Origin of the sequence: Vibrio neptunius (assembly GCF_000967495.1) — a bacterium.
In the GTDB taxonomy this organism is placed as follows: Bacteria; Pseudomonadota; Gammaproteobacteria; order Enterobacterales; family Vibrionaceae; genus Vibrio; species Vibrio neptunius.
The window spans coordinates 1-57671 of sequence record NZ_JXXU01000023.1 but is presented as its reverse complement, the minus strand read 5'-3'; the positions used below and the strand labels follow the sequence as shown (position 1 = coordinate 57671).

At 44.8% G+C, this 57671-nt stretch carries 48 protein-coding genes and 1 other annotated feature; of the genes, 29 read left to right on the top strand and 19 right to left on the bottom strand.

The genetic code is table 11. The features are described from left to right. Positions 1-86 precede the first annotated feature (86 nt). The 6 genes from pnp to TW84_RS09170 all read left to right on the top strand — a co-directional run bounded on the left by pnp (position 87) and on the right by TW84_RS09170 (position 7592). On the top strand, positions 87-2219 hold the full coding sequence (gene pnp / locus TW84_RS09195; protein WP_045975365.1) for a polyribonucleotide nucleotidyltransferase: 2133 nt from the start codon (positions 87-89) through the stop codon (positions 2217-2219). 135 nt (positions 2220-2354) lie between these two features. Beyond that, entirely contained in the window at positions 2355-3278 is a 924-nt protein-coding gene (nlpI, locus tag TW84_RS09190; protein ID WP_045975364.1) for a lipoprotein NlpI, read from the top strand. Between the two features lie 109 nt (positions 3279-3387). Beyond that, positions 3388-3801, top strand: coding sequence for a MarR family winged helix-turn-helix transcriptional regulator (locus TW84_RS09185; RefSeq protein WP_045975363.1), 414 nt, complete (start codon positions 3388-3390; stop codon positions 3799-3801). Positions 3802-3859: 58 nt separating this feature from the next. Further along, positions 3860-5197 (top strand): MATE family efflux transporter, encoded by a 1338-nt coding sequence (locus TW84_RS09180; RefSeq protein ID WP_045975362.1) that lies wholly within the window; start codon positions 3860-3862, stop codon positions 5195-5197. A gap of 303 nt (positions 5198-5500) precedes the next feature. After that, complete coding sequence (gene vpsR / locus TW84_RS09175; protein WP_045975361.1) at positions 5501-6835, top strand: cyclic-di-GMP-binding transcriptional regulator VpsR; 1335 nt, start codon at positions 5501-5503, stop codon at positions 6833-6835. 505 nt (positions 6836-7340) lie between these two features. Beyond that, on the top strand, positions 7341-7592 hold the full coding sequence (locus TW84_RS09170) for a hypothetical protein (protein WP_045975360.1): 252 nt from the start codon (positions 7341-7343) through the stop codon (positions 7590-7592). A gap of 71 nt (positions 7593-7663) precedes the next feature. On the opposite strand, the gene TW84_RS09165 is transcribed toward TW84_RS09170, so the two are convergent. Further along, entirely contained in the window at positions 7664-8698 is a 1035-nt protein-coding gene (locus tag TW84_RS09165) for an NADP(H)-dependent aldo-keto reductase (RefSeq protein ID WP_045975359.1), read from the bottom strand. Positions 8699-8824: 126 nt separating this feature from the next. On the opposite strand from TW84_RS09165, the gene TW84_RS09160 reads away from it, so the two are divergent. Next, positions 8825-9136 (top strand): DUF6482 family protein, encoded by a 312-nt coding sequence (locus tag TW84_RS09160; RefSeq protein ID WP_045975358.1) that lies wholly within the window; start codon positions 8825-8827, stop codon positions 9134-9136. Position 9137: 1 nt separating this feature from the next. On the opposite strand, the gene mutH is transcribed toward TW84_RS09160, so the two are convergent. Continuing rightward, entirely contained in the window at positions 9138-9803 is a 666-nt protein-coding gene (mutH, locus tag TW84_RS09155; RefSeq protein ID WP_045975357.1) for a DNA mismatch repair endonuclease MutH, read from the bottom strand. Between the two features lie 622 nt (positions 9804-10425). Here mutH and rppH point away from each other — a divergent pair. The 5 genes from rppH to TW84_RS09130 are packed head-to-tail and all read left to right on the top strand — an operon-like array spanning position 10426 to position 15721. Further along, complete coding sequence (gene rppH, locus TW84_RS09150) at positions 10426-10944, top strand: RNA pyrophosphohydrolase (RefSeq protein WP_045975356.1); 519 nt, start codon at positions 10426-10428, stop codon at positions 10942-10944. A gap of 2 nt (positions 10945-10946) precedes the next feature. Continuing rightward, positions 10947-13193 (top strand): phosphoenolpyruvate--protein phosphotransferase, encoded by a 2247-nt coding sequence (ptsP, locus tag TW84_RS09145; protein WP_045975355.1) that lies wholly within the window; start codon positions 10947-10949, stop codon positions 13191-13193. Positions 13194-13201: 8 nt separating this feature from the next. After that, a complete protein-coding gene (locus tag TW84_RS09140) occupies positions 13202-13993 on the top strand; it encodes a sulfite exporter TauE/SafE family protein (RefSeq protein WP_045975354.1) in 792 nt (263 codons plus the stop codon). Between the two features lie 45 nt (positions 13994-14038). Beyond that, the gene (gene lgt, locus TW84_RS09135) at positions 14039-14860 is read left to right on the top strand and encodes a prolipoprotein diacylglyceryl transferase (protein ID WP_045975353.1); all 822 of its coding nucleotides are present in this window, start codon (positions 14039-14041) and stop codon (positions 14858-14860) included. A 9-nt stretch (positions 14861-14869) separates the two neighbouring features. Next, positions 14870-15721: a thymidylate synthase gene (locus TW84_RS09130; protein WP_045975352.1), complete on the top strand. Its 852-nt coding sequence runs from the start codon at positions 14870-14872 to the stop codon at positions 15719-15721. A 692-nt stretch (positions 15722-16413) separates the two neighbouring features. Here TW84_RS09130 and TW84_RS09120 read toward each other — a convergent pair. Beyond that, positions 16414-17559 carry a Na/Pi symporter gene (locus tag TW84_RS09120; RefSeq protein ID WP_045975350.1) on the bottom strand — a complete coding sequence of 382 codons (1146 nt, stop codon included), beginning with the start codon at positions 17557-17559 and terminating at the stop codon, positions 16414-16416. Positions 17560-17964: 405 nt separating this feature from the next. Between TW84_RS09120 and nhaR the strand changes: the two genes are divergently transcribed. Continuing rightward, positions 17965-18855: a transcriptional activator NhaR gene (nhaR, locus tag TW84_RS09115; protein ID WP_045975349.1), complete on the top strand. Its 891-nt coding sequence runs from the start codon at positions 17965-17967 to the stop codon at positions 18853-18855. A gap of 129 nt (positions 18856-18984) precedes the next feature. Beyond that, positions 18985-19290 (top strand): ArsR/SmtB family transcription factor, encoded by a 306-nt coding sequence (locus tag TW84_RS09110; protein ID WP_043006907.1) that lies wholly within the window; start codon positions 18985-18987, stop codon positions 19288-19290. Between the two features lie 101 nt (positions 19291-19391). On the opposite strand, the gene rpsT is transcribed toward TW84_RS09110, so the two are convergent. After that, on the bottom strand, positions 19392-19652 hold the full coding sequence (gene rpsT / locus TW84_RS09105) for a 30S ribosomal protein S20 (RefSeq protein ID WP_004410238.1): 261 nt from the start codon (positions 19650-19652) through the stop codon (positions 19392-19394). A 260-nt stretch (positions 19653-19912) separates the two neighbouring features. On the opposite strand from rpsT, the gene murJ reads away from it, so the two are divergent. The 6 genes from murJ (at position 19913) to ispH (ending at position 27565) form a co-directional block, all read left to right on the top strand. After that, a complete protein-coding gene (gene murJ, locus TW84_RS09100; RefSeq protein WP_045975348.1) occupies positions 19913-21475 on the top strand; it encodes a murein biosynthesis integral membrane protein MurJ in 1563 nt (520 codons plus the stop codon). A 72-nt stretch (positions 21476-21547) separates the two neighbouring features. Continuing rightward, entirely contained in the window at positions 21548-22483 is a 936-nt protein-coding gene (ribF, locus tag TW84_RS09095; RefSeq protein WP_045975347.1) for a bifunctional riboflavin kinase/FAD synthetase, read from the top strand. A 64-nt stretch (positions 22484-22547) separates the two neighbouring features. After that, the gene (gene ileS, locus TW84_RS09090; protein WP_045975346.1) at positions 22548-25376 is read left to right on the top strand and encodes an isoleucine--tRNA ligase; all 2829 of its coding nucleotides are present in this window, start codon (positions 22548-22550) and stop codon (positions 25374-25376) included. 137 nt (positions 25377-25513) lie between these two features. Next, a complete protein-coding gene (gene lspA, locus TW84_RS09085) occupies positions 25514-26026 on the top strand; it encodes a signal peptidase II (RefSeq protein ID WP_045975345.1) in 513 nt (170 codons plus the stop codon). 115 nt (positions 26027-26141) lie between these two features. Next, a complete protein-coding gene (fkpB, locus tag TW84_RS09080) occupies positions 26142-26573 on the top strand; it encodes an FKBP-type peptidyl-prolyl cis-trans isomerase (RefSeq protein WP_045975344.1) in 432 nt (143 codons plus the stop codon). 26 nt (positions 26574-26599) lie between these two features. Continuing rightward, entirely contained in the window at positions 26600-27565 is a 966-nt protein-coding gene (gene ispH / locus TW84_RS09075; protein WP_045975343.1) for a 4-hydroxy-3-methylbut-2-enyl diphosphate reductase, read from the top strand. Positions 27566-27730: 165 nt separating this feature from the next. Here the strand turns inward: ispH and TW84_RS09070 are convergent, their stop codons facing one another. Further along, positions 27731-29215 (bottom strand): carbon starvation CstA family protein, encoded by a 1485-nt coding sequence (locus TW84_RS09070; RefSeq protein WP_045975342.1) that lies wholly within the window; start codon positions 29213-29215, stop codon positions 27731-27733. Positions 29216-29422: 207 nt separating this feature from the next. Between TW84_RS09070 and TW84_RS09065 the strand changes: the two genes are divergently transcribed. Further along, positions 29423-29770 carry a DUF2799 domain-containing protein gene (locus tag TW84_RS09065; RefSeq protein ID WP_045975341.1) on the top strand — a complete coding sequence of 116 codons (348 nt, stop codon included), beginning with the start codon at positions 29423-29425 and terminating at the stop codon, positions 29768-29770. A 38-nt stretch (positions 29771-29808) separates the two neighbouring features. On the opposite strand, the gene murQ is transcribed toward TW84_RS09065, so the two are convergent. Together murQ and TW84_RS09055 are read right to left on the bottom strand one after the other, a co-directional pair. Then, positions 29809-30732, bottom strand: coding sequence for an N-acetylmuramic acid 6-phosphate etherase (murQ, locus tag TW84_RS09060; RefSeq protein WP_045975340.1), 924 nt, complete (start codon positions 30730-30732; stop codon positions 29809-29811). 12 nt (positions 30733-30744) lie between these two features. Continuing rightward, the gene (locus TW84_RS09055; protein WP_045975339.1) at positions 30745-31854 is read right to left on the bottom strand and encodes an anhydro-N-acetylmuramic acid kinase; all 1110 of its coding nucleotides are present in this window, start codon (positions 31852-31854) and stop codon (positions 30745-30747) included. A 552-nt stretch (positions 31855-32406) separates the two neighbouring features. On the opposite strand from TW84_RS09055, the gene nagZ reads away from it, so the two are divergent. After that, on the top strand, positions 32407-33390 hold the full coding sequence (nagZ, locus tag TW84_RS09050; RefSeq protein ID WP_045975338.1) for a beta-N-acetylhexosaminidase: 984 nt from the start codon (positions 32407-32409) through the stop codon (positions 33388-33390). 44 nt (positions 33391-33434) lie between these two features. Here nagZ and btsR read toward each other — a convergent pair whose 3' ends face one another. Together btsR and TW84_RS09040 are read right to left on the bottom strand one after the other, a co-directional pair. Continuing rightward, positions 33435-34157, bottom strand: coding sequence for a two-component system response regulator BtsR (gene btsR, locus TW84_RS09045; protein WP_045975337.1), 723 nt, complete (start codon positions 34155-34157; stop codon positions 33435-33437). A 9-nt stretch (positions 34158-34166) separates the two neighbouring features. Beyond that, positions 34167-35843: a sensor histidine kinase gene (locus TW84_RS09040; protein ID WP_045975336.1), complete on the bottom strand. Its 1677-nt coding sequence runs from the start codon at positions 35841-35843 to the stop codon at positions 34167-34169. 239 nt (positions 35844-36082) lie between these two features. Between TW84_RS09040 and TW84_RS09035 the strand changes: the two genes are divergently transcribed. Together TW84_RS09035 and tyrA are read left to right on the top strand one after the other, a co-directional pair. Then, positions 36083-37156, top strand: coding sequence for a 3-deoxy-7-phosphoheptulonate synthase (locus TW84_RS09035; protein WP_045975335.1), 1074 nt, complete (start codon positions 36083-36085; stop codon positions 37154-37156). Positions 37157-37178: 22 nt separating this feature from the next. Further along, a complete protein-coding gene (gene tyrA / locus TW84_RS09030; protein ID WP_045975334.1) occupies positions 37179-38306 on the top strand; it encodes a bifunctional chorismate mutase/prephenate dehydrogenase in 1128 nt (375 codons plus the stop codon). Positions 38307-38355: 49 nt separating this feature from the next. Here tyrA and TW84_RS09025 read toward each other — a convergent pair whose 3' ends face one another. The 3 genes from TW84_RS09025 to ettA all read right to left on the bottom strand — a co-directional run bounded on the left by TW84_RS09025 (position 38356) and on the right by ettA (position 41562). Continuing rightward, complete coding sequence (locus TW84_RS09025) at positions 38356-39345, bottom strand: M23 family metallopeptidase (RefSeq protein WP_045975333.1); 990 nt, start codon at positions 39343-39345, stop codon at positions 38356-38358. Between the two features lie 9 nt (positions 39346-39354). Then, positions 39355-39726 carry a PilZ domain-containing protein gene (locus TW84_RS09020; protein WP_045975332.1) on the bottom strand — a complete coding sequence of 124 codons (372 nt, stop codon included), beginning with the start codon at positions 39724-39726 and terminating at the stop codon, positions 39355-39357. A gap of 168 nt (positions 39727-39894) precedes the next feature. Next, on the bottom strand, positions 39895-41562 hold the full coding sequence (gene ettA / locus TW84_RS09015) for an energy-dependent translational throttle protein EttA (RefSeq protein WP_045975331.1): 1668 nt from the start codon (positions 41560-41562) through the stop codon (positions 39895-39897). A gap of 259 nt (positions 41563-41821) precedes the next feature. Between ettA and sltY the strand changes: the two genes are divergently transcribed. Continuing rightward, positions 41822-43777, top strand: a complete 1956-nt coding sequence (gene sltY / locus TW84_RS09010; RefSeq protein ID WP_045975330.1) for a murein transglycosylase — start codon at positions 41822-41824, stop codon at positions 43775-43777. Between the two features lie 29 nt (positions 43778-43806). Continuing rightward, complete coding sequence (gene trpR, locus TW84_RS09005; protein WP_045975329.1) at positions 43807-44103, top strand: trp operon repressor; 297 nt, start codon at positions 43807-43809, stop codon at positions 44101-44103. A 292-nt stretch (positions 44104-44395) separates the two neighbouring features. Here the strand turns inward: trpR and yjjX are convergent, their stop codons facing one another. The 7 genes from yjjX to TW84_RS08970 all read right to left on the bottom strand — a co-directional run bounded on the left by yjjX (position 44396) and on the right by TW84_RS08970 (position 52829). Continuing rightward, on the bottom strand, positions 44396-44929 hold the full coding sequence (gene yjjX, locus TW84_RS09000; RefSeq protein WP_045975328.1) for an inosine/xanthosine triphosphatase: 534 nt from the start codon (positions 44927-44929) through the stop codon (positions 44396-44398). Continuing rightward, complete coding sequence (locus tag TW84_RS08995) at positions 44895-47240, bottom strand: putative bifunctional diguanylate cyclase/phosphodiesterase (protein ID WP_045975327.1); 2346 nt, start codon at positions 47238-47240, stop codon at positions 44895-44897. Before TW84_RS08995 ends, yjjX begins: the two co-directional genes overlap by 35 nt. Continuing rightward, entirely contained in the window at positions 47224-48267 is a 1044-nt protein-coding gene (locus tag TW84_RS08990) for a polyamine ABC transporter substrate-binding protein (protein ID WP_045975326.1), read from the bottom strand. The genes TW84_RS08995 and TW84_RS08990 overlap by 17 nt, the downstream gene beginning before the upstream one ends. Before the next feature lie 166 nt (positions 48268-48433). Continuing rightward, positions 48434-49612, bottom strand: a complete 1179-nt coding sequence (gene pheA, locus TW84_RS08985) for a prephenate dehydratase (RefSeq protein ID WP_045975325.1) — start codon at positions 49610-49612, stop codon at positions 48434-48436. Positions 49613-49625: 13 nt separating this feature from the next. Continuing rightward, positions 49626-49747, bottom strand: a sequence feature (Phe leader region). Between the two features lie 129 nt (positions 49748-49876). Further along, positions 49877-50206, bottom strand: coding sequence for a ribosome hibernation-promoting factor, HPF/YfiA family (gene hpf / locus TW84_RS08980; RefSeq protein WP_045975324.1), 330 nt, complete (start codon positions 50204-50206; stop codon positions 49877-49879). 341 nt (positions 50207-50547) lie between these two features. Next, the gene (locus TW84_RS08975) at positions 50548-51993 is read right to left on the bottom strand and encodes an MltF family protein (protein WP_084720208.1); all 1446 of its coding nucleotides are present in this window, start codon (positions 51991-51993) and stop codon (positions 50548-50550) included. A 110-nt stretch (positions 51994-52103) separates the two neighbouring features. Then, on the bottom strand, positions 52104-52829 hold the full coding sequence (locus tag TW84_RS08970; RefSeq protein ID WP_045975322.1) for an outer membrane protein assembly factor BamD: 726 nt from the start codon (positions 52827-52829) through the stop codon (positions 52104-52106). 130 nt (positions 52830-52959) lie between these two features. Here TW84_RS08970 and rluD point away from each other — a divergent pair, with 130 nt between their 5' ends. The 3 genes from rluD (at position 52960) to clpB (ending at position 57356) form a co-directional block, all read left to right on the top strand. Continuing rightward, positions 52960-53940: a 23S rRNA pseudouridine(1911/1915/1917) synthase RluD gene (rluD, locus tag TW84_RS08965; protein WP_045975321.1), complete on the top strand. Its 981-nt coding sequence runs from the start codon at positions 52960-52962 to the stop codon at positions 53938-53940. A gap of 1 nt (position 53941) precedes the next feature. Next, positions 53942-54670, top strand: coding sequence for a peptidoglycan editing factor PgeF (gene pgeF, locus TW84_RS08960; RefSeq protein ID WP_045975320.1), 729 nt, complete (start codon positions 53942-53944; stop codon positions 54668-54670). A gap of 112 nt (positions 54671-54782) precedes the next feature. Continuing rightward, on the top strand, positions 54783-57356 hold the full coding sequence (clpB, locus tag TW84_RS08955) for an ATP-dependent chaperone ClpB (RefSeq protein ID WP_045975319.1): 2574 nt from the start codon (positions 54783-54785) through the stop codon (positions 57354-57356). Positions 57357-57671 lie beyond the last annotated feature (315 nt).

Here is a 57671-nt window from a genome sequence, read left to right as displayed (position 1 = left end):
AAGGCTCAATGGGAGGTGAGGTAGCCTGCTTTCACTAGTCGCGATTGGTAGTGGTGGATTCACTCAAAATCCAACAAGGAATTTTCATGTTCGAAAAACCAGTTGTTAAAACGTTCCAGTACGGTAACCACACGGTTACTCTAGAAACTGGCGTTATTGCACGCCAAGCTACGGCAGCAGTTATGGTTACTATGGACGATACGTCAGTATTCGTTTCTGTAGTGGGTAAAAAAGAAGCGGTAGAAGGTCAAGACTTCTTCCCTCTAACAGTTAACTACCAAGAGCGTACTTACGCAGCAGGTAAAATCCCTGGTGGTTTCTTTAAACGTGAAGGTCGTCCTTCTGAAGGGGAAACGCTAACGGCTCGTCTAATCGACCGTCCGATTCGTCCACTATTCCCAGATGCATTCAAAAACGAAGTTCAGGTTATCGCGACAGTAATGTCTGTAAACCCAGACGTTCAACCAGACATGGTAACAATGATCGGTACTTCTGCGGCTCTTGCTATCTCTGGTATCCCGTTCAACGGTCCTATCGGTGCAGCACGCGTTGGTCACATCGACGGTCAACTAGTTCTGAACCCAAGCAACACTGAGCTAGAAACATCTAAGCTAGACCTAGTTGTTGCTGGTACTGAAGGCGCTGTTCTTATGGTTGAGTCTGAAGCAGACAACCTAACTGAAGAAGAGATGCTTTCTGCGGTTGTATTTGGTCACGATCAACAGCAAGTAGTAATCAAAGCGATCAACGAGTTCGCAGCTGAAGTTGCCACTCCTGCATGGGATTGGGTTGCTCCAGAAGAGAACACGACGCTTGTAAACAAGATTGCTGAGCTAGCAGAAGCGAAGCTTATAGAAGCTTACCAAATCACTGAGAAGATGGCTCGTTACGACCGTATTCACGCGATTGCTGCTGAAGTAAACGAAGTGCTACTTGCTGAAGATCCAGAAGCAAACACAAAAGAAATCCACACTATCTTCCACGATCTAGAGAAGACAGTGGTTCGTCGTAGCATCATCGCGGGTAACCCACGTATCGATGGTCGTGAAAAAGATATGGTTCGTGCGCTAGACGTACGTACTGGCGTTCTTCCGCGTACGCACGGCAGCTCATTATTCACTCGTGGTGAGACTCAGGCAATCGTAACAGCGACTCTAGGTACGCAACGCGATGCTCAAATTATTGATGAGCTAACAGGTGAGCGTAAAGATCACTTCCTACTACACTACAACTTCCCTCCATACTGTGTTGGTGAAACAGGTTTTGTTGGTTCTCCTAAGCGTCGTGAAATCGGCCACGGTAAACTAGCTAAGCGTGGTATTGCTGCAGTAATGCCTTCTGTTGATGAGTTCCCATACACAGTACGTGTTGTGTCGGAAATCACTGAATCTAACGGTTCTTCATCAATGGCTTCTGTATGTGGTACATCTCTAGCTCTTATGGACGCTGGTGTGCCAATCAAGTCTTCTGTTGCGGGTATCGCAATGGGTCTTGTTAAAGAAGGCGACGATTTCGTTGTTCTTTCTGACATCCTTGGTGACGAAGACCACCTAGGTGACATGGACTTTAAAGTAGCAGGTACTAACACTGGTATCACTGCACTTCAAATGGATATCAAGATCGAAGGTATCACTAAAGAGATCATGCAAATTGCTCTTAACCAAGCGCAAGGTGCACGTAAGCACATCCTATCTGTAATGGATGAAGCTATCTCTGGTGCTCGTGAAGATATCTCTGAGTTCGCTCCGCGTATTCACACAATGAAGATCAGCGCTGAGAAGATCAAAGACGTTATCGGTAAAGGTGGTGCAGTTATCCGTGCTCTAACTGAAGAGACAGGTACAACTATCGAAATCGAAGACGACGGTACAATCAAGATTGCTGCAACTGAAGGTACAGCTGCGAAAGAAGCAATCCGTCGTATCGAAGAGATCACTGCAGAAGTTGAAGTAGGCCGCATCTACACAGGTAAAGTAGCGCGTCTAGCAGACTTCGGTGCATTCGTAACTATCCTGCCAGGTAAAGATGGTCTAGTACACATCTCGCAAATCGCTGACAAGCGTGTAGAGAAAGTGTCTGACTACCTAGCTGAAGGTCAAGAAGTTCAAGTAAAAGTTCTTGAGATTGACCGTCAAGGCCGTGTACGTCTAAGCATGAAAGAAGCAGTTGAAAAGACTGAAGAAGCGGTTTCTGAAGAGAAACCAGCAACAGACGCATAATGCGGATATCGCTAAGTAGGCTGGTGTTGTGTATTAGCCTATTTTGCTAAAAGCATGTTATAAAGGGAGCATCACGCTCCCTTTTTTAATGCGGACCAGTCTGGGTTAAAGGCTCAGCAACAGGAGTATTTATTTGTGAAATGGTTTCAAACCGCAACACTTAGTATGGCTTTGTTAGTGACGAGCGGTTGTGCGTCTATATTCGATCAGCAGCCTGATTGGATATTGCCGCCGATGGTTGAAGCGTTACAGCCCACTTTGCAACAAGAAGTACAGATAGCAAGATTAAGCCAACTGTTACAACGCCCCGATTTACCCAACGAAACGAGAGCTAAAATGCTGAACGAAAGGGGAAATCATTATGATAATGTTGGCCTAAGAAACTTAGCTCGATTAGATTATGAACAATCATTGGCAATCTACCCTGCTCAGGCTGATCTCTTCAATTTGTTAGGCGTCTATTTCACAGAAAATAGAGACTTTGATGCTGCCTATGATGCATTTGATTCTGCTTTGGAGTTGGCTCCTGAGAACTCATACGCAGCAAGGAATCGTGCTATTGCTTTGTACTATGGCGATCGTATTGAACTAGCGCTTGAAGATATGCAGTTACATTACGAACAAGACCCCAGTGATTCATTTCGAGCTCTTTGGCTGTATATAGTCAAGTCTAAAGTTTCCCCCCATGTTGCAAAAGAAGAATTGCTTGCTAGATATGCGGCCCGTGATAACCAGTGGGGATGGTTTTTAGTAGGGATTATTTTAGGTGAGGTTTCCGAGAGAGAGGCCTTTAAAACCATCATGGAAACCAGTAGTGATCGCACTGTTTTGGCCCAGCGTTTGACGGAAGTTTATTTCTATTTAGGTAAACGTTACCAAGCTCAAGGAACCGATGAAGATCTAGCCAAAGCGATTTCATTCTATAAATTGGCTATTTCTTTCAATGTCTTTGAATATGTTGAACATCGCTACGCCTTTCTCGAACTACAGGGCATTTATGATGCAGCGCATCAAAAAGAGATGACTCATTCTCCAAATAAACAGGCCCGTTTAAAGTAGCCAATGACTATTGCGATTGAAGCCGCTGCCTCGCAGCGGTTTTTTATTGCCATCTATTTCTACTGACATTAAAATAGTTAGCCTTGCTAACTAATTAGACTGAGATTTTATGGCTCTGGAAAGTTGTCTGATTGAATTGGAACGTTTTTGTGCCAAAGCGTGGCGAGTTCATGCTAAAGAAGATCCTTTATCTCTACTGAGTTTTAACGAATATGATTACTTGAGGGTTATCGAAGAATTTCCTGAAGGAATTCGCATCACCGACCTAGCCAATGAGATGAAAGTAACCAAACCGTCCGCGTCGAATATGGTCGCACGGCTGCAAAATAAAGGCTTAGTTTCACGTATCTCATGTCTCCAGGATGCACGTTCAAAGCGAGTCATACTGAGTGAGCAGGTGTTAAAGGATTTATCGAAAGAACAGTTAGTTTATCAGCATATTGCACAAGCAATGAGCAATAAATTGACTAAAAAAGAAGCAGGTCAGCTTGTGTCTTTGTTGGAAAAATCACTAAAGGATTAATGGGTTCCAACCTTTCATTTCACTATTTAGTTAGCCTAGCTAACTGATGGAAAGAGTTATGCAAACTTCCATATATAAACAGTTTTGGCAATACACAATTCCAACCGTCGCAGCCATGCTAGTCAATGGCTTGTATCAGGTGGTTGATGGCGTATTTATTGGCCGTTATGTTGGCGCTGATGGGCTTGCAGGAATCAATGTTGCTTGGCCTGTGATCGGCTCAATTTTAGGAATTGGCATGCTTGTGGGGGTAGGGACAGGAGCAATGGTGTCGATCCGCCAAGGTGAAAAAGACACACTAGGCGCGAAACAAACTCTTGCGACAGGTCTAGTACTTCTATTGGTATTAACTCCTGTAGTATCAGGGGTTCTGCTTTTCTTCTCTGATGATTTCTTGCGTTGGCAGGGTGCTGAAGGACGCGTGTTTGATTTAGGGCTACAGTATCTGCACATCTTGATAGGTGCCAGCGTATTTACCCTCGGCTCGATTGCCATGCCGTTCTTACTGCGTAATGACGACAGCCCAAATTTAGCGACGATATTGATGGTCGTGGGGGCGGTGATCAACATAGTGCTCGACTACCTGTTTATTGCTTGGCTAGGTTGGGAGCTGACTGGTGCAGCGATTGCGACCGGGGTTGCTCAGATGGTTGTTACCTTATTTGGATTAGTATACTTCTTCTCACCAAGAGCCAAACTTCGCTTACAAATTGATGAGTTGAAACTTAAGTTAGCCTTGGTGCCTGAGATATTTTCCATCGGTACATCGAGCTTTTTTATGTACGCCTATGGTTCGATTATGGTGGCATTGCACAATAGCTTGTTTGCTCAATACGGTGATCAGCTTTTGATTGGTGCCTATGCTATTTTGGGCTATATCGTCACTGTATATTACTTGACTGCCGAGGGGATCGCCAACGGCATGCAACCCTTGGTTAGCTATAACCATGGCGCACGTCATCAGGTAAATATTCGTAAGTTGATCAAAGTGGCGATGGTCAGTTCAGTAGTCATCGGAATGGTGTTTGTTCTTTTGCTGAATCTCTTCCCACTTGAGTTTGTCTCGGTATTCAATTCATCAGATATTCAACTGATTGATAATACGATTCTTGGCATTCGATTGCACATGTTTGCGCTTGCATTGGATGGGTTCCTTGTTGTAGCTGGAGCCTATTATCAGGCGACCAATAAAGGCAGCAAAGCCATGTTCGTTACTGTAGGTAATATGCTGATCCAATTACCTTTCTTATACATAATGCCTAAACTAATAGGCGTTCCGGGCATTTGGATTGCTTACCCGTTATCAAATATCGCGTTAAGTATTATCGTGGCGATGATGTTACTAAAAGACATTCAACGTTATAGCACACAGCCATCCGAGCAAGCATTGGCATAACATGTAAACATTGTTTTAAATGGGATCCGGTATAGGTAAGGCTTGTACCGGATTTTTCTTATCTGGCATAGGTGCAATATGTGAACTTGTTGCAGTAGAGCTTTAGCACTATGTCTCGTTTTGTGTCGAGAGATGCATACTCGTGCCGAATGTTGATCGAATTGTTGTTTGGTATTTATATAATTCACTGGCTAGTCTTAGTAATGAGACAGATTATCTTGCCGAGTCTCTATAATGTAACGGCTAAGTTTTGGTGCCTCTAGAGGCACAGCATTAAAATTTGAATCAATAGGGATACATTTCATGGCTAGTCAGTTCCGAATGGACTCCATTCCTGGTTCACTTATCGTTGTCGGTGGTACGTATGAGCCCTGGCTGTCGGTGTTAGAGCAAGTAGGATGGCGTTGCACTCAGTGTGCAGATTTACGCAAAGCAGATGCTTTGTTCAGCGAAACAGGACCATGTATTGGCATTGTCGACCTTAGTCATGACGAGTTTAGTCTCAATGGTATTGCGAATTTGGTGAGTAATCATAAGCAAGTACGCTGGCTCGCATTTATCCGTGAATCGCAGTTAAGTTCAGATACTATTTGCCAATTTATTGTTAACTTTTGTATCGACTTTTTTACTGCGCCAATTCCAGATGCTCAGCTTCTCAGCACCATTGGCCATCAACTTGGTATGCTCAAGTTAGAGAAAAAAGTCTGGCCACACTATGGCAGTAATAATGACATGGGGCTGATTGGAGAATCGATCCCAATGAAGCGTCTTCGTGATCAGATAAAACGTATCGGTCCAACTGACGTGAGCATTCTCATTTACGGTGAGAGTGGCACTGGTAAAGAGACCGTAGCTCGTGCTGTGCATAAAACCTCTTCTCGTGCGCAGAAAGAGTTCATTTCTGTCAATTGTCGCGCGATGTCAGAGAGGCGCCTTGAGAGTGACTTATTCGGTGTTAACCGAGATGAAACCTCTGAGCCTTCGATTCTTGAAAAAGCAGATGGTGGTACGATATTGCTTAACGATATCCTGACCTTACCTAAATCTCAGCAATTGAACCTATTGCGATTTCTTCAAGAAGGCACTATTGAGACAGCGAATGGTCGTCAGGAAATCGATGTACGGATCCTAGCAGCCAATTCGGCCGATATTGAAAAAGCTTTGATTGATGGTGATTTCAATGAAGAGCTTTACCACTACATTAATGTGTTGCGCATCAATGTTCCAAGCTTAAAAGAGCGCGCTGGGGATATCGCAATACTCGCGCGACATTTCCTTCAGGAATACTCCAAGGAATACAACGCACAGGCTCGTAGTTACACCGAAGAAGCCACACGAGCTCTGACTCGTTATCACTGGCCGGGTAATGTGCGTGAATTGATGAATCAGATCAAGCGTATTGTTCTGATGTCAGAGACGGTGATGCTGGATGAAGAACACCTCGATTTACCTAAACGAAGCGATGGCAAACGCAGTCTAAAAAGTATCCGTGAACGAAGTGAACGTGATGCGCTTTTATTGGTGCTTGAGTCTCATTCTGGTCAGGTATCAATGGCAGCGAAAGAACTGGGTGTATCACGTGCTACTATGTACCGATTACTTAATAAGCATAACTTAATCAGTGATACAACAGTGTAATTATTTGTTTTATCTAAATAAAGCCACACTCTAAGCCGTGTGGCTTTTCTATTTACATAGAGAATAAATCGCTGAAGATTATATCACCTAGTGGAATATCTTATAATCATGAGTTTGGTGTGGTTATTTTTAGGTTAAAAAATTGTATTTTAATTCTATGCAAAATAATGGTTGAAATATCATCGCTTATGCATAGAATTTAATCGTGAGTATAAGCTCACATATCAAAACACTTTTCTATTGGATTAATACATTACTGGGAGGCGCACAATGAAACATTTCAACGTCAATTCATTGATGACTGCGTCTTGTGATCAAGCTTCGAACATGGTGGCTAAACAAAGCAAGCCTGCGTCGTGTGATCGCCGTTCTACCCAAATATTGTAATTAGTCCGTACCCATTTTTTTAATTGGCTGCGGGAAAGCAGCGAATTAAAAATGTCTTTATTTTTCGGTCTATTCGTTGATTTTTCCCAGCTGTTTCTCATTCAACTGGAGATTTATCATGAGTCATTCTGTCTATCTAAAACTTGCTACTCTTTTGGTTAAAGCTGATTTACGTCGTGAAGAGCGTGATTGGAAACGTCGAATCAGGCGTAGTGCTTTCCATATCCCATGGGAAAACGAACGTTTACTTCGTGACATTGGTTTGGAAAACGATGGCCGCCCTGTTGGTCATTCAGAACCTGATAGCGTAAAAGCTGAGCGTCGTATTCGTCATCTTCGTCGAGTTCTCAGTGTGCGAATATCTACGTAATGGATAGGACCAGTTTGCTTCACTGGTCCGAAATTTATCAGCCAGCTACTGATGCAGTAGCTGGTTTTTCACTAAGGGCAAGGGTTGGAGTAAGTCGTGCCAATTTCCTGAAGTCCCTGGAGCAATTCTTCACTTAATACGACATCAAGACTGTCAATATTAGATTTGAGCTGTTCCAGATTCGTTGCTCCTATAATGTTGGAACCAACAAAAGGCCGTTGATTGACAAAAGCCAAAGCCATCTGAGCTGGATCGAGTCCATGCTGCCTAGCTAGATTGACGTATGCTTGTGTCGCTTGTATTCCTTGCGGAGTAAAATAACGAACAAAGCGCTCAAACAATGAACATCTCGCCCCCTCTGGACGTGCTTTGTCGAGATACTTACCGCTCAGGCAGCCAAATGCTAATGGCGAGTAGGCGAGTAACTGCACACCTTCATAATGACTGATTTCCGACAAACCGATTTCAAAGCTGCGATTAAGTAGGTTGTACGGGTTCTGAATCGAAATAATGCGTGGTAGTTCATGCTTTTCCGCTAGGCGCAGCAGTGTCATTACCCCCCAAGGTGTTTCATTGGAAACACCGATATAACGCACTTTGCCTGCTTTAATGAGATCGGCCAAGCTCTCTAGGGTCTCAATGAGTGTGACTTCTTCCTGTTCATCTGGGTATGGATAATTGAGTTGGCCAAAACAGTTTGTTTTGCGCTGAGGCCAGTGCAGTTGGTACAAGTCAACGTAGTCAGTTTGTAGTCTCTGCAAGCTGTCGTCTATCGCTTGATGGATATTGCGCCTATCTAGACGCATGTTGTCACGAATATAAGGGACGTTTCTCGGCCCTGCAATTTTGGTCGCCAGTACGACTTTTTCTCTCTTCCCTGATTTCTTCAGCCAATTACCGATGTATTGCTCGGTAGAACCTTGGGTATCCGCTTTAGGAGGGACAGGGTACATTTCGGCAGTATCGATGAAGTTCACACCACGCTCGAGTGCATAATCAAGTTGACTGAAAGCGTCTTGCTCTGAGTTTTGTTCACCAAAGGTCATGGTGCCAAGGCAGATTTTACTAATTTCAAGAGTGGAATTAGGTAACTTGTTGTATTGCATTGAACTTCCTTACTCAATTTCTCTTTGTTATCTCAATATAGGGCATCGCCACATTAGAAGAAATGGTGCTCGATAACAATTTCGCAAAATTTGCATAGTTAACTAAAATTAAATTGGAGGTGTGCTATGCAAAAAAAACAATTAGATAAATGGATCCATGGACATCACAAAGATAACTACCAACCACCCAAGGTGTTTGTCATTGGTTGTTCAGATCTCTCTCACTACCTTCTCGCAGTGGAGTACAAACATAGACTGGAACCAATTAAAAAAGATGATGAGCCGATTCATTTTGAGTCTCTCGACTCTGTCAAAGAAGAGCTACTACGTTTGGGAGTTGAAAGGGCTTACCTAAGGTTACACAATGCTTATGATGAATGTGGCGCTGGAGATGGTCCACTTTATCATGATGTCGAATTATCATTAACCACACATTAGATCAAACAAAGTTTTGCTCAAGGATCTGAGCCGTAAATTGAGTTCGAAGATAGAACCCTCGAGGTAATGTCATTATAGGCTTGCCGCTCGCTCCATACGCTTCAGTCAATACTCTGCTATTCGCTGCTTTTGGCCGCAGTTGCAGGACTTCACCATGGCGAGCGGTAATTTGTTCCACGTGTCCTAGCACGATCAATTCCATTAATTCTTCCCAATCCGTTTTGAGCTGCAACTCTTCGTTTTCACTTGGTGACCATATTAAAGGTGATCCTACGCGACGTTCAGCAAGTGGGAGCTCACGTTCCCCTTCGACAGGAACCCAAAGCACCCTCGATAGCTTGTTGCGTACGTGACTGGTTTCCCAAGTCAGTCCTTGTACTCCAATCAGTGGAGCGACACAGACAAAGGTGGTTTCCAAAGGTTTGCCCGTATGGCCAATCGGGATCGTTTTGAGTTCGATTCCAAGTTGCTCAAAATCTTGCTGGGGTTTGCTTCCCGCGAGTGCACCTAGGTGCCATTCCAACAGTTGGCCGACCCAACCTTTATCTCTTTTTAGATCGGGCGGTACCATTAGGTTTGCCTCATCTGCCAGTTCCTTAAAACTCACGCCAGCAATATCTCTCGCTCGCTTGAGCAATTCGGTTTCTGATTTCGGTTCGGGCTTCATGAGGATCGTCAGGGTGGTCAAACGTTGCCGTTATTGTAGCTGAAATTGATCCAAATGTGACTGGTTGAAAGTGGATCTTAGTGTCTAAAAGATCATCAATTAAGGGGTTATCCACAGGTGTCGTTGAGATAAGACGAATTTTTATCAGGAGTGTATGAATAAACAGTGTTTTAAGGCCAATAATTTGCTTGAGTTTTTGGTCATAACTTGCCTTGTTGAGTTGGTGATGTGGATAAAAGTCTCTCTGGTGGATCTTTGACCGATCTGAGAGGGGGGTGTTTTATGGATTACTATTTTGGCAATTTTTAAAATTCTATTTTCTTATAATTCTGATTTTAAAGGTTTTTATTTTATTTTCTTAAAATCTTGTATTAAATCTGATGTTCTCATGGATAAAGAATGATCACTTTCTCTAGGATTCTGCACATGGTTATACACAGAAAAGGTGAATAAATGTGGACTATGTCTCACCTTTGTGTGAATAACCGTGTTTTGGGTTAAAAGTTATCCATAAAGACTGAGTTGCGCCATAATTTACGTATTAGTCACACTAGTAAGTTTGCTACATCTGGGGATATGTGGAAAAATCACTGTAATTAAGAATTTAATTAGAGGTTGGCCAGTGATAGATGGCGATGGTTACCGCTTAAATGTGGGAATTGTAATCTGTAACAACCATGGTCAGGTCTTCTGGGCTAAACGATACGGGCAACATTCATGGCAATTTCCTCAAGGGGGAATGGATGATGGCGAAACTCCTGAACAGGCAATGTTTCGGGAGCTATACGAAGAGGTCGGTCTTACTAAAAAAGACGTAAAGATTGTAGCTACTAGCCGTCATTGGTTAAGGTACAAACTACCAAAACGATTAGTGCGCTGGGATTCGAAACCTGTCTGTATCGGACAAAAACAGAAATGGTTCCTTCTTCGTCTGGATTGTGATGAATCACGAATTGATATGCAGCGAGGAAATTCCCCTGAATTTGATGGTTGGCGTTGGGTGAGTTACTGGTATCCAGTCAGGCAAGTCGTGTCCTTTAAGCGAGACGTTTATCGTCGAGCTATGAAGGAATTTGCTTCTGTCGCAATGCCGTTTAAAGAGCGCAAAGCGAAGGGTAAACGCAAACACAGAAGAGGATAGACATGCTTTCTCAACTAAGGGAAATAGTTGAACAGGTATCTAAAGTTGATGATGTGCATCAGGCACTCAGAGTTTTAGTAAAGCAAACATGCAGCGCAATGAACACGGAGTGCTGCACTGTCTATCTTGCGAATGAAGAAATGCAGCGTCTTGAGTTGATGGCAACTCAAGGCTTGCGTTTCAAAGGTAAAAAAATTCATATCAATTTCAGTGAGGGTTTGGTCGGTTTGGTCAAGCGTAGTGCTGAACCCCTCAACCTCGCCGAAGCTTCTCGGCATCCTAGTTTTAAATATTTTTCCCAGTTAGGTGAAGAGGTGTATCAAAGTTTTCTTGGTACTCCGATCATTTATCGCAAGCAAGTATTGGGGGTGTTGGTTGTACAACAAAAACAGCCTCGTCAGTTTGATGAGATCGAAGAATCTTTTCTAGTAACCTTAGCGGCTCAGCTTGCGGTGATTATTGCGCATGCGCAAACACAGGGACATTGGCGCTTAGAGAAAAAGCAACACGCAATCAAAGGCATTCCTGCATCTTCTGGTGTTGCTATTGGCGAGTTCTGGTGGGATGACACCCAGCCGGATTTGACAGATGTATATCCAGCATCAACGTTGGACGTTGAGCGTGAACAAGAGTGGCTACTATTAGCGGTTGAAGATGCGTTGAGCGATTTTCGACGGATGCGAAAAAAGCTCGACAGTGAAATCAACAAAGATACATTGGCGATATTTGACCTATTTACACACCTGCTTAATGATCCAATGTTGCGTAAGGACCTAAAAACGCAGATCCAAAAAGGTGATCGCGCTGATTGGGCACTGAGGCAAGTCGTTGAAAGCTACTCTAATCGATTTGCTCGTATGTCAGATGTTTACCTCAGAGAGCGGGCTCAAGATATAAAAGAATTGGGTCAACGTTTATTGTTTTTTCTCCACAATACCGAGAAAGATAAGCCATCGATTGAAAAGCCAGTGATATTGGTTGTGCGCGAGTTAACGGCAACCTTACTTGCTTCTATTCCTAAGGAAAAGCTCCTTGCGGTCGTTTCTCTTGAAGGGGCAGCAAACTCTCACGCAGCAATTTTGTCTCGTGCTTTGGGTATTCCAGCGGTGATGGGGGTGACACTTAATCCTAAATCGATTAATGGCAAGCGTGGTATCGTTGATGGGTACAGCGGAAAGATTTTTGTCTCTCCGGGTAAACAGCTACTCAAAGAATATCGCGAACTGGCGCATCAAGAGAGCGAGTTGGCGACCATGGTCAACCAGCGAATTCTTGAACCTGCATGCACCAGTGATGATGTGCGTATCGAGGTCTTGCTCAACGCTGGTCTGAGTGCGGATGCGAACATTGCTGTCAATCAAGGGGTCGATGGAGTAGGCCTCTATCGGACCGAGATTTCTTTTTTACTTCAACATCGCTTCCCTTCTGAAGACGAACAAACTCTACAGTATCAATCAGTGCTGAAGACATACCCCGATAAGCGCGTCGTCATGCGCACGCTTGATATTGGTGGAGACAAAGCGCTACCTTATCTGCCTATTGAGGAAGACAACCCTTTTCTCGGTTGGCGTGGTATTCGATTTACCCTTGATCATCCAGATATATTCCTGATGCAAATTCGCGCTATGATGCGAGCCAGTGCCGAGCACGATAATCTGAGCATTTTGTTGCCAATGGTATCAGGAGCTCAAGAATTGGATGATGCCATTGAGTTGATTGATCGTGCTCATCAAGAAGTCGCAGAATTGGATGAGCGAGTGAAAATGCCAGCCATTGGAGTGATGATTGAAGTACCATCGATGATTTATCTCTTGCCGCTGATTGCTGAAAAGGTTGATTTTGTCTCTATTGGTACGAATGATCTGACACAATATTTATTGGCCGTTGATCGTAACAACGCACGGGTTGCTGATGTCTATGAGTCGATGCACCCAGCAGTGATAATGGCACTGGCCCATATCCAACAAACTTGTCAGGAACTGCAACTGCCCGTTTGTATTTGTGGTGAACTGGCGGGTGACCCTATCGGTGCGCTTCTGATGATTGGGTTGGGCTATCGTAGTTTGAGTATGAACACGTCCAATGTTGCTAAGGTGAAATACTTGCTGCGCCATACCGACAGTAGGGAACTAAGACAACTTGCTGACAATGCTTTAATGCAGCCTTATGGCAATAATATTTATACAATGATGCAAACATTCTTTGAAGAGAAAGGTTTCGCGGGCTTTATCCGCGCAGGTAAACGATAAGGAAAAATGTGAATATTGAATTTTTGGTCTTGCTGCTCCTTCTTGGCAGTGTTGTAGGGGTAATGGCGGGACTTCTCGGCATCGGCGGTGGCTTAATTGTTGTACCCGCGTTGCTTTTTCTGCTTCCGATGGCAGGTATTGATCCTGCTATCAGCATGCAAATTGCTTTGGCGACTTCTCTTGCTTCTATTATTGTTACCTCTGGTTCCTCTGCACTTAACCATTTTAAACTCGGTAATGTGGATATGTATGTGGTGAAATGGTTGATGCCGGGTGTGGTGGTAGGTGGCTTTCTTGGAGCGAATGTAGCTGAATGGATCCCCTCGCAGTATTTACCTAAAGTGTTCGGCGTTATCGTGTTATGTTTGGCGATACAAATGCTTTTTTCAATTAGGGGGCATAGCCATAGAAGCATGCCTGGCAATGGTGCAACATTGTCGATCGGGACTGGAATTGGCATGGTATCAAGTCTTGCAGGGATAGGCGGAGGGTCTTTGTCGGTGCCATTTTTGAACCGACATGGTATTGAAATGCGTAAAGCAGTTGGTTCTTCATCTGTTTGTGGCTGCTTTATCGCCATTGCTGGTATGATAGGTTTCATCTTCCATGGTTATCAGGCACAATCATTACCATCTTACAGCTTAGGGTATGTCTATGTGCCAGCGCTTATCGCAATTGCGTCGACTTCTATGCTCACGACGCGTATCGGTGCAAAATTAGCTACATCATTACCAACCGCAACATTGAAAAAAATCTTTGCAGTATTTTTACTCTTTGTTGCTGGAACTATGTTGCTGTAACGTACTCTCACCTAATTATCTGAATGCCAAAAGAGTAATAGTTTTATGTCTCAGGGATATCTTGAATTTCCTAATATCGATCCCGTTCTGGTTTCGATTGGTCCACTATCAATTCGCTGGTACGGACTGATGTATTTGGTTGGTTTTGCCTTCGCACTATGGTTAGCGAATCGCCGTGCTGATAAGCCAGACAGTGGATGGACACGAGAACAGGTTTCGGACCTATTGTTCGCAGGTTTTCTTGGTGTTGTGATTGGTGGTCGAGTAGGCTATGTAATTTTCTATAATTTTGACCTATTCCTTCAGGACCCACTCTATTTGTTTAAAGTATGGACTGGTGGAATGTCATTCCACGGTGGTCTATTGGGTGTGATTACGGCGATGTTCTGGTATGCAAAGAAAAATGGACGGACTTTCTTTGGTGTTGCCGACTTTATCGCACCACTTGTGCCATTCGGTCTAGGTATGGGGCGCTTAGGTAACTTTATGAACAGTGAGCTGTGGGGGCGTGTTACTGATGTGCCGTGGGCTATTGTCTTCCCAAATGGCGGTCCTTTGCCTCGCCACCCATCTCAATTGTATGAAATGCTTCTTGAAGGCGTTGTGTTGTTCTTCATTCTTAATTGGTTCATCAAAAAGCCACGTCCTCTAGGTGCGGTTTCAGGGTTATTTTTAGCAGGATATGGTACATTCCGTTTCCTCGTTGAGTACGTTCGTGAGCCCGATGCCCATCTTGGTTTATTTGGTGGATTTATCTCAATGGGACAGATCCTCTCTCTACCTATGGTTATCGTTGGGCTCCTTATGATGGTATGGGCTTACCAGCGTGGTCATTACAAAGATGAAATCCCACAACAAATGAAGTAAGGAACCGGTGTGAAACAGTATTTAGAACTCTGTCAGCGAATTGTTGAGCAAGGTGAGTGGATTGAAAATGAGCGTACAGGCAAACGCTGCCTGACGGTTATCAACGCTGATCTGACTTACGATGTTGGCAGCAACCAGTTCCCATTAGTGACAACGCGTAAAAGCTTTTGGAAAGCTGCGGTGGCTGAGCTGCTCGGTTACATTCGTGGTTACGACAGTGCGGAAGATTTTCGCCAGCTAGGCACCAAAACCTGGGATGCGAACGCCAACCTCAACGAAGCGTGGCTTAATAATCCTTACCGTAAAGGTGAAGACGATATGGGCCGCGTTTATGGTGTTCAAGGGCGTGCATGGGCTAAACCTGACGGTGGCTATATCGACCAGCTACGCAAGATTGTTGATGATTTAACTCGTGGTGTTGATGATCGTGGCGAAATCCTCAATTTCTACAACCCTGGTGAGTTTCATATGGGGTGTTTACGCCCTTGCATGTATAGTCATCACTTCTCTTTGTTAGGCGATACTCTTTATTTAAACAGCACTCAGCGTTCATGTGATGTGCCTCTTGGTCTGAATTTCAATATGGTTCAGGTTTACGTATTCTTGGCAATCATGGCTCAGATAACAGGCAAAAAGCCGGGTTTGGCTTACCACAAGATAGTGAATGCTCATATCTATGAAGATCAACTTGAGTTAATGCGTGATGTACAGTTGAAGCGTGAGCCTCTAGCAGTACCTAAGTTCCATATTAACCCTGAGATTAAGTCACTAGAAGATTTGGAAACTTGGGTTACGCTCGATGATTTCTGGGTTGAAGGTTACGAGCACCACGATCCAATCCAGTATCCGTTTTCGGTATAATAAACACAAGTTGTGAAAGAGCCGCCTAGCAAAGGGCGGCTTTTTTGTGAGAGAAGGAAAGCGGGAACGGGCTGCGCCCTGTGGAACGCTTCGCTTTTGGAGAGCGGGAACGGACTTCGTCCTACGGAACGCTTCGCTTTTGGAAAGCGGGGAGGGACTTCGTCCTACGGAACGCTTCGCTTTTGGAAAGCGGGAACGGGCTGTGCCCTGTGGATCGCTTCGCTTTTGGAGAGCGGGAACGGGCTGCGCCCTGTGGATCGCTGCGCTTTTGGAGAGCGGGGACGGACTTCGTCCTATGGAACGCTTCGCTTTTGGAAAGCGGGGACGGGCTGCGTTCTGTGGTTCGCTTCGCTTTTGGAGAGCGAGAACGGGCTTTGTCCAGATTGAGGAGACCAACACCATATTGGGTCATTCCATAGAGTGACGAAGGAGCGAGTAGGGAATCTCTCATGGTTTTCAACTTGCTATAAGAGATCCCCAACTCTCTCGTTCCTCGTTCTTGAGGATGACGGTAATAAAAACAAAAGTATATTGTGCCAACCCTTTAGGTTCTCTCCAGCTCTCCAGCTCTCCGTAGGGCGAAGCCCGCTCCCGTATCCCTCTTTCCCGCATCCTTCTTCCTTAGCGCTTCCTAAACGCAAAAAAGCCCGCAACCTAAGTTACGGGCCTTGCATAAGCGATGGTCTTGCCAATTAAGCCGTCAGCGCTAGGATGCTACCTGGTAGTACAAGGAATACTGCAACAAGGTAACCAGCCACTACAGCTTTGTTCTTCACTGCCATATCGGAGATGATGTCTGCCGCTTTAACTGGTAGTTCACGCAAGAACGGAATACCAAAGATAAAGACGGTGGCCAGTATGTTGAATGCTAAGTGCACCAAAGCAATTTGTAGAGCGAATACGGCGAACTCACCTGATGCAGCTGTTGCCGCCAGTAGTGCAGTAATACATGTACCTATGTTTGCACCTAGAGTGAATGGGTATACGTCACGAACTTTCAATACACCTGAGCCAACAAGTGGAACCATTAGGCTGGTGGTTGTTGATGAAGACTGAACCAGTACGGTAACCACAGATCCAGAGAAAATACCGTGAATTGGGCCACGACCAATTGCGCTCTTTAGAATTTCACGAGCACGGCCAACCATTAAGCTCTTCATCAGTTTGCCCATTACAGTGATAGCGACGAAGATAGTTGCGATACCAAGAACGATAAGTAACACGCCACCGACAGTATCACCAAATGTAGCAAGAGGCTCCTTCACTGCGTTTACAACAGGCTTAGTGATTGGTTTAATGAAGTTTAGACCTTTCATACTCATGTCACCAGTTGCTAGGAATGGTGACACCAACCAGTGTGAAATCTTTTCTAGAATGCCAAACATCATTTCCAGTGGTAGGAAAATAGCAACCGCCAGAAGGTTGAAGAAGTCGTGAATCGTCGCACTTGCAAACGCACGTTTGAACTCTTCTTTGTTACGAATATGTCCCAGAGAAACCAATGTATTGGTTACCGTAGTGCCAATGTTTGCACCCATGATCATCGGGATCGCGGTTTCTACTGGTAAGCCGCCAGCCACAAGACCAACGATTATAGAGGTCACTGTACTAGAAGACTGAATAAGAGCGGTGGCGACAAGACCGATCATTAGACCTGCGACCGGGTGTGAAGCAAATTCGAACAACACTTTCGCTTGATCGCCTGTTGCCCATTTAAAGCCACTGCCTACCATAGATACTGCTAGAAGCAGTAGATATAACATGAATGCCAAGTTAGCCCAGCGTAACCAGCGAGTTGTGCTCGAGATAGGTGCCGCTGCAGTAGTAGCTTGGTTCATAACTTTTCTCCGTGGACCGTATAAATTGGTATTGGTCGGTTGTTGAAACTGTGGGCGATAGTAGATGGGAAATATTTCATTAATATTACAGTTGTGTGTAATGGATTTTTTTTTATTTGGATATGAAGATTAGCTTTGTGAATTGAGATTTTTATTTGTATTAAGTTATTAAAATATAATGATTTTTTATATTTTAAAATGTTTTGATAGACTGTGATAAAGTCGACGAAGTTCACGAAAATCAAGCCTTGTATCAGTCTGTATGAACGTGGGTTGTCATAATTCGCTTATTTTTTTTCGGTAAAATTGATTTTTATTGATGAAAAGTTAAGTTTTTCCGAATTATTGTGGTGATTTAAAGCTTCTGCTATAAACATAGCCATATGTAATACAGAGAAAATTTTCATGTCGCACTTAAACTACAACCATCTATATTACTTTTGGATGGTGTGTAAACAAGGCTCAGTGACCAAAGCTGCCGATGCGCTGTTTCTGACCCCTCAGACTGTAACAGGGCAGATTAAGGCGCTTGAAGAGCGAATGGATGGGAAGTTGACTAAAAGGAATGGCCGAAGTATTGAGCCGACAGAACTTGGCCAACTGGTGTTTAAATATGCGGATCGCATGTTTGGTTTGAGCTACGAAATGCTGGATATTGTCAACTATAGCCAGCGCTCAAATATCCTGTTTGATGTCGGTGTCGCGGATGCCTTATCAAAGCGGCTAGTCAGTAAAATTTTGATGACCACAGTACCTCCTGACAACAGTATCCATTTACGCTGTTTTGAATCGACCCATGAGATGTTGCTTGAGCAGTTGTCTCAGCATAAGCTGGATATGATTTTGTCCGATTGCCCAGTCGACTCCAGTCAAAGCCCAGGTTTGTACAGTAAAAAACTAGGTGAGTGCAATATGAGTTTCTTCTCTAGTAGCAGCGTTGCACAAGCCACATTTCCTTCAGTGCTTGAACAACGGAAATTGTTGATACCTGGCAGCCGAACCGCAATGGGACGAAAAGTTCTCCAATGGTTTGATCGACAAGGGCTTCAACCGAACGTTCTTGGGGAGTTTGATGATGTCGCTCTAATGAAGTCTTTCGCGCGCTATCACCACGATGTTATTTTTCTTGCTCCTTCTTTATATTTATCAGAAGTAGAAAGTGACTTGCCTTTGCAGTTGATTGGTCATATTGATGAACTTAAAGAGGAATACTACGTTATTTTCGCCGAAAGAATGATTCAACACCCTGCTGTGAAGAACGTCTGTGATGCAGACTTCACGAATCTCTTTCAGTGAACACTTTTTTTTGATTTCTACAAATAGATTACTGAGTGCAAATAGATTAGTATCAGCTATAAATGTATCAATTTATAAATTGCAGGCTGAGATTTGTTGATGTTTTGTTGTTTCAAGGGGTACTAGCCGATGAACTTACAAGAAATGGAAAAGAATTCTGCCAAAGCGGTGGTGCTACTTAAAGCGATGGCGAATGAGAGACGTTTGCAGATTTTATGTTTATTGCATAACCAAGAACTCTCTGTTGGGGAGTTATGTAGCAAATTGGAGCTGAGTCAGTCTGCTTTATCGCAACACCTAGCATGGTTACGCCGTGATGGCTTGGTTAATACACGTAAAGAAGCACAAACGGTGTTTTATACGTTAAGTAGTGAAGAAGTGAAATCAATGATCCACTTGCTACACAGCCTATACTGCAGCGAAGTGATGGACTAATGATTCATTATGGTTAGAGCTGAAATGCTCACTGTTTGACGTTGAGATATAAAAAAACCGGCTTGAGCCGGTTTTTTTTTCACTGATAAATCAGAGTTCTATTAAAGAGCTTTGATTGCAGCAGCGAAACGAGACTTATGACGTGCAGCTTTATTCTTGTGAATAAGGCCTTTAGTCGCCATGCGGTCTAGGATTGGTGTAACTGTAGCAAACGCTTCAGTTGCAGCAGCTTTGTCGCCTGCTTCGATAGCAGCAACAGTTTTCTTCATGTAAGTGCGCATCATTGAACGACGGCTAGCATTGTGCTGGCGACGTTTCTCAGCTTGGATAGCGCGCTTCTTAGCAGATTTACTATTTGCCAAGGGTCTAACTCCCAAAAACTTAGGTTCGGTGACAATTTAAGGGCGAGGAATATCCCTCATTTACGCTCAAATGTCAAATGATTTGTGTAAAAACCAATCGGGGCCAAACAAATTTTGGATTAGATAGGTCTTCACGGTTAAGATGGCGGGGATTCTATCAGTATTTTTTTTTCATTGCTAATACTAATCTGCTCTAGCCCTGACATTCCTGTCATAGAGTAGAGCTCTATTGAAAGTATTGCAGGATTCCCGAGGTAGCTGTGAGTAAACGTCTGCTCAAGTCAGGCATGATTGTTAGTGCTATGACTTTGATTTCTCGTGTGCTTGGTTTAGTGCGCGATGTAGTAGTGGCGAATTTGATGGGGGCGGGCGCTAGTGCTGACGTCTTCTTTTTTGCCAATAAAATTCCAAATTTCTTACGCCGTTTGTTTGCTGAAGGGGCGTTTTCTCAGGCGTTTGTACCTGTATTGACGGAGTACCATGCCGCAGGCGATATGGATAAGACCCGTCAGTTGATTGCCAGAGCAGCGGGTACTTTAGGCGTGCTTGTTTCTATAGTTACAATCCTAGGCGTTTTAGGCTCTGGTGTGGTCACGGCACTGTTTGGCTTTGGCTGGTTTCTTGACTGGATGAACGGGGGGCCATCGGCTGAAAAGTTTGAGCTGGCGAGCTTCATTCTCAAAATTACCTTTCCTTACTTATGGTTTATTACTTTTGTCGCGTTATCTGGTGCGATTCTCAATACCATGGGTAAATTTGCGGTGTCGTCTTTCACTCCAGTCTTTCTCAACGTCATGATCATCCTCTCGGCATGGTTTATTTCGCCGAATATAGCTCAACCTGAAATTGGTCTTGCTATTGGGGTATTTCTTGGCGGTTTGGTTCAGTTCTTTTTTCAGATCCCTTTCCTTATTAAAGCTGGCGTCATGGTCAAGCCTCAATGGGGATGGCGTGATCCTGGGGTAGTGAAAATCCGCACCCTAATGATTCCAGCTTTGTTCGGTGTATCGGTCAGCCAAATCAATTTGCTGTTTGATACCTTTATTGCCAGCTTCCTTCAAACGGGCTCTATCAGTTGGCTCTATTATTCTGACCGTCTATTGGAATTTCCGCTTGGCTTGTTTGGTATTGCTATTGCAACGGTCATTTTGCCAGCCCTATCACGTAAACATGTGGATTCCCATAGTGACGGTTTTTCACATACTATGGATTGGGGAGTCCGCATGGTGACATTGCTCGGTATTCCCGCGATGCTCGGTTTAATGGTGTTGGCAAAGCCTATGCTGATGGTGCTATTCATGCGCGGTGAGTTCAGCCCACAGGACGTTCACTTTGCTTCGATGTCTCTGGTAGCCTATGCCTCTGGCTTGCTCAACTTTATGTTGATCAAAGTGCTTGCGCCGGGATATTACTCTCGCCAAGACACGAAAACACCAGTCAAATATGGCATTATCGCCATGGTGACCAATATGGTCTTTAACGCCATTTTTGCTTGGTTCTATGGCTATGTTGGTTTGGCAATCGCAACAGCATTATCAGCGTTTGTTAATATGTCTTTATTGTACCGAGGCTTACATATGGCTGGTGTTTACAAGCTAACGCGCCGCACGGTTTTTTTTGTGATTAAGCTTGCTGTTTCAGGAGGACTGATGGTAGCAGCAATTCTTTGGCAGTTAGAAGATATGTCGGTGTGGTTGACTTGGAGCTTGTTTGAACGAGTGATGTCGCTGATAGCTTTGATTGGATTAGGTGCAGGTGTTTACGTGATATCGCTCATCATCATGGGTGTGCGCTTAAAAGATTTAAAAGCAGCGACAGAATAAGTAGGATTAGTATATAATCCGTCGGTTTCACGCTTTGCTAATAATAAAAGAGACAGGAATTAGAAGCTGCCAATGGAATTGATCCGAGGTATTCACAATATCAAAGCACACCATTCTGGGTGTGTCCTGACGATAGGAAACTTCGACGGTGTGCATTTGGGTCACCAAGCAGTGCTGCGTCAAGTGTCTGAGCAGGCAGCTAAATTAGGTTTACCTGCCACGGTCATGACTTTTGAACCTCAGCCTTTGGAATTATTTGCAAAAGAGAAAGCACCAGCGCGATTAACTCGGTTAAGAGACAAGTTTGTTCAACTGAGAAAATTGAACATAGAACGCTTACTTTGTGTGAATTTCAACAAGCGCTTTGCTAATCAGACTCCGGACGAGTTTATTAGCGACTTGTTGGTGAAGCGATTGGGTGTTAAGTTTCTCGTCGTTGGTGATGATTTCTGCTTTGGAAAAGGCCGAAAAGGCAATTTCCAAATGCTCAAAGAGGCTGGTAAAAAACATGGCTTTGAGGTCGTCAGTACACAAAGTTTCTGTCTTGAGCAATTGCGTGTCAGCAGTACTGCGATACGCGAAGCATTGGCAAGCGATGAGGTAAACTCAGCAGCAGAAATGCTGGGTCGAAATTACAGCATCAGTGGTCGAGTATCACACGGTCGTAAGTTAGGAAGAACGATTGGTTTTCCTACCGCGAATATCCCACTGAAGCGTTGCGTGTCACCTGTATCGGGCGTTTACGTCGTTGAGGCTTTAGGCCTTGGAGATAAACCGATTGGGGGCGTAGCAAATATTGGCAACCGACCGACCGTGAACGGGGTCCGCCAGCAACTAGAAGTCCATTTATTTGACTTCCAAGCCAATTTATATGGCAAGCAGCTAGAAATCGTACTAATACATAAGCTTCGTGATGAGCATAAATTTGACTCATTTGAAGCATTGAAACAACAAATTGAATTGGATGCTGAAGCAGCAAGGGTGTGGCTGCGTCAGCGTAATCGCTAAACGGTCTAGTCCACCGTTTGGCATAATGTCTAACATTCGCCCAACACAACGGAATTAAGAATCGATGAGTGAGTATAAAGATACCCTGAACCTTCCTGAAACAGGGTTTCCGATGCGCGGCAATCTGGCGAACCGCGAGCCAGAAATGCTTAAGCGTTGGTATAAAGAAGACCTTTACGGTGAAATCCGTAAAGCGAAGAAAGGCAAAAAATCTTTCGTTCTACACGATGGCCCTCCATACGCCAACGGTGACATTCATATTGGTCACGCACTAAACAAGATTCTTAAAGACATTATTATTAAATCCAAAACACTTTCAGGTTTTGATGCTCCTTACATTCCTGGCTGGGACTGCCACGGTCTACCTATTGAATTAATGGTAGAGAAAAAGGTTGGTAAGCCGGGTCAAAAAGTGACAGCGGCTGAGTTCCGTCAGAAATGTCGTGATTATGCTGCTGGCCAGGTTGAAGGTCAAAAAGAGAGTTTCAAACGCCTAGGTATTATGGGTGAGTGGGACAAGCCTTACCGTACTATGGATTTTGCGACTGAAGCAAACATCATTCGAGCTTTAGGTAAGATTGCTGATAATGGTCACCTACTTAAAGGTTTCAAGCCTGTTCACTGGTGTACAGACTGTGGCTCTGCACTTGCGGAAGCAGAAGTAGAGTACAAAGATAAAGTTTCTCCATCTATCGACGTACGCTTTAAAGCGGCCGATGAAGCAGCGCTTCTATCTAAGTTCTCATTGAACGAAGGTCATGAAGGCGAAGGCGATATCTCAATCGTTATCTGGACAACTACACCATGGACACTGCCAGCAAACCGCGCAGTATGTCTACGTGATGATCTAGAGTACGTATTAATCCAAGTAGAAGGTGAGTCGAAAGAACGTATCATCGTTGCTTCTGAGCTAGCGAAAGATGTGATGGATCGTGCGGGTATCGAGCACTTCCATAACCTTGGCTTTGCAAAAGGTAGCGACCTTGAGCTATCTCAGTTTAATCACCCATTCTATGACTTCACAGTTCCTGCGATCCTTGGCGATCACGTAACCACTGACTCTGGTACTGGTGTGGTTCACACAGCACCTGGTCACGGTCAAGAAGACTTTGCAGTCGGTAACAAATACAACCTAGAAGTGGCTAACCCAGTCGGTTCAAACGGTGTTTACCTGCCGGATACAGAGCTATTTGCTGGCCAACACGTATTCAAGGCTAATGATGCAGTAGTGGAAACGCTAAAAGAGAAAGGCGCGCTGCTACATCACCACGCTTACGAGCACAGCTACCCGCATTGTTGGAGACACAAAACTCCAATCATCTTCCGTGCAACACCACAGTGGTTCGTCTCAATGGACCAAGCTGGCCTACGTGCAAAAGCACTAGAGTCAATTAAAGGTGTTGAGTGGATGCCAGAGTGGGGCCAAAGCCGCATCGAAGGTATGATTGAAGGTCGCCCAGAGTGGTGTATCTCTCGTCAACGTACTTGGGGTGTGCCAATCGCTCTATTCGTTCATAAAGAAACGGCAGAGCTTCATCCAAACACTTTGGAATTGATTGAGAAAGTGGCTCAGCTAGTTGAAGAGAAAGGCATTCAAGCTTGGTGGGATCTAGAAATCTCTGACCTACTAGGTGAAGAGGCCGATAAGTACGAGAAAGTACTTGATACGCTAGACGTATGGTTCGACTCAGGTGTGACGCACTACTCAGTGGTTGATGCTCGTGAAGAGTATAACGGCGCGTCGGCAGATCTATACCTAGAAGGCTCTGACCAACACCGTGGCTGGTTCCAGTCTTCACTCATTTCATCTATCGCGATGAAAGACGAGGCGCCGTACAAGCAAGTGCTTACTCACGGTTTCGTGGTTGACGGTCAAGGCCGTAAGATGTCGAAATCGATCGGTAACGTAGTTGCGCCAAAAGATGTAACTAATAAGCTAGGTGCAGATATCCTGCGTCTATGGGTTGCTTCAACTGACTACACTGGTGAAGTTGCGGTTTCTGATGAAATCCTAAAACGCTCTGCAGATGCGTACCGTCGAATCCGTAACACTGCGCGTTTCTTCCTTGCTAACCTAAGCGGCTTTAACCCAGCAACGGATCTCGTTCCTGCTGAAGAAATGGTGGCTCTAGACCGTTGGGCTGTAGGTCGTGCACTAGCTGCACAAGAAGAGATCGTGAAAGCGTACGGTGAGTACAACACTCACGCAGTAACACAGCGCTTAATGCAGTTCTGTTCTATCGAAATGGGCTCATTCTACCTAGACGTAATTAAAGACCGTCAGTACACAGCGAAACTTGGTGGCCACGCTCAACGTAGCTGTCAGACAGCGCTTTACTACATCGTAGAAGCGCTTGTTCGTTGGATGGCACCAATCATGTCGTTCACTGCAGACGAGATCTGGAACGAGATGCCAGGCGAGCGCGATAAGTTTGTCTTCACAGGCGAGTGGTACGAAGGTCTGTTCGGCTTAACTGAAGGCGAAGAGCTGAACAACGAATTCTGGGCTGAAATCCAAGCAGTTCGTGGTGGTGTAAACAAACTGCTAGAAGACGCTCGTAAAGAGAAGACAATTGGTGGTTCTCTGCAAGCTGAAGTGACGCTTTACGCTGATGATTCACTAGCGGCGAAACTAAGCAAGCTGGAAGATGAGCTACGCTTTGCACTACTAACTTCAGCAGCGGTTGTTAAGCCTCTAAGCGAGAAGTCAGAAGCGGCACAAGCAACAGATGTCGAAGGTCTATTCGTTGAAGTGAAAGCAACTGAAAACGAGAAGTGCGACCGCTGCTGGCACCACACTCCAGATGTTGGCACCATCGAAGGTCACGAGAAGATCTGTGGCCGTTGTGTGTCTAACGTTGATGGTGAAGGCGAAGTACGTAAATTCGCTTAATTGCTCGTCATTCTTGGCGTTGTAGCCGAGTAAATTTGTCGCTTTGCTACAACACCAATAATCTAGAGCAATCAGAAGTTGAACTTTATTGAAAATTCATAGCCCCAGTATCTACTGGGGCTACTTTTAGGAACTGTATGAGCGAACAAGCATTTACTTTAAAGCAATCAGGCGTGCGTTGGTTGTGGCTAGCATTGGTTATCTTTCTAGCAGATATCGGCATTAAGCTGTTTGTGATGGATAATATGGGTTATGGCTGGACCAACCGCATCGAGGTGTTGCCTTTCTTTAATCTGCTTTATGTACATAACTACGGAGCTGCATTTAGTTTTCTGAGTGATCAGGCCGGCTGGCAACGTTGGTTATTTACCGGTATCGCTTTTGCCGTAACCGCTATGCTGACTTACTGGATGAGTAAACTGCCAGCAAAAGAGAAATGGAACAATGTGGCTTATGCCATGATCATCGGTGGTGCAGTGGGTAACGTATTTGATCGTGTAGTACACGGTTATGTTGTCGATTACTTAGACTTTTTCTGGGGTAACTACCACTGGCCAGCATTTAATTTGGCTGACAGCACCATTTGTATTGGCGCTGCAATGATTATCCTTGACGGATTTCGTAAAAAAGGCGCTGGAACCGAAGCGTAAGCTCATAATGATCGAATAACCCTAAGCGCTGTCTGTTGATTCAGAGAGCGCTTTTTAATATAACGAAGCCTCTATTAAATAGAAGCCAATCTCTCCAATAACAAGGAAACGTATTGTGACCACTATTGTCCAGGAATCCGCAGTAACGCTGCATTTTACTATCAAACTTAAAGATGGCTCTGTTGCTGATAGCACGCATAACATGGGTAAGCCTGCCAAGCTCGTGATTGGTGATGGCAGCCTAAGTGAAAACTTTGAGCAATGCTTGCTAGGACTTGAAGTGGGTGAGAAAAAGGCGATTGAACTGAAAGCCGAAGATGCCTTTGGCGCTCCGAACCCAGACAATGTGCATCATATGGAGCGTGCAAGATTTGTCGGTGATGCAGAAGTTGAAGTGGGAACCATCATGGCTTTCTCTGGCCCTGATGGTATGGAAATACCTGGAATTATTACCGAAATTGCGGGTGATTCAGTGACAGTGGACTTCAACCACCCTCTAGCAGGGCAAGATGTGACTTTTGAAGTTGAAATTTTGTCAGTAGAATAGCCGCCTGAAGCGATAAAATAATCACTATGAGCAATGAAATGAAAATTCTTTTAGCCAACCCACGTGGCTTCTGTGCAGGTGTTGATCGTGCGATCAGCATTGTCGAACGTGCATTGGAAATGTATCAACCACCGATTTATGTTCGTCATGAAGTCGTGCACAACCGATTTGTGGTCGAAGGCCTCAAACAAAGAGGCGCTATCTTTGTCGAAGAGCTTCATGAAGTGCCAGATGACAATATTGTGATTTTCTCTGCTCATGGTGTGTCTCAGGCTGTACGCAAAGAAGCAAAAGAACGTGACTTGACCGTTTTTGATGCAACTTGTCCACTTGTGACTAAAGTCCATATGGAAGTGGCTCGTGCAAGCCGCCGTCATATGGAAGTGGTTTTGATTGGTCATGCTGGGCATCCTGAAGTAGAAGGTACAATGGGCCAGTATGCCAGTGAACAAGGTGGTATGTACCTAGTTGAGACGCCAACAGATGTGGTTACTCTCAAAGCGAAAGTCAAAGATCCGAGCAACCTTCATTATGTAAGTCAGACAACATTGTCGGTAGATGAAACAGCAGATGTGATTAACGAACTTCGACGTGTGTTCCCTGAAATTCAGGGCCCACGTAAAGACGATATTTGTTATGCCACGCAGAATCGTCAGGATGCGGTGCGCGAGATGGCAACGGACGTTGATGTTGTGATTGTTGTTGGTTCTAAGAATTCATCTAACTCGACTCGTCTAAAAGAGCTGGCTGAGAAGCTAGGTACTCCAGGGTATCTAACAGATTGCCCGGAAGACATTCAACCAGAGTGGTTTAACGATAAAGTAAAAGTGGGTGTAACGGCGGGAGCATCTGCGCCAGAAGAGCTGGTTAATCAGATTTTGGAACGCATCAAAGAGCTCGCTGGCACCCGTTCAGTAGAAGAAGTTCTAGGTCGTGAAGAAAACATGTTCTTTGAAGTACCAAAAGAGTTACAGATTAAACAAGTTGACTAGCGATTTGAAAGGATAAAAAGGCGACATTAAGTCGCCTTTTTTAGATCCCGTTTAAATCCAGTTAGCAGGTTTTGAACTCAGTTTTTGCTATAGACCCAGCGTGACAGTTTTTAGACTAAAGAAAAGGCTCCCAAAGGAGCCCTATTCAATATGCCATCAATTGTCTTAAGCGGTTTCAGTTGCTACTTTGGTTTCGTTTTCATCCTCTAGGTCAGTTTCCCCTTTGCCTCTAGATTTTTGGATGACGTAGGCCGTTGTCGCGAGCGAGAACAAGATGCCAGCGATGGTCGACACGTTCATTGGTAGCCCAAATCCTAGCGTACTGTTGTTAAGGATAAAGGTCACCACGACAGTCGTCATAAAGATGGCTGGAATCGTCGTGATCCAGTGCAGTTTGTTGTGACGAAGCAGGTAAGCTGAAGCTGTCCACAGCATCATGACTGCGGTTGTCTGGTTAGCGAAGCCGAAGTAACGCCAGATAACACCGAAGTCTACTTGAGTTAGGATGCCACCAATCACGAAAAGAGGGACTGCCATCAGTAGGCGATTACGCAGAGTCTTCTGCTCCATGTTGAAGTATTCGGCTAAGATCAAACGGCTAGAGCGGAACGCAGTATCACCAGAGGTGATGGGCAAGATAACAACGCCTAAGAAGGCAATCACACCACCAACTACGCCAAGTAGGCCAAACGAAGAGCTGTAGACCACATTACCAGGCCCGCCGTTTTTCACTGCTTCAGAGAGCGCGTCAAGATTGCCGAAGAAAGACAGCGCAATCGCACACCAGATAAGGGCAATCACACCTTCACCAATCATGGCACCGTAGAAAACGAAGCGACCGTTCTTCTCATTCTCCATACAACGAGCCATCAAAGGCGACTGAGTAGCATGGAAACCAGAGATAGCACCGCAGGCAATGGTGATAAATAGAGCGGGCCATAGTGGCATATCGTTCGGGTTCAGGTTGGTGAACATATCCGTTATCTGAAAATCACCCATTACCGTGTGCTCGCTTGATAGCGCAACTGCTGTCATCAGGCCAACCGACATAAAAATAAGCAGTGCGCCAAAGAGTGGATAGAAGCGGCCAATGATTTTGTCGACAGGAACAATAGTGGCGATAATGTAGTAAGCAAAAATAGCGATAACCATTGATGTCATGCTGACAGAGATGCTGGTTTGTTCATTGATTAGATTGGTGATCATACCTGCTGGTGCAGAAACAAAGACGACACCTACAAGCAACAATAAAACAATGGCAAAGATATTCATAAAGTGTTTTGCACCATTGCCTAGATAGCGACCTGTGATTGTTGGCACAGAAGCACCACCGTTACGTACCGACAGCATACCTGAGAAGTAATCGTGCACTGCGCCAGCGAAAATACAACCGACAACAATCCAAAGCATTGCCGCAGGGCCATACAGTGCGCCCATAATGGGACCGAAGATAGGCCCAACACCAGCGATGTTCAGAAGCTGAACCAGATAGACTCTCTTAGTCGACATTGGAACATAATCCACACCGTCCGCCTTCGTATGAGCCGGTGTCTGGCGCTTTTCATTAATACCGAAGATTCTTTCAACCAATGACCCGTAGAGGAAGTATCCGCCTATCAGAGCAGCAACACAGGTTAGAAACCACAACATAGCACTTGTTCCTTAGTCAAGATTTAATAAGTTCAGTTTCAATGTTACGCTTCTCGATGACTATTCTCATTCAAATCTCAGCTGAGTGGTCATATGGCAGGCTGAGTGGTAATTGGCACTGTTAAGCGGTTTTTAGTGCATCTCAGTGGCAAAGTCGGGCATTTAGTGTTTTGATTAAGAGACCTTCAATAAAAACAAGGAAAAACAATGAGAAGACTCATTTTTCTGATGTTGGTATCTACGTTAATGGCGTGTACTGCTAGTACTGAGCAACTGGCTCACGAAGGCGATTGGTATGAGATTGGATATCGAGATGGTATTCGTGGCCACTCTCAGCGCTCTTTTAAAGAGTTAGCCAGTTTAGGCAGTGCGATGCAGGGAGATTATGAGCAAGGTTATCTGATAGGAATCCAAGAGTACTGCAACCCCAACTTTGCTTATCAGATTGGTTTAACGGGGCAGTATTATGAAGGTGTGTGTGAAGGCACGGCGGAAGCGCAGAAATTTCGTATGGAATGGAAGCGTGGCTGGGATGAACATGCGAACGAATATTAAATAATAAAGGCTTGGTATCTACCAAGCCTTTATTATTGTTATTGATTGTGTTTTTCTACTGCTCGTCTCAGGAAGCCTTCCTGATGATTTAGTTGACTTCTAGCACTGTCGACATCCATTCCGGTCAGGAGCATTAAGATGGCCAATTTGACGTCATAGTCGGTTCGTTCAAGCGTATTGACGGCTTGCTGTTTGTCGCACTCAGTAGCCTGCATGACAATACGAGCGGCACGTGCGACCAGTTTCTTGTTGGTCGCTTTCACATCAACCATCAAGTTTTGATAACTCTTACCCAAACGGATCATACTGGCCGTGGTCAGCATATTGAGAACAAGCTTCTGTGCCGTTCCTGACTTCAATCGCGTTGACCCCGTTAATGCCTCTGGTCCTACTACTGGACTAATCGCGATCTGTGCGACTTCCGCAATGATTGAATCCGGATTACATGACAAAGCGACTGTAGTCGCTCCAAGGTCGTTAGCGTATTCCAGAGCACCAATAACGTAAGGCGTTCGGCCGCTAGCTGCAATGCCTACCACGACGTCTTTATCGCTGAACTCAATAGACTTCAAATCAGCAACGCCAAGCTCCGGCGAATCTTCCGCGCCTTCCTTGGCTTTGAGGATAGCATCCGGGCCGCCTGCAATCAGGCCGATGACCATTTGATCGGAGACGCCAAACGTAGGGGGACACTCCGAGGCATCAAGGACCCCTAAACGTCCGCTGGTACCAGCGCCCATATACACTAAGCGGCCACCCGATTTGAATGCTTGAGTGATTTTGTCCACCGCCTGAGCAATGTCAGGCAGCACTTTTTCTACCGCGAGTGGAACGAACTTATCTTGCTGGTTAATTCTTTTAACGATTTCCAGAGAAGGCAGCAGGTCAATATCCATTGTTTCTGGGTTACGACCTTCAGAAACTAAATGGGAAAGTGCTGCGATGAGTGCATCGTTGGTCATAATCGTCCTTATTTAATCGACAAAATACATCACACCAAGAGAAGCAGGATGGCTCGCTCCGGTGACTTCTGGCAAATTGCTTGGCTGATTGTGAATGCGGCGATAGGCAAGCCAAGCAAATGCCATCGCTTCCATGTTCTGACTATCAACACCTTGTGAATCTGTAGAGTCGACAGACCATGCTGGAAGTAATGCTTTCAGGCGGCTCATCAGCAGTGGATTACAGGTGCCACCGCCACAAACTAATAATTGCGGCTTCTCCCCCAGCGAGTACTTTTCGACCTCTAAGCTGATGGTTTGCGCAGTGTATTCGCACAATGTTCGCTGAACATCTTCAGCAGAGCAGTTATGGTTGCTTAGAATAGCCTCTAACCAAGGCAAGTTAAATCGCTCTCGACCTGTGCTCTTTGGCGCTTTTTGTGCGAGGTAAGGCTCTTGAAGTAGAGCGTTGAGCAGTGCTGTATCGATATGGCCTTGTTGTGCGAACAAGGCGTCTTTATCAAAAGGCTGTCCTTGGTGCTGGTGACACCAAGCATCCATCAACATGTTTCCCGGTCCGGTATCATAACCAATGACGGGGTGATCGGGGCGAAGTACGGAGATGTTGGCAATTCCGCCAATATTGAGCACTACAGTGCTCGATGCATTTGATTGAAACAGCGACCTGTGAAAGGCTGGAACCAGTGGTGCGCCTTGCCCGCCCAATGCCATATCTTTACGTCTAAAATCGGCAATGGTTGTAATGCCTGTTCGCGTTGCAATGATATTGGCATCACCGAGCTGAGTAGTAAACGGAGCTTCACCCGTAGGTTGATGGAAAACCGTCTGACCGTGGTTACCGATTGCGGTAATCTGCTCCTTACTGTGGCCTGTTTTTTCAAGTAAGGCTAACACTGCATCAGCATACAAGTGCCCCAGCTGATGGTCCAGTGTGCCTATCTGCTTTAAGTTGGTTTGTTGGCCGAGACAAATATCGAGTACTTGTTCTTTAATTATCGAAGGTATTGGGTAATCGCTATGGTCGATTAACTGAATGTGCTCGTCCCTTACCTCTACTAGGGCGACATCGATACCGTCTAGACTGGTGCCAGACATGATGCCAATATAAAGCTCTTTATCCATTGCGAATTTCCACCTGTTCTCCGGCTGATAGAGTAGCACCGTCAGTGCGCCTCCTTTTTGGCGTGAACTAATCACCGATATGTTGTTGCTAGTATGCGCCCAAACTTCCTAAAAAAGCGATATCTCACTCATTATTTTCACTGTACTTTGTCACAAGCTCATCAATATGATTTTGCCGACGCCTAAGGATCTCATGGCGCACTGGGCAGACTTAATACGTGTGGCCTAAAGGGGGAGTTATTTATCGCTTTTGTCAGCGTGCTGATATGGGTAATTCATTCCTCAGTTCATTGCGTGGTGAAATAACAACCATATCGATTCTATGATCCTGTTCTCAGTTCATGCGTTCGTTTGTTCCAAATTTACGTTCGTACAGGATTAACTATTCCCCAGTTTCACGTGGCTGAGTACACTGCAAATCAAATAGAGGAGTTGAATATGAAAGGTTTAGCTCGAATTCGCACGCTGTTACCTCTGCAGGAAGAAAGCACTAACCAATTAATTGAACAACGTGAATCCGCTGTTGCGGCTTTGAAACAGTAAGGAATGATTATGGGACCTTTATGGGTTGATGTAGAAGGTTGCGAACTGACCACGGAAGATAGAGAAATTCTTGAACACCCAACCGTCGGGGGCGTGATTCTGTTTACTCGCAACTATCACGACAATGAACAGTTACTCGCCTTGAACCAATCCATTCGCCAGGCTGCTAAACGTCCGATTCTTATTGGCGTTGATCAAGAAGGTGGTCGAGTTCAACGCTTCAAAGAAGGTTTCTCACTTATCCCTGCGGCAGAATCTTATGCCAAGCAAGCGAATGGAGAAAAGCTGGCGCAGCAAGGTGGTTGGCTAATGGCAGCGGAACTAATGGCTCACGATATTGATCTGAGCTTCGCTCCAGTGCTGGATAAAGGTCATGAATGTAAGGCGATTGGTAGCCGTTCATTTGGCGAAGATGTTGATAGTATCATCCGTCACAGCAATGCTTACATGCGCGGTATGAAAGCGGTTGGCATGGCAACGACGGGCAAACATTTCCCCGGTCATGGTGGTGTGATTGCGGATTCTCACTTGGAAACGCCCTACGATCAGCGAGACACTATCCTTGAACAGGATATGGCGATTTTTAAAGCTCAGATTGAGGCAGGATTACTGGATGCGATGATGCCGGCGCATGTGGTTTTCCCTTATTACGACGATCAGCCAGCCAGCGGCTCTGAATTTTGGCTCAAGGCTGTGTTAAGAAAACAGTTGGGCTTCAATGGCATTATTTTCTCTGATGATTTGACGATGGAAGGTGCGTCTGTGATGGGGGGGCCAGCTGAACGTGCGCATCAGTCTCTGGTATCGGGTTGTGACATGGTGTTGGTATGCAATAAGCGTGATGCGCAGATTGAAGTGTTGGACAACCTACCAGTGATGGAAACGCCACAAGCGACCGCATTATTGAAGAAACAGTCGTTTACCTTGTCTGAGTTGCGCAGTAGTGATGAGTGGAAGCTGACATCCGAAGCGATGAAACGTGTTGTTGGATGAGTTGAAAAGTAATGAGTAAAAAAGAGCCGCAGTTGCGGCTCTTTTTAATGGAAGCCAAGCATTTCTTTCAGTGTTTTCAGGTACCGACGGCTGACAGGAATCGGTTGATCACTGACAGTGATAATTTCTGCTAATCCATTTTCTAGCAATTTGATTTCTTTAATCGCTTTTATGTTAACCAGAAACTGACGGTGGCAGCGCACCAGAGGTGTTTTTTCTTCGAGTATTTTGAGTGTCAGTTGAGATGTGGCTTTCTGGCCTCCTGTCTGGACATGAACACCACTGATATCACTGTAAGCAAACTCCACATCTTGCGTCGGAATGATGACAATCCGATTCAAGCCAATACAAGGTACTTGATCTAGGCTGGATGGGGTGATTGCTGCGACTTGCTCCTGAGTGTGACTGTTGGCTGACTTAAGAAGGCGTTTGATGGTTTTGTCCAACCGACAGATATCTACCGGTTTCAATAAGTAATCGAATGCGTTGTCTTCAAACGCCTGAATAGCAAATTCATCGTAGGCGGTGACAAATACAACCTTTGGCATGGTTTCCGGGTCAAGCATCCCGAGTAGCTCAATGCCGGTGATTTGTGGCATCTGAATATCGAGAAAGACCACATCGGGTTTTAGCTGGTTAATCTTTTTCAGGCCTTCAATTGCATTACTGGCCTGATCTATCACAGTGATTTTGCCTGATTCTTCAAGCAGTTCGGTCAACTCTTCACGCGCAAACAGTTCGTCATCTATGACTAAAGCAGAAATCATATCCGTGTCCTAACCCATTGTCTTTTCCGGAATGAGGAAGCTCATTCTCGTCAGTTGGTTTGGTGTTACGTCGATAGACAGTGATGCCATCTGACCAAACTTATTGGTCAACCGCTTATCGACAATTTGCATCCCTAGCCCCTGATGATTATTGGCTGGTGGTGTGTAACTGCCTGCGTTATCTTCTACACACAGCTGATAACCCAGCTCAAGCTTCTGGCTGTAAATGCGGATCTTTCCTCCCTCCAGTAGGTTTGATATGCCATGTTTAATGGCGTTCTCTACCAAAGGTTGTAGGGTAAAGGTCGGCAGCTTACGCTCCAGCAATGCGGTATCAATATCAATGTCCACTTCTAATCGGTCGGTAAAACGTGCTTTCTCGATGGTAAGATAAGCGTTAACGTGCGCTAATTCTTCCTTAAGAGTTACTGTTTCTACGTTTTGTTTGAGGTTACTGCGGAAGAAATGTGACAAGTGCTGAATCAGCTCACGAGCTTTAGGAGGGTCGCGACGAATGACGGCACTGATGGTGTTCAGCGCGTTAAACAGAAAATGTGGATTTACCTGCGCATGCAGCAATTTTATCTCTGCTTGAGAGAGTAACGTGCGTTTCTGTTGGTAGTCACCAAATAGGATCTGACTGGAAAGCAACTGCGCTATCCCTTCGGCCATCGACATATTGATGGTCGAAAACAGCTTACGTTTCGGCTCGTACAGCTTAATGGTGCCAATTACTTTATCTCCTGAGTGCAAAGGAATAATTAGTGCGGAACCCAGTTTGCAACTTTTTGAGATTGAACACTGATAAGGTTTGTCTTTGCCGTCGAGGTAGATAATGTCATTACGTGAGATGGCATCGAGTGTACTTTGCGAAGAGATCGGTGTTTCCGGCTCATGGTGATCGTCACCAATGCCGACAAAGGCGAGGATTTTCTCATTGTCAGTGATCGACACGGCACCCACATTTGTTTCTTCGTAAACGATTCGAGCAATCTTCTCCGCATTTTTCGTGGTGAAACCAGAAACGAGGATACCAACTGACCGTTCGGCGATATTCAATGCCCGGCGTGAGAAGGTGGCGGAATACTCTTCAAAGATAGTTTTTCGATCCTGCAGTATGCTCATAAACAGCGCTGCGCCAACGGAGTTCGCGATGATCATTGGGGCAGCAATCGCAGAGACTAATGAATACGCCTGATCAAAGGGCTTAGCGACGATCAGAATGATCGCCATCTGGGCGATTTCCGCTACCAAGGTGACCGCAAATACTACGCTTGGGTTGAACAGTTGGGCACCTTTCCCTCGCCTGAGCAGATAAGTGTGTAATAAACCACCTATCAGGCCTTCTGCGGTGGTCGAGATAGCACAAGCAAGATCGGTAAACCCGCCAAGCGAGTAACGATGCAAACCACCGGTTAACCCGACAAAGAAGCCAACTATAGGCCCACCAAATAATCCTCCCATCACGGCTCCGATGGCACGGGTATTGGCAATCGCATCATTGATCTGTAAGCCGAAGTACGTGCCCATAACACAGAATAGGGAAAACAGGACGTAGACACTGAGTTTGTGCGTTAGGCGATTAGAGATACTCAGCAATGGCAGGAAAATAGGGGTTTTACTTAGCATATAAGCAAGGACTAAGTAGACACACATTTGCTGAAGTAAGGAAAGAATGAGATCCATGAGTGAAATAATATGCTGGGCTATAGGCTTATTTTAGAAAAGATAAGTTGAAGAAAACATGCATGAGTCGAAGTTTTTCAACTAACTAGCTCAAACTATAATTGTGTATATAAATGTTTACGGTGTGTTTTTTTATATGTACAGCTTGAAATTTGTTTTTAGGCTGTTATTTTATGATTAATCCAGCCCGGTAAAGATGATTAAAATTGGGTGTAAAAAAATATATACAGGTTTGAGTTATGCAAAAAAGCGAATTGAGCAACATTAATATTAGTGAAGAACAAGTTCTAATTACACCTGAAGAGCTGAAAGCCAAGATACCGCTGAGTGATAACGCTCGTCGTTTTATTCAGGAGTCTCGTCAGACTATCGCTAACATTATTCATAAAAAAGATCATCGCCTATTGGTTGTATGTGGTCCTTGCTCAATTCACGATCTGGACGCAGCGAAAGAGTACGCTAAGCGTCTTAAAGCATTGTCTGAGCAGCTCAGCGACCAGCTTTACATTGTTATGCGCGTCTACTTCGAGAAACCACGTACCACAGTGGGTTGGAAAGGTTTGATTAATGACCCACACCTAGACGGTACTTTCGATATCGAGCACGGTCTGCACGTAGGGCGAAAACTGCTAGTTGAACTAGCAGAGATGGAGATTCCACTGGCGACTGAAGCGCTGGATCCTATCAGCCCTCAATACCTAGCGGATACATTCAGCTGGGCAGCAATTGGTGCACGTACGACAGAATCTCAGACTCACCGTGAAATGGCGAGTGGTCTATCTATGCCGATTGGCTTTAAGAATGGTACTGATGGAAGCTTGGCAACAGCCATCAATGCGATGCAGGCAGCGTCTTCAAGCCACCGCTTCATGGGTATCAGCCGTGAAGGTCAGGTAGCGCTACTGACCACTCAAGGTAACCCAAATGGTCACGTTATTCTGCGTGGTGGTAAACAAACTAACTACGATTCAGTGTCAGTCACTGAGTGTGAACAGGATATGGCAAAAGCTGGTCTGGATGCCTCTCTGATGGTCGATTGTAGCCATGCTAACTCGCGTAAAGACTTCCGCCGCCAACCTTTGGTTGCTGAAGATGTAATTCACCAAATTCGTGAAGGCAACAAATCGATTATTGGCCTGATGATTGAGAGTCATATTAATGAAGGTAATCAGCCATCCGATATTCCTCTCAACGAAATGGAATATGGTGTTTCAATTACCGATGCCTGTATCAATTGGGATACAACTGAGGCACTATTGCGTCATGCACACTCAGAACTGGTCCCATTCTTGGAAGATCGTCTGAAAGGTTAAGAAAAGAGTAACAAGGAACATCATGGCCGTAGAATTGAATGAATTGCGTGATCAAATTGACGCAGTAGACAAACAAATTCTGGATTTATTGGCACAACGACTGTCTCTGGTAGAGAAAGTTGGTGACGTAAAAAGCGAACACGGTCTGCCGATTTATGCACCAGATCGTGAAGCGGCCATGTTAGCGTCACGTCGCGAAGAAGCGGAAAAGAAAGGCGTACCGCCTCAGCTGATTGAAGACATTCTTCGTCGTACCATGCGTGAGTCATACGCGAGTGAGAACGATTCTGGCTTTAAGTGTTTGAATCCAGAATTGCGGTCTGTGGTGGTTGTAGGTGGTAATGGCCAACTGGGTGGTTTGTTTGGTCGAATGTTCAAACTATCTGGTTATGATGTCAAAGTACTTGGCAGTAAAGACTGGGATAAAGCGGATGAAATGCTGGTGGACGCAGGTCTAGTGGTAGTTACTGTTCCGATTCATCTGACTCAGGGTGTGATTGAGAAGCTAGGCAAACTGCCAAAAGATTGCATTTTGTGTGATTTAACCTCGATCAAATCTAAACCGCTGCAAAGTATGCTCAATGTGCATCAAGGACCCGTTGTCGGACTGCATCCAATGTTTGGCCCTGATGTGCCGAGCTTAGCTAAGCAGGTCATTGTTTACTGCGATGGTCGTGGTGAAGAACACTACCAGTGGTTACTGAAACAGTTCTCTATTTGGGGAGCGAGTTTGTGCCAGATTGATGCCTCAGAGCACGATCACGGGATGACTTTGATACAGGCGTTACGCCACTTTACGTCTTTTGCTTACGGCCTGCATTTGAGCCGTGAGAACCCAAATATTGATAAACTGTTGAAACTAAGCTCACCAATCTATCGGTTGGAGTTGGCGATGGTGGGGCGCCTTTTCGGTCAGGATCCGAACTTATACGGTGATATTATCCTTTCTTCTGAAGAAAACATCGATATGATAAAGCGCTTCCATCAATGTTTTGGCGAAGCACTGAAAGTGTTAGATGGTAAAGATAAGCAAGCGTTTGTCACAAGCTTCAATAAAGTAAGCGAATGGTTTGGTGACTATTCTCAGCAGTTTATGCATGAAAGCCAGAATCTACTGAAGCAGGCGAATGATTCCATCCATCGTAGCTAACATATCATTACTAATTTGATGTTTTAAGAGCTGCTTTAAGCAGCTCTTTTTATTGTATGGTGAGAGTATCGGATAGGTTTTTGTCACGCTTTACCGTATTTACCGGTGCATCCTGATAAGGATGGTTAGTGAGGTTGACCTGTAATCTGACCGTATTGTCAATCAATTCAACCAAAGGCGCCCATTTCACGTTTTTCTCTTTTTCAAACAAATAGTTAAAGTTCTCCGGTGTCCAATCCATGGTATATTGAGGGTTGAGCGCTCGGCCAAGAAATCGAATCTCATAATGAAGATGAGGTCCGGTCGAGTTTCCAGAATTACCACATGTCCCAATCAGTTCTCCCTTACTCACAAACTGACCACTGCGCACTTTAAATTTCGCTAGGTGGGCGTATGAGCTCATAAAGCCAAACGAATGTCTCAAAGTCAGGAAGTTGCCAAAGCCTTTTGAGCTTGGTCGAACTGTCTCCACAACGCCATCGGCTGGGGCGTAAATCGCTTCGCCGCGTTTACAGGTCAAATCGATACCCGTATGAGTGTGACGTTTGCCTGTGATTGGATTAATCCGTCGTCCATAAGGTGAAGAGATGCGCAGATAGTTCATCGGCGTATCGTTCGGGATCATGCGAAACATGGTGGCTCGCACGGCAGAATCGACCGCTGCGGCATCAATACGATTCGCCAAGTTGTACTTTTCAGCCTGTGTATCGTCAGCAAGACCAAGTACTGACTCCACATCATAAACTCGCTTGCCTAGGGTATGGATTTGGTCGCGCTTCTCTTCCAGTTCTTGAGACAAAGTATGGGTTTCATTGACCTGCTGTTGGTATTGTTGCTCGGCTTGAGCAAGTTGATTACGCAGTTGAACGACTTGGGCTCGGGAAGAATCCTGCTGCTGCCAGCTGTAATAAGTGGCAGTCGCACTGAGGGCAATCACACTGATTGAACCTACAATAGCAATAAGAAGGGCTTTTCTTGACAGGTGAAACTGTTGCTCCCCAGATGAAGAGGGGATAGAGATTGTTATGTTGTTGGACATACTGCTTAGTTAGGTGTATTCACCCAAATCTGACAGGTGCTCAATGTCTCTGTGTAGGAGTTCATCGTCACCGACATTCAATTCAATTAACCGCTTCAGATGTCCGATACTCTCAATGTCAATATGATCAATACTTATACGGATCACATTGTTATTGAGGCCCACAATTTTGCCGACTAGCTCAATCGTGATATCGCTGTCTTGAAGCGAAAACTCTACATCTACCATACTGTCGACATCAAGCGAATCTGCGTCATCTGACGTCAGCAGCAGTCCATGCAGGGATAAATCACACAAAGAGGATTTCACCACTCTGTTTTGTTGAGATAGCAATGCTTGTGTCTGGTAAACAATGCGCGAAAATCGACGGCGTTCGATCATAGTTGTCTCTCTTAAAGGTATCCTATAAGGCTATCAAATCAGAAGTGACTACTATGCGCGCTCGTTCGCACTATTGATTAAAGCCTCGATATATGTGGTGGCTTTTTTGAATCAATATATAATAAAGGCCGCTAATGATAGCGGCCTTTGCACAAATTTCAAGCAAGATTACTTTGTAATACGCTTGTATTTGATTCTATGCGGTTCTGCTGCTTCCGGACCTAAGGTCTTCTTCAGCCACTCCATATACTCAGTATAGTTACCTTCGTAGAAGTTCACCTGACCTTCATCACGATAGTCGATGATGTGTGTGGCTATACGGTCTAGGAACCAACGGTCGTGCGAGATTACCATGGCACAACCCGGGAATTCCAACAGGGCTTCTTCTAGTGCACGCAGCGTTTCAACATCAAGGTCATTGGTTGGTTCATCGAGTAGCAGTACGTTGCCACCAGCTTTGAGCAGCTTAGCAAGGTGGACACGGTTGCGTTCACCACCAGATAGTTCACCGATGATCTTTTGTTGGTCCGAGCCTTTGAAATTAAAGCGAGAGCAGTAAGCGCGCGCAGGAATTTCAAAGTTGTTGATCTTGATGATGTCTGCGCCTTCAGATATTTCCTGGAAGACAGTTTTGCTGTCATCCATGCTGTCACGGAACTGGTCTACAGACGCTAGCTTAACAGTATCACCCATCTCAATAGAGCCTGAATCTGGCTGTTCTGTGCCACTCAGCATCTTGAAGAGGGTAGACTTACCTGCGCCGTTCGCGCCGATGATACCGACAATGGCACCTTTTGGCATACTGAATGAAAGGTCGTCAATGAGAACACGGCCGTCGAACGACTTAGTTAGGTTATTTACTTCAATAACTTTATCACCTAGGCGCTCGCCTGGTGGGATGAATAGCTCGTTAGTTTCATTGCGTTTCTGGTGATCACCACTTTGAAGCTCTTCAAAACGTGCCATACGAGCTTTTGATTTTGCCTGACGCCCTTTTGGATTCTGGCGAACCCATTCAAGTTCTTTCTCAATGGTTTTCTGACGCGCTTTTTCCTGAGAGGCTTCTTGCTGCAAACGAGCGTCTTTTTGCTCTAGCCATGAGGTATAGTTGCCTTGCCATGGAATCCCTTCACCACGGTCAAGTTCTAGAATCCAGCCTGCTGCATTGTCTAGGAAATAACGGTCGTGTGTGATTGCAACAACAGTACCAGTATAGTCAACTAGGAATCGCTCCAGCCAAGCGACAGATTCTGCATCCAAGTGGTTGGTTGGTTCGTCCAGAAGCAACATATCTGGCTTCTCAAGTAGCAGGCGACAGATAGCGACACGGCGACGTTCACCACCTGATAAGTGTTCGATCTTCTGATCCCACTCTGGAAGACGCAGTGCATCAGCAGCACGCTCAAGAGTGTTATCTAGATTGTGGCCGTCTTTGGCTTGAATAAGTGCTTCCAGCTCGCCTTGCTCTTTTGCAAGAGCATCGAAATCAGCATCAGGTTCTGCGTACGCAGCGTATACTTCGTCAAGACGCTTCATCGCACCTGCAACGTCCGATACCGCTTCTTCAACGATTTCACGTACGGTTTTAGACTCGTCTAATACAGGTTCTTGCGGTAGGTAGCCGACATTCAAGCCTGGTTGTGGACGTGCTTCACCATCGATATCAGTATCAATACCCGCCATGATACGTAGTAGGGTGGATTTACCCGCACCGTTCAGACCTAGAACACCGATCTTGGCACCAGGGAAAAAGCTTAGCGAGATGTCTTTCAGAATTTGACGCTTAGGTGGCACGATTTTGCTCACCCGCGACATGGTATATACGTATTCAGCCATTGCCGATCGTTCCTAAAATTTCAATTCACGTAAAGGGGCATTTTATACCAAGATGGGGTGCTTTGTTACCTTCGAAATAAGGAGTATGGAAAACTAATTGACCTTGTTGATGGATAAGTGAGCAATACATTTGTAGTGGTGCAACTTATGTCACAGTTGTGTGAATTTATTATTATTTGCATCTATACCCTTTACATGGCCGCTTACAATAAGCATAAATTATCTACCCTACTAATTATTCTCAACAGGACGAGAATTTATGATGCTGACGTTTTCAAAGTCGCTGCATCGCATTCCTTCATCGATTTTGACTTGGGTCTCGATGGTTTGCAGCGCAAGTTTAGCCACTTCAGCAATAGCAAGTGAGCTCCAGCAACAACGGAAAATCTATGATCAAGCACAAGAATACCTAGACAATAATCAGGTCACCCAATACCAAAAAATTCGCAGTAAAATCAAAAGTTATCCTCTGACTCCTTATACAGACTACCGCGCTTTTTTAGTCGATATAGGGCAACGAGCACCGGCGGAAGTGGAAGCGTTTATTGATACTTATCGTTCGCTGCCATTTTCAGCTCGTATTCGAGCGCCATATATCGACAGCCTTGCCAGACAGAAGGAATGGCAAAAGTTGGCAGAATTCCAGACAGTGGAACCTCGTGGTGAAACTTATCAATGCCACTACTACCATGCGCTCTATCAAACGGGACAGAAAGATCAGGCTTTTGAAGGGGCAAACAAACTTTGGCATTCCGGGCAGAGTATTGCTGATGCTTGTGATCCTCTATTTGAAGCATGGAACAGAGCTGGGCTGAGAACCGATCAACAAATCCTTGAGCGTATGTTGCTAGCATTTGAAGAACGCAATGGTTCGTTAATGAATTACCTCAAGAGGCTCCTCAACTCTGATCGATCCCGCCAGCAAGCTTCCGATATGAAGGCCTTGTTTAATCGGCCAGAAAACGTTGTTGCATTTGCTCGTCAGCATACCCAAAGTGATTTTAATCGTTCTCAGACAGGGCTTGCATTGAAAAAGCTGGCAAGAAAAGATGTCAATAAGGCACAAAGCGTATTTGACCAAGCAACCTCTGCACAGAAAATGCCTGCAAGTGAGGTTCAGAAGCTGGCTGACTATATTGCTTTCCGTCTGATTAATACGGATTCAGAATCTTTGGCTAAATGGCGAGATAAAAAGATTGGAACATCCAGCAATATTGCTTTGATTGAGCGTCGAATTCGTTTGGCGATTCAAGCAGCCGACTGGCGTGATGTGGAAAACTGGATAGGCCACCTCCCCGAGACTGCTCAGCAAAGTCTGCGTTGGCAATATTGGTTAGGACGCAGTGAAGTGGCGTTGGGCGATATCATGAAAGGCAGCCAGCGTCTTGAAAATATGCTTGGCCAGAGAAACTTCTACAGCGTTGCTGCGGCGAAAGAGATCAAGCGCTCAATAAACTATCCCGTCTCTACCATCTCTTATGAACACCAAACGGTAAAGCCGTTTATGACGGCTTTAGTCCGTATCGAAGAGTTGATAGAGCGAGATAAAATTGCCGCTGCGAAGAATGAATGGCGTTGGTTGCTTAATCGAGCTAATGCTGAGCAAAAAGAGATGTTAGCGGCTTATGCTTCCTATAAAGAATGGTCTCACTTGACGGTTACGGCGAGCATCAAGGCCAAAATGTGGGACAACCTTGAGCTGCGTTTTCCAGTAGCCCATCGCTGGTGGTTTAACTTCTATGGCGAAAAGCACAGCATCGATCCTATCACGCTCATGTCTTTGGCGAGACAAGAGAGCGGATTGGATGTTGAAGCGCGTTCTCCCGTTGGCGCTCGAGGTATTATGCAAATTATGCCATCAACAGCTAAGTACACTGCGCGTAAATATCAGCTGGCGTATCGTAGTAGCAATGACTTATACGAGGTTGGTAAAAACATTGAAATAGGCAGTCATTATCTAAAAGGCTTGCTAGAGCGATACGATAATAATCGAATTTTTGCGCTTGCTGCGTATAATGCAGGACCGCATCGAGTGAAAACTTGGCGTGAACGTACCCAAGGTAAACTGGATGCTTACGCATTTATTGAAGCGATTCCATTTAAGGAAACCCGTGGTTATGTGCAGAACATTCTGATGTTTGAAACCTATTACCGTAACCTTTTGGGGGTCGATGGAGCGTTTCTCAATCAGAATGAGATCGACACCAGATACTAGTTTTATGACGTTCTAGGCAGCGAGAGCAAATGGCAACACAACCTGAGTACACCGACTGGCAACAGATCTTAGATTTGATTAAAACGAGCAGCGAGTCCAACCAACACGAAATGTTGTTGACCATGCTGCTCACACCCGATGAGCGTGAATCTTTGATCGCAAGGGTCAATATATGCCGTGAACTGCTTAAAGGTGAACTGTCTCAGCGACAAATCAGTCAGATGTTAGGGGTGGGTGTCGCAACTATAACTCGCGGATCTAATGAACTGAAGTCAAAGAGTGAAGCAGAAAAGGCTGATATCTCAGCCTTACTTGAACCTAAATAAAGGTGCCCTCGGCACCTTTATTTTTATTAGGGTCTGTTGATCTTTTGAGCTGATTTTTGCAGCAGTTTGTGGGTTCTTTATACAAGGCAGAGGATTTGAAACGTAGTTGCCCTACCTGATAAGCCGATAACGCAGTAGAAAGGAACCACAAACGCTGCCCAGAGGGTTCGGCTAAAAGCGTTTTACTCTTTGTTGAGAGGTGTTTTGCTTAGGTCACTAGGCGACAAACCTCTCGCCGCGACTAAAACGCTTTTATCTCGAACAAAATTTAACCGCAAAAGGTCAACAGACCCTAGAGATTAGCGGGGAAATGTTCTGGGTTAGTAAACGGAATTAATGCCAATATCAAGGCCTGATGATACACACTGCTGCGCGTCAATTGGTCTTGCGTCAGCAAGCTAATAGCGCCACCCTTTTGTTTAATGTTCTCAGTGCCAAATACTTCGTCCATCACATCACCCAACTCATTAGCTTTAGTTAGTTTTTCCATCACAACGGGTGGCAACATTAAGCTAGCAGACCGAGACTCTCCTCGTTGTGTCTCGGATTCAATTACCATCCATGCAAACGTGACATTACTTTCAATACCAGCCTCTAAACCCACATAGTAGTCGCCATTAGGGTAGGACATCTTAGCGTTGCGCACTCGGTTTAGCGCACCGGTATGCGTTTCCTCATTGCACATTGGTTGTTCGGCTACTTCACTAGCGACATTCACACCGACAAATTCAAACGTTTTTGAGTTAAAGGCTGCTTGAAATGCGCTTTTGACAGCATTGATTTTGGCTGGGTTAAGCGAAGCGACAATAACTTTCTTCACCGACATGTTGATTTCCTTGTGTGAATAAATCGAGGTGTTTGAGCTCATGCAGTGAAATAGGGGGAGAAAGGAAATACCCTTGCATGTAATCGCATTGATTCTCCGCCAGCCATTGGTGCATTTCCTGTGACTCTATGCCTTCAGCGGTCACTATCATTGATTGTGAGTGACACAAATCCACCAGTGGTTTCACCACCTTCTGATTGTTGGTTTTGATCAGCGCGGTAAGAAACTCACGGTCGAGCTTAATTTTCTGTACCGGATATTCTACAAGCTGAGAGATAGATGTATAGCCGGAACCAAAATCATCAATCGCTAGCTTAAAGCCCATCAATGATAGTTCATGTAACAATGAGTAGCTTTGAGAGTCTGTGGCAAAGGTTTCTGTTATCTCAAAATCCACTAAGCCGGGGACGACATCAAACTGCTTGGCGGCGTGTTGTATGTCTCGCGCGAGCTGCAAGGAGTCGAGCTCCGCAGAAGAGAGATTGATGGACAACTGAATCGGATGATCAAAACAGCTTTGTAGTGTCACAAAATCTTTAAACGCTTGAAGTATGACCCAGCGATCAATCTTACCAAACAGACCGGTTTTTTCTGAGATAGGGATAAATTCTCCCGGATTCACCTTGCCCATTTTGGGTGAATCCCAGCGCAACAGAGCTTCGACGCCCACAATGGTCTTACCTGAACGGTCAAAATAAGGCTGGTACATCAAATGAAATTCATTGTCGAATTCACCATTTCTCAATGCTCGCTCAATCTGGGTACGGCGGCGAACAATTTGATCCAGTGCTTGTGAATATCGTGCGACCTGATTTTTTCCTGCACGTTTGGCCTGATACATGGCGGTGTCAGCATTAGACAACAGCTTAGCTAAATCCTGTCCGTCTTGAGGGTAGCTCGCGACACCGATACTGGCAGTGATAGGAAAGCTACCCAGAGGTGAACACTGAGGGTCTTGAATCGGTTCCAAAACCGCTTGGGCGATCTTGTCTGGGTAATTATTCTCGCATGCGGACGCTATGAAAATGGCAAATTCATCGCCAGACAATCTTGAAGCGATACACTTGACGCCATAAGACAATTCATACTGATGACAGATTTCACGGATATGGTCGGCGAAGTTTACCAACAACGAGTCACCTAGGTGATGTCCGTATTTGTCATTGACGTACTTAAAGTTGTCCAAGTCGATATACAGGATCCAAGCATGGGTGTGGAGTAATTTGTTGGCAATTGTACGTTCGACATAAACTTGAAACTGATGGCGATTGGCCAGTTGTGTTAGATGGTCGTTCTCCGCCATGGCTTTGGTTTTTTGATAACTTGAATTGAGCTCTTTGTACATGTCATAAAAACGAGCGGATAAACGACCAATTTCGTCGTCGCTGCTGAGTCGTTCAATGTTATGACGCTTATGTTGCTCGACTTGCTGAAGTTGGTGTTCAAGGCGAGTAATTGGGCTGATGACGCGACGATGGAGCAGAAATAGTAGGATCAGGATTGTGGCTACAGTGGAAGCTCCAAAGAACAACAACAGCCTTTGTTCGATTTTGTGCAGCTTTTCGTCCAGCAGATATTGGGCGGGATCCAACACTGCATAAAGGTGTGGTTTGAGTTCAACTGAATGGGTTAATCCTGATTTAATGATCGGTTGGTCAGCGAAAAATATGCTGCTGTCATTGTCGAATTCGAGAATGTGTTTAAGTTGATCAAATTTATCCAAAGATAGATACACTACGATAAAAAAGACTTGGTCGGTATTGTAGCTAAGTGGAGAGATCAGCGTATTGGTATCGAGGACATCGTAGCGTACTAAAATGCTCTGTCCTTGGTGGTTTTGCGTAAATCCAGTGTAGGACGTATTACCCGTGCGGCGATAGGTTCGATCGACAAAACGGAATACATTCTGGTCGAGCTTAGAAAAAGGATCGGACTGATTATCAGCATAGAACTGCGGAGCGCGATTATGATTCAGAATCGCGACAGCAATATCGTTTTGCTTATTGGCTTGAAGATTCTCAATCGTCGTCTGCAGGTTGTCGATCAGCTCCATCTCCCTATACGGGTTAGCCTGCTGACCAAAGTAATGACGGATAATGTCACTCTTTGTTAAGGTCAGGGAATAGCTGTTCAGCAGAGCCACTGATTGACGAAAGTGGCCTGCGAGCTTTTCCATCGTTAATTGAAGGTAGCTGTTTTCGCGTTTAATTAACGCATCTTTTTGGTTGTTATATATGCCGTAGCTAGAAAACGCAGCACTGGTTAGGATGACTGGGGAAACTAGCAACAGAACTCTAGTACTGAGCTTCATGACGTTTCAGAATGCGATTTATTATTTTTGCTCGTAAGCTGATATTGGATGCCGAGAGTTCGCTATCTACGCGCCCTTGCTCGACTCGCTGTTGTTCTGGAAACAATGATGCATCATCTAGATACCAATCAGGCATCTGTTTTAACGCCGTTAAGTTTGGCGTTGCAGCTTTGATGTCTGTTGCATTTGTTGCAGCAATAGTGGGATCCATAAGGTACTCAAGGAAAGCTTTTGCGCTTCCCTTATTAGTTGAATGACTACTGACCGCCAGACAATCAACCCATAAAAACAACTCACCTTCAGGAACGATGAAGTCCCAATGATTATCTGTGTAGTAGCGGTTTAATGAATATTGGTCACCACTATAAGCGAGAGCCATTGCCAGCTTTTCAGCATTCCTATTACTGCGGATGTAGCTGAGTATGTACTCGTAGGTGAGTACTTTGGCGCTGAAAGATTGCAATTCGGGGTAGGCTTGCTGGAAGAGCGATTCTTGTTCTTCTATTGGAGAGATCCCCAAGCTATAAAATACCGGCAGAAAGCTTTCAACGCTGTCGTTGATCATCCCAATACGCCCTTCCAGAACTTTTGGTGGATGGACAAATTCTTGCCAGCTGGTTGGGGGCCTTTTCACTATGTCTTTACGATAGGCAATGCCCACTGTTCCCCAAAAGTAAGGGACGGCGTATTCACCACAGGCCTGGAGCCATTTTTCGTCGTTATGATGACGATTTTTCAGCTGGGTAAGATTTTCAAACGAGCCTAAACGTCCATATATCTGTGCTGAAACATTATCTAAAACCACGAGATCAAAAGGTAACTGAATACCTTTCATCATCAACAAGCTACGTTCATCGTCATTGTCAAAATGGGATAGCTTCAGCGGAGTACCTGTGCTCGATTGCCAACTTTCAATGACATTCGGTGAGAGCGTATCTTCCCACATGTAGACATTGAGCGGAGGATTAGCGTGAGTAGAAAAACTCGGCACAAAAAGTGCGAAGGTAAGTAGAAATAGTGATTTCATATCAGCTAGAAAGTGGCCTTTTGACCCATGAATGGATAACGCCTATCAGAGTGATATGTTAAAAGGACTGACACACACCTAATATGCAACTAACAAGCGGAATATTAGGTGCATTTATAATTAGTGTCAGTCCTTGTAAGTAATTTATTTGATCTGCATTGTTTAATTACTGAAGTTTCACTGTTGTTGGTTTGACATTTTCGCTTGGGTAACAACCCAAAACTTTTAAATGTTTAGTCAGTTTTGTTAGTTCGTTCAGAGCTTGCTGCATCTCGTCGGATTCAAGGTGAGATTCGAGATCAACATAAAACATTTCTTCCCAAGGGTTCCCCATAATTGGACGCGATTCCAATTTGTTGATGTTGATTCCGTACTTTTGTAGCACGAGTAAAGTTGCGACTAAAGAGCCGGCGTCTTGGGAAGTTGACATGATGAGTGTCGTTTTTGCTGGGATCTGGCTGGAAACCTCCACGGGTTTGCGTGCTACTATGATGAAACGGGTATGGTTCTCAGTTTGGTTAGCAATATTGCCTTGGATCGACTGTAAACCATAGAGTTTACCACTTGAAGCATTACCAATCGCGGCAACATCGCGGCGACCCATTTCCTTAACCTTCTGCATTGCATCGGCAGTGCTGGCACAAGACTCCAGTGTGACGCCTTTCATTCGGCTTAGGAATTCACTGCATTGTTGATGAGGTTGTGGGTGTGAGTAGAGGGTTTTTATCTCTTCTAAACGAATATCCGAAGTTGCAACCAAGCAATGTTCGATTGGTAGGGTCATTTCACCAACGATATACAGTGTAGTATGTTGCAGCAGATCGTATACTTCATTGATTGAACCGGAGCTAGTGTTTTCAATTGGCAGTACGCCATAATCGGCATGACCAGATTCAACCGTCTGTGTCACCTCTTTGAAGTGCTCGCAATTGAGCTCTATCAGCTCTGTGTTTTTACGGCTGAAATATTCACGGCTAGCGAGGTGGGAGTATGATCCTTTAGAACCAAGGAAGGCCACTCGAGCCAGCGGTTTACGGCTCAACTCAGGATTGGCGAGATTCTGCAGGTAAGATTGTTGCAGCAAAACAGAGTCTTCAATAATAGTGTGGAATAGCTTGGTAATATACTGAGCATCGAGTTCATACTTGTTATGACCAGCGTTAATCAGTTTCACCAATAACTGTTGTTCTCGACTTGCGTCACGAACTGGTTTAGATGTCTGAACTTTACTCTTTGCCACTTCGATACTCATTTTTCTTCGTTCTGATAAGAGCTTCAACAGTTCGTCATCCAGCTCATTTAAACGTAAGCGAATTTCATCGAGTGAGTATTTTTGTTCGGTCATCCTGCATTCCTTCATAAAAAAAGCCTCCCTTTTGGGAGGCTTCCTGTTCGTTTTTGACTTTTCTTTCGAAAACGAGAGAGCCTCCAAGCTTAGTGGAGAAAAAAGAAGTCAAAAAAGAACAGAGTGTTGTGGGTCATAGAACGTTACTTTTATTGTGATGCTGCCAACACAATAAGCAACCGTTTAGTGAGCGTCAAGTAAAAAAATAGCGCCTTCTGGCGCTATTTTTTAAATCCTCAGTAACTCATCAATATGAGTTAACTATTATTCGCTTTCTATCTCTTCAAGCTCCGGTTTCTCTGTACGTCGTGCTTCAGGCTTGTGACGAAGTTTATTGAGCTGACGTTCTAGTTTTTGCTCTACTTCATTGATCGCAATATAAAGATCTTCGTTGGTTGCAGACGCCACAAGCTGACCTTTAGGGACGGTAATAACAGCTTCAAATTTCTTCTGTTTGTTTGGCTCCTCACAGAAGCTTGCCTGACATCCGATGATGTCTACTTGCCATTTTTCCAGCTTTTTAAATTTGCTCTCAATATGGGCTCGGATTGCAGAGGTGGTTTCGATGTTTTTACCAGTGATGTTTACTTTCATAGATGTTTTCCTCTGTTGCATCCCTTATGGGTTAACTTCAGATTACTCGCCCAAGTTTAAAATAATGTGATATAAATCACTTTTTTGGTGGTGTGTTTTTAGATTGAAATTAAACGTGATCTATCTCAAATACTTGGTTTATTTGGCGCTGAAAAAGCTTGTGCCCCAAAAAAATATCGCTAGATTGAGAGAGGCAACATACTAAAAATCATCTGCTTTTTAGGGCACTTGTTCGACCTGATAAAAACTTGCGGTTAATTGTTGCTCAACTACCAGTGTGATTCTCTTCTCATTCCCCTTTATAGTTTTCAGGTTCTCTGTCTGAGTATATTTTTCCTGCGTTACTTATCGATACTAGGAACGAAGAGAGCTGGTGTGCTTTTGCTAGTGGATTGAAGTTTACGTTGCTCTTTTAGTGCGTTGAGCTGCTTGTAAATGACAAAATACCGATTGATGTTGGAGACATAGTGAACTGGCTCACGACCAATATTACGTCTTGCCATGATCTCAACATGCCGGAACCATCGATTTGGATCATAGCCATGCTGCTTGGCCAAATTACGCATCTTACGAATATTAGCCGGGCCAGCGTTGTAAGCGGCAAGGGAAAAATAAACCTGATTGTCGGGCGTGATCTCATCATCACTAAAATAGCGGTCCTTGATAAAACGCATGTATTTCACGCCCGCATGGATATTGTTATCGACTTGATAAATATTGGGTATGGCGACATTAGGATCCATAGCGGTACTCGGTAACACCTGCATAACACCCACTGCACCTTTGTGTGATACTTTGCTCTGATCTAAGCCCGATTCTTGAAAACCTTGCGCTGAGATCATTAGTGGGTCAAAGTCATATTGTTCGGAATAATTGGCAAAGATTCCTGATAACGAGTCAAGGCGGCCAATATGATCAGGGTGGAGAATACGTTTTAACCAGTCTGTTTTGTCAAGATATTTGCCATAAATGACGTTACCCAACAAAGTGCCTGATCGAGTTTTCCTTAGATATTGGTTTACGAATGACTGTAAATGGGGGCTGTTTTTTCGCATTGCCCAAGCAATTTTACCATCCACTCTGATAGGTGCTTGATCGTGTAAGAGTATGTTATCCATAACCTTAAGCCAGAGTTCGGCTTTATGGCTGTCTAGGACGGTAGCATTAATATGACCTTGATTGACAAGTTCAATAATTTCAATATCTTGAAGAGTTTCTTCAACAAAGCGAATAGTGACAGGCTGTAAATCATGTACATCAAGCATTTGATTGACTTTTTGTAAGCTTTCAAAGTAACTGGAGCTGGCTCTAACCCAGATCTCTTGGCCACTGATTTCTTTCAACTCTGTAATTGGCGGGACGTTAGTATCATGAGTGATTAACAGCTCACGCACTCCCTGCAAAACTGGAATGCTGAAATCGACATATTTTGAACGATAGGAAGTCATTGTCAGATTGGCGACAATCAGATCACCGAAGCCTTTTTCAAGAGAAGGGAGAAGTTCATCTCGATGGACAGGGATGATCTGTAGGTTAAAGTAAGATGAACGTTGTCTTAGTTCTTTTTCAAAGTGGTACAACAATTCAGCGAGAATACCTTTTGGTTTGCCATCCTCAATATAGTAAAAGCCAAGATCCGCTGAAACGAGAACTCGTATCGCTCCTTTCCTTTCAAGTTCGTCCAGATCGCCAAAATAAGGATTTTTTTTCAATGGTGATAATGACAGCGCGTCGGCATGTTGCGGTATGGCGACGAACAAGATCAGAAACAAGACAATTTTGCTCATTAAATACCCTCGAAAGATCATCTTTTAAAGGTAGTTCTTAATAACTCTATCATCAAAGTAGGCAAAAAAAACGCCTCAATAAAGAGGCGTTTATTCTCATTTATACACCGTTACTGAGGGTTTAGCCTGATAAGTTGCTCGGTATGTTTAGCAGGATCGGCCAAACCAAGCTTTTCGTAAGCCTCGAGTTGAATCTCAAGTGATTTGCGTGCTGCTTCTGTATCTGGGTAAGTTTTTTGTAATTCTTGTGTTCGATTGATGGCTGCTATCCAAGCTTCACGACGCAGATAGAAGTCAGCTGTTGCTAGATCGTATTCAGCCAAACGATTTTTCAGGGCAAACATACGTTTTTGAGCATCTTCTGCGTAAGGGCTATTTGGATTGCGCTCTAGTAATTTTTTGAAGTCAGCAAAGGCTTTTTTGACGGGTTCAGGATCTCGATCACTTCGATCAACATTAAATAGGTCATGCATAAAGTTACGATCTTGTGCCATATGAGTTAGTCCACGCATGTACAAAACCCAGTCTAGCTTTTCGTGAGTTGGGTTGAGGCGAGAGAAACGTTCAATAGTTGCAAGGCCAAGCGCTAAATCGTCGTTTTTGTAGTAAGCATAAATTAGATCCAGCTGAACTTGCTCAGAATAAGCACCGAACGGGTAGCGAGAGTCCAGTGCTTCTAGCTTGTTGATAGCTGTTAACCAATTGCCACTTTGCAGCGATACCTGTGCTTCTGAGTAGAGTTCTGATGGCGGTACATCCGGAACGATTTCTTCGCTGCTAGAACAGCCAACCAAAACGGACAGTGCCAATAAGCCAGATAAAGTATGCTTTTTCATGTCAGGATTCGATTCCTTGAGATAAATATTTTTTGCGCTTCCGTTACTTTCTTGCCGGTAGCAGATACAATGGAGCGATATTCTTCCACACTAGTGACAATTAGTCTCACAGTTTTTAAAAAAGTTCGATATGGCTCAGCAGATTGAATTAACAAATACAGTAAAAGATAGCCAACTAGGCCAACGTCTAGACCAAGCTATCGCAGAATTATTCGCTGACTTTTCTCGCTCGCGCTTAAAGGAATGGTTGCTTGGCGGTAAAGTTAAAGTTAATGGTGAAGTGATCACAAAACCTCGCACCAAGGTTATGGGTGGCGAGGAAATTATCCTTCAAGCAGAACTGGAAGATGAAGAGCGCTGGGAAGCACAAGATATTCCTCTTGATATCGTATATGAAGACGATGATATCTTAGTGATCAATAAACCTCGTGGTTTTGTTGTACACCCAGGGGCAGGTACACCAGATGGCACAGTGCTGAATGCGCTGTTACACTATTATCCAAGTATCGCTGAAGTGCCACGAGCGGGTATTGTGCATCGTCTCGATAAAGATACAACGGGCCTAATGGTCGTCGCCAAAACGGTGCCAGCCCAAACTCGTTTAGTGCGTGCTCTACAGAAAAAGCGCAACTTCGTACGTGAGTACGAAGCTATCGCGATTGGCCGTATGACGGCTGGTGGACGAGTAGAACAGCCGATTGGCCGCCACTCAACAAAGCGTACTTTGATGGCGGTTAGTCCAATGGGTAAGCCTGCGGTGACGCACTACCGAGTTGCTGAACATTTCCGTGAACACACTCGTATTCGCTTACGACTTGAAACCGGGCGTACTCACCAGATCCGTGTGCACATGTCTTACCTTCAGCATCCTTTGTTAGGTGATTCTGCTTATGGTGGTCGCGCGCGAATTCCTTCTGGTGCTTCAGAAGAACTGGCGGAAATGATCCGTAAGTTTGATCGTCAAGCGCTCCATGCTGTGATGCTAAAGTTTGATCATCCGGTAACCGGAGAAGAGTTGGAGTTCCACGCGCCAGTACCAGATGACATTGTCGAAATGGCCGAAGCACTTCGCCAAGATACGCAACAACACGGATTAGAAGACGAATTCTAAGATGGATATTATCATCCCTAACTGGCCTGCACCGAGCCATGTTAAAGCTTTTGCTTCGACTCGACACCAAGGCTTTTCTTCTGGTGTTTATCAAGGGTTAAACCTTGGCGCACATGTTGGGGATGAACTTGCGATTATTGAAAAGAACCGTCAATGGTTAACGCAGCAATCTCAGATGCCGACGGCACCAATTTGGCTTAATCAGACACACTCTACACTTGTATTGGAAGCTGACAGACCAACGCAAAACGTACTGGATGCTGATGGCCTCTTTACTCAGCGAATAGGCGTAGTGTGTTCTGCTATGACCGCTGATTGTTTACCCGTTTTGTTGACCAATACCGCTGGTACACAAGTGGCAGCGGTTCATGCTGGCTGGCGCGGTTTGGCCGATGGGATTGTTGAAAATGCGGTCGCGAAATTTGACGGGCAGGTAATGGCTTGGATTGGCCCTGCAATCGGTGCTTCTGCATTTGAGGTTGGTCAGGACGTATTGGATGCATTCACCTCGTTCGACTCTGAGGCTAAAAAGGCATTTGTACCACGTAAAAAGCCGGGGAAATGGCTAGCAGATATGAACATGCTTGTTACTCAGCGCTTGAATCACGTCGGTGTGACTGACGTTTATTACAGTGAACTGTGTACTTATCTCAATCCGAAGCGCTTCTTTTCTTATCGTCGAGATGGGGTTACTGGGAGGCAAGCAACGTTTATATGGTTGGAAAAGTAACGCCCAGAATTGCTAAGGAAACTTAGCACTCTCCCCTTGAAAATCGATTCTTGCGTATCCATCTTTCATACTGACTATAAGAGTATTCTCCGTTAAGGTTAGGAAGGTAGGTATGCGTCTCGACAGATTCACAAGCAAATTCCAAATAGCGATATCTGACGCACAATCGCTCGCGCTGGGGCGCGATCATCAATACATCGAACCAGTGCACTTGATGGTTGCGCTGATGGATCAGAATGGCAGTCCTATTAGGCCATTACTGACGATGCTCGATGTCGATGTTACCCATTTACGTTCTAAGTTGAGTGAGATTCTTGACCGTTTACCCAAAGTCAGTGGTATCGGTGGTGATGTTCAGCTGTCCAGTTCGATGGGTACACTTTTTAATCTGTGTGACAAAGTCGCGCAAAAGCGTCAGGACGCCTACATTTCTTCAGAAGTTTTCCTTCTTGCTGCCATTGAGGATCGCGGACCACTCGGTGATCTTTTAAAAGAGTTAGGTTTAACCGAAGCCAAGCTGAGTAATGCCATTGATAAGGTTCGCGGCGGGCAAAAAGTGAATGATCAAAATGCTGAAGATTTGCGCCAAGCTTTGGAAAAGTTCACTATCGATCTCACCGAGCGAGCTGAGCAAGGTAAATTGGACCCAGTCATCGGCCGTGATGACGAGATTCGCCGCACGATTCAAGTACTGCAACGTCGAACCAAGAATAATCCTGTGATTATCGGTGAACCCGGTGTCGGCAAAACTGCAATTGTTGAAGGGTTAGCGCAGCGCATCATCAATAATGAAGTTCCTGAAGGCTTACGCAACAAACGAGTTCTGTCACTTGATATGGGTGCTTTAGTTGCTGGCGCTAAATATCGTGGTGAATTTGAAGAGCGATTGAAATCGGTTCTTAATGAGCTTTCCAAAGAAGAAGGCAATGTCATCCTCTTTATTGATGAGATTCATACCATGGTTGGGGCCGGAAAAGGCGAAGGATCCATGGATGCAGGTAACATGCTCAAACCGGCGTTGGCACGTGGAGAGCTTCACTGCGTTGGTGCCACTACATTAGACGAATACCGCCAATATATTGAAAAAGATCCGGCGTTAGAGCGCCGTTTTCAAAAAGTGCTGGTGGATGAGCCCTCGGTTGAAGACACGGTGGCGATTTTACGTGGATTGAAAGAGCGCTACGAGCTGCATCACCATGTAGAAATTACCGATCCTGCAATTGTCGCTGCGGCGAGTTTATCCCATCGTTACGTCTCCGATCGTCAATTGCCCGATAAAGCGATTGACTTGATTGATGAGGCCGCATCAAGTATCCGCATGCAGATCGACTCTAAACCTGAGTCGCTCGATAAGCTGGAGCGGAAAATTATCCAGCTTAAAATTGAACAGCAAGCGTTGACCAATGAACACGATGAAGCGAGTGAGAAACGTCTAAGCAACCTTAATGAAGAGCTGGAAGATAAAGAACGAGCATTTGCCGAACTTGAAGAAGTGTGGAACGCAGAAAAAGCGTCTTTATCGGGTACGCAGCACATCAAGAGTGAGTTAGAGCAGGCTCGAATGGATATGGAGTTTGCTCGTCGAGCTGGTGACCTTAATCGAATGTCTGAACTTCAGTATGGTCGTATTCCTGAGTTGGAAAAGCAACTTGATTTGGCCACTCAAGCTGAGATGCAGGAAATGACCTTGTTGCGTAACAAAGTTACAGACAATGAGATAGCTGATGTATTGTCTAAGCAGACTGGTATCCCTGTTTCCAAAATGCTAGAAGCGGAAAAAGAAAAGCTTCTTCGTATGGAAGAGGTGCTACATGCCCGTGTTATTGGTCAAACCGAAGCTGTAGAAGTGGTTTCAAATGCTATTCGCCGCAGCAGAGCAGGGCTTTCGGATCCTAATAAACCGATAGGCTCCTTCTTATTCTTGGGCCCAACAGGTGTTGGTAAGACGGAATTATGCAAAACGCTGGCAAGCTTTATGTTTGACAGTGAAGACGCCATGGTTCGAATTGATATGTCCGAGTTTATGGAAAAACATTCAGTCGCTCGACTGGTAGGGGCTCCTCCGGGGTATGTTGGCTATGAAGAAGGCGGCTACCTGACGGAAGCTGTACGCAGAAAACCTTACTCCGTGATCTTGTTAGACGAAGTTGAAAAAGCGCATCCAGATGTGTTCAACATTCTGTTGCAAGTGCTTGATGATGGCCGTTTAACTGATGGCCAAGGTCGCACCGTCGATTTCCGCAATACGGTTGTTATTATGACATCCAATTTAGGTTCGGCGAGAATTCAGGAAAACTTTGGTTCTTTGGATTATCACGGAATGAAAGAACAGGTGATGGAAGTCGTCAATAAACATTTCCGTCCGGAGTTTCTAAACCGTGTCGATGAGAGTGTTGTTTTCCATCCACTTGGCCAGGAGCACATTAAGTCGATTGCATCTATTCAGTTACAAAGACTGTCCAAGCGTATGGAAGAAAGAGGTTATGCGCTGGAAGTTTCAGATAAGGCGCTGGATCTGATTGCGCAAGTTGGCTTCGATCCGGTATATGGCGCTCGACCTCTGAAAAGGGCAATCCAGCAAAGTGTCGAAAATCCACTGGCTAAAGCAATACTGGCAGGGAAAATCGTGCCAGATAAACCCGTTAAGTTATTGGTCAGTAAAGATCAAATTATTGCACATCAATAATAATATGGATAAAAGGGCTCTTGAGAGCCCTTTTTGCTTTGATTTACATCGTTTTGATTAAATTGCGAGCGAACAAAGTAAAAAGTATAGATTTTTTCCATTTACCCCTTGTACTGTCGAATGAACTCCCTATAATGCGCCCTCGTTGTCACGGGATGCTAAACAAATCTCGTCGACAAAAAGACGGAGTGAAGTTAATCATTTAACTTTAAGAGAAATAACAAAAAAAGTGTTTGACACTATGAGTTATATCGCTAAAATGGCCGTCCGTTTCGAGGGAAGCTCGAAGCAAAGTTCTTTAACAATATAAACCTA

Excerpts from the sequence above, each read along its gene's own strand:
- TW84_RS08995 (WP_045975327.1), bottom strand. The coding sequence starts at position 47,240 with ATGAAGCTCAGTACTAGAGTTCTGTTGCTAGTTTCCCCAGTCATCCTA.
- lspA (WP_045975345.1), top strand. The coding sequence starts at position 25,514 with ATGAGCGAACAAGCATTTACTTTAAAGCAATCAGGCGTGCGTTGGTTG.
- TW84_RS09055 (WP_045975339.1), bottom strand. The coding sequence starts at position 31,854 with ATGGATAAAGAGCTTTATATTGGCATCATGTCTGGCACCAGTCTAGAC.
- yjjX (WP_045975328.1), bottom strand. The coding sequence starts at position 44,929 with ATGTCGGTGAAGAAAGTTATTGTCGCTTCGCTTAACCCAGCCAAAATC.
- TW84_RS09180 (WP_045975362.1), top strand. The coding sequence starts at position 3,860 with ATGCAAACTTCCATATATAAACAGTTTTGGCAATACACAATTCCAACC.
- TW84_RS08970 (WP_045975322.1), bottom strand. The coding sequence starts at position 52,829 with ATGAAAAAGCATACTTTATCTGGCTTATTGGCACTGTCCGTTTTGGTT.
- TW84_RS09040 (WP_045975336.1), bottom strand. The coding sequence starts at position 35,843 with ATGGATCTCATTCTTTCCTTACTTCAGCAAATGTGTGTCTACTTAGTC.
- clpB (WP_045975319.1), top strand. The coding sequence starts at position 54,783 with ATGCGTCTCGACAGATTCACAAGCAAATTCCAAATAGCGATATCTGAC.
- TW84_RS09020 (WP_045975332.1), bottom strand. The coding sequence starts at position 39,726 with ATGATCGAACGCCGTCGATTTTCGCGCATTGTTTACCAGACACAAGCA.
- ispH (WP_045975343.1), top strand. The coding sequence starts at position 26,600 with ATGAGCAATGAAATGAAAATTCTTTTAGCCAACCCACGTGGCTTCTGT.
- TW84_RS09035 (WP_045975335.1), top strand. The coding sequence starts at position 36,083 with ATGCAAAAAAGCGAATTGAGCAACATTAATATTAGTGAAGAACAAGTT.
- hpf (WP_045975324.1), bottom strand. The coding sequence starts at position 50,206 with ATGAAAGTAAACATCACTGGTAAAAACATCGAAACCACCTCTGCAATC.
- TW84_RS09165 (WP_045975359.1), bottom strand. The coding sequence starts at position 8,698 with ATGCAATACAACAAGTTACCTAATTCCACTCTTGAAATTAGTAAAATC.
- rluD (WP_045975321.1), top strand. The coding sequence starts at position 52,960 with ATGGCTCAGCAGATTGAATTAACAAATACAGTAAAAGATAGCCAACTA.
- vpsR (WP_045975361.1), top strand. The coding sequence starts at position 5,501 with ATGGCTAGTCAGTTCCGAATGGACTCCATTCCTGGTTCACTTATCGTT.
- tyrA (WP_045975334.1), top strand. The coding sequence starts at position 37,179 with ATGGCCGTAGAATTGAATGAATTGCGTGATCAAATTGACGCAGTAGAC.
- pgeF (WP_045975320.1), top strand. The coding sequence starts at position 53,942 with ATGGATATTATCATCCCTAACTGGCCTGCACCGAGCCATGTTAAAGCT.
- pnp (WP_045975365.1), top strand. The coding sequence starts at position 87 with ATGTTCGAAAAACCAGTTGTTAAAACGTTCCAGTACGGTAACCACACG.
- TW84_RS09120 (WP_045975350.1), bottom strand. The coding sequence starts at position 17,559 with ATGAACCAAGCTACTACTGCAGCGGCACCTATCTCGAGCACAACTCGC.
- TW84_RS09160 (WP_045975358.1), top strand. The coding sequence starts at position 8,825 with ATGCAAAAAAAACAATTAGATAAATGGATCCATGGACATCACAAAGAT.
- trpR (WP_045975329.1), top strand. The coding sequence starts at position 43,807 with ATGGCAACACAACCTGAGTACACCGACTGGCAACAGATCTTAGATTTG.
- TW84_RS09170 (WP_045975360.1), top strand. The coding sequence starts at position 7,341 with ATGAGTCATTCTGTCTATCTAAAACTTGCTACTCTTTTGGTTAAAGCT.
- btsR (WP_045975337.1), bottom strand. The coding sequence starts at position 34,157 with ATGATTTCTGCTTTAGTCATAGATGACGAACTGTTTGCGCGTGAAGAG.
- nhaR (WP_045975349.1), top strand. The coding sequence starts at position 17,965 with ATGTCGCACTTAAACTACAACCATCTATATTACTTTTGGATGGTGTGT.
- TW84_RS09025 (WP_045975333.1), bottom strand. The coding sequence starts at position 39,345 with ATGTCCAACAACATAACAATCTCTATCCCCTCTTCATCTGGGGAGCAA.
- sltY (WP_045975330.1), top strand. The coding sequence starts at position 41,822 with ATGATGCTGACGTTTTCAAAGTCGCTGCATCGCATTCCTTCATCGATT.
- lgt (WP_045975353.1), top strand. The coding sequence starts at position 14,039 with ATGTCTCAGGGATATCTTGAATTTCCTAATATCGATCCCGTTCTGGTT.
- TW84_RS09065 (WP_045975341.1), top strand. The coding sequence starts at position 29,423 with ATGAGAAGACTCATTTTTCTGATGTTGGTATCTACGTTAATGGCGTGT.
- TW84_RS08975 (WP_084720208.1), bottom strand. The coding sequence starts at position 51,993 with ATGAGCAAAATTGTCTTGTTTCTGATCTTGTTCGTCGCCATACCGCAA.
- ptsP (WP_045975355.1), top strand. The coding sequence starts at position 10,947 with ATGCTTTCTCAACTAAGGGAAATAGTTGAACAGGTATCTAAAGTTGAT.
- nagZ (WP_045975338.1), top strand. The coding sequence starts at position 32,407 with ATGGGACCTTTATGGGTTGATGTAGAAGGTTGCGAACTGACCACGGAA.
- TW84_RS08990 (WP_045975326.1), bottom strand. The coding sequence starts at position 48,267 with ATGAAATCACTATTTCTACTTACCTTCGCACTTTTTGTGCCGAGTTTT.
- ettA (WP_045975331.1), bottom strand. The coding sequence starts at position 41,562 with ATGGCTGAATACGTATATACCATGTCGCGGGTGAGCAAAATCGTGCCA.
- ribF (WP_045975347.1), top strand. The coding sequence starts at position 21,548 with ATGGAATTGATCCGAGGTATTCACAATATCAAAGCACACCATTCTGGG.
- TW84_RS09185 (WP_045975363.1), top strand. The coding sequence starts at position 3,388 with ATGGCTCTGGAAAGTTGTCTGATTGAATTGGAACGTTTTTGTGCCAAA.
- TW84_RS09110 (WP_043006907.1), top strand. The coding sequence starts at position 18,985 with ATGAACTTACAAGAAATGGAAAAGAATTCTGCCAAAGCGGTGGTGCTA.
- ileS (WP_045975346.1), top strand. The coding sequence starts at position 22,548 with ATGAGTGAGTATAAAGATACCCTGAACCTTCCTGAAACAGGGTTTCCG.
- mutH (WP_045975357.1), bottom strand. The coding sequence starts at position 9,803 with ATGAAGCCCGAACCGAAATCAGAAACCGAATTGCTCAAGCGAGCGAGA.
- TW84_RS09070 (WP_045975342.1), bottom strand. The coding sequence starts at position 29,215 with ATGTTGTGGTTTCTAACCTGTGTTGCTGCTCTGATAGGCGGATACTTC.
- pheA (WP_045975325.1), bottom strand. The coding sequence starts at position 49,612 with ATGACCGAACAAAAATACTCACTCGATGAAATTCGCTTACGTTTAAAT.
- murQ (WP_045975340.1), bottom strand. The coding sequence starts at position 30,732 with ATGACCAACGATGCACTCATCGCAGCACTTTCCCATTTAGTTTCTGAA.